Consider the following 55,450-nt stretch of genomic DNA (forward strand, 5'->3'; position numbering starts at 1 on the left):
GCCGGACCGCGCCGATCAGCGCGTGCGGATCGCCGTCGACCTCGAACGCCACCAGCGGCCCGCCCAGCCTCGGATAGTGCACGGCCTGGACCGCAGGGTGCGCGGCCAGGCGCTCGGCGAGCACGGACGCGGTCGCGGCGGCGGCGCCGACCCGCAGCGGGAGCGTGGAAAGCCCGCGCAGCAACAGGTATCCGGCGAGTGGGTGGAGGACACCGCCGGTCGCGAACCGGATCTGCCTCAGCCTGCCCGCCTCCTCGGCGTCGCAGGCGACGACCCCGCCCATGACGTCGCCGTGCCCGCCGAGGAACTTCGTCGCGCTGTGCAACACGATCCGCGCCCCGTGCCGCACCGGCCGTTGGAGCACCGGGGTCGCGAAGGTGTTGTCGACCAGCAACGGCACGTCGCCACAGGTTTCGGCGAGCGCGGCGATGTCGACTTCGCGCAGCGTCGGGTTCGCGGGCGTTTCGACGAACACCAGCCCGGTGTCGGGGCGCAGCGCGGCGGCGAGATCTTCCGGCGTGGTCCAGGTGACCTCGGTGCCGAGCAGCCCGGAACCGAGCAGATGATCGGAGCAGCCGTAGACCGGACGCACCGCGACGACATGCCGTTTTCCTTGCGCCACCGAGGAAAGCAGGCAGGCCGACACCGCGGCCATTCCGCTGGCGAACGCGACCGCCTCCGCGCAGCCCTCCAGTTCGGCAAGCGCTTTCTCGAACCGTTCGACCGTCGGGTTCCCGATCCGGCCGTACACCGGCATCCCGGGCGCGACCGCACCGGCCGCGAACTCGTCGATCCGGCGGGCCTCGTCGGCGCTGTCGCGGGAGGGATAGGTCGTGGACAGGTCGAGCGGAACGGCGTGCACGCCCAGGTCGGTGAGGTCCTCACGGCCGGCGTGCACGGCTCGCGTGCGCAGTGCGGTCATGGCGTCATGGTCGGTCTCTGCACGACCCATGAGCAATATTCTCGGATATCATTCGGCGATGGCCGATTCCGTCGAACTCAGCCCGGTTGATCTTGAGATTCTGCGGCTGTTGCAGAACGACGCCCGGATGTCCAACAAGGATCTGGCGGCCGCGGTCGGCGTCGCGCCGTCGACCTGTCTCGACCGCGTGGCGCGGCTGCGCGAGACCGGCGTGATCACCGGACAGCACGCGCAGGTCGACGCGGCGAAGCTCGGCCGCCCGCTGGAAGCGTTCCTCTTCGTCCAGGTCCGCCCGCACCGCCGCCCGCTGGTGGACCGGTTCATCGGGCACCTGCTCGCCCAGCCCGAGGTCCGCGCCGTCTACCACCTGACCGGCCCGGACGACTTCCTCGCGCACGTCGCGACCGGTTCGGCCGCCGAACTGCAACGCCTGGTGCTGGACGAGCTGACCGCGCGCGACGAGGTCGCCAGGGTGCACACCAACCTCGTCTTCCAGCACTGGTCCGGCGGCCCGCTCCTGCCACCGGCGTAGCCCCCGGCGCCTTGCCGAGTCGCGAACGCTCCGTTGGGGACGTTGAACGTCCCCAACGGAGCGTTCGCGACGTCAATCCAGCACCGCGAAATCCCTGGGAACGCCTCGCCGTGAGCACGGAAAGTTATCTCGCGATCAAGAGAAAACGATAGCAAAGGTCCCTTGCTACCACTACGAGTGGCGGGTGGGGCGAGTGTGACAGGTGGGACGGGCAGGCAAGCGATGCTGGTTACCGTGCGTACTCAGTAGTCCTTGAAGCCCTTACCGGTTTTCCGGCCGAGGCGGCCGGCGGTGACCAGGTGCTCCAGCAGGGGCGCCGGGGCGAAACCCTCTTCGCGGAACTCGTTGAACAGCGTCCGCTGGATCGCCAGCGAGACGTCCAGACCGACGACGTCGAGCAGTTCGAACGGGCCCATCGGCAGGCCGCAGCCGACCTTCATGGCGGTGTCGATGTCGTCCGCCTCCGCGTAGTGGGCTTCGAGCATTTTCACCGCGTCGTTGAGGTACGGGAACAGGAGCGCGTTCACGATGAAACCCGCCCGGTCCCCGCAGTGCACCGCGTGCTTGCCGACGGCGGTACACACCGCGTCCGCGGTCGCGAGCACGTCGGGGGCGGTGGCGATGGTCGAGACGACCTCGACGAGCTTCATCACCGGCGCGGGGTTGAAGAAGTGCAGTCCGACCACGTCGGCGGGCCGGGAGGTCGCGGCGGCGCATTCGATCACCGGAAGCGACGAGGTGGTGGTCGCCAGGATCGCGCCCGGCCGCACGACCTCGTCGAGCGCGGCGAAGACCGCCTGCTTGACCTCCAGTTCCTCGGCGACGGCCTCGATCACCAGGTCCACGTCGGCGAGCCGGTCGAACTCGGTCACCGGGGTGATCCTCGCCAGCGCGGCCGCACCGTCCGATTCGGACAGTTTGCCCTTGGCGACGGCCCTGTCGAGCGACTTCTTCACCCGCGCCACCGAGGCGTCGGCCTTCTCCTGACTCCTGGCCCGCAGCACGACCTCGAAGCCGCGCTTGGCGAACACCTCGGCGATCCCGGTCGCCATCGTGCCCGTGCCCACCACGCCGACCCGGCGCACCTCACGCGGCGCGGAGTCCACAGTGGACGATCCGGCCGCGCCGTCGGCGACCACGGTCGGCGAGTCCGGCGCGTCGTAGGTGTAGAACCCGCGGCCGGTCTTGCGGCCGAGCAGCCCGGCGGTGATCATCTGCTTCAGCAACGGCGCGGGCGCGTGCAACCGGTTGCGCGACTGGTGGTACATCGTGTCGAGGATTTCGTAGGCCGTGTCGAGGCCGATCAGGTCCAGCAACGCCAGCGGGCCCATCGGGTATCCGCAGCCGAAGCGCATCGCCGCGTCGAGATCCTCACGCGTGGCGTAGCGCTGCTCGTACATCCGCACCGCGTGGTTGAGGTACCCGAACAGCAGCGCGTTCGCGATGAACCCGGCCCGGTCCCCCATCACCACCGGCACCTTGCCCAGCCGTTCGGCGAAGGCCACGACGTCGGCGATCACCTCGGGCTCGGTGACCACCGTCCGCACGACCTCCACCAGCTTCAGCACCGGCGCCGGGTTGAAGAAGTGCATCCCGACGACCTTGCCAGGACGCGCGGTGTGCACGCCGATCTCGGTGATCGACAGCGACGACGTGTTCGACGCGAACACCACGTCGGGGCGAGTGATCTTGTCCAGCTGGGCGAAGACGTCGGCCTTCGCGGCCAGGCTCTCCGGGATCGCCTCGACCACCAGGTCCACATCGGACAGGTCGGACAACGACGTGGTGACGCGGACGCGGCCGAGCAGCGCGTCCCGCCCGGCCTCGTCGAGCTTGCCCCCGGACAACGCCCGCTCGGTCGAGTGCGCCAGATGCGCGCGGCCGCGGGCCGCCGCCGCGTCGTCGAGTTCGACCGCGATCACGTCCAGCCCGCTGCGGGCCAGCACCTCGGCTATGCCGGCGCCCATCGTGCCCAAGCCGACCACACCGACCGTCGAGATGTTCCGCGCCATCGAGGCCTCCGGAGGTTACTCGCTAGTAGTTTCCCCGGATACTGCCATGTCCCGGCCATCGAGACAGGGTCTGTCACCCTCCGAATCGAGTCAGATGAATCCGGTACACGTCCGCGAACAGCCGACACGCGCACCGGGATGGGCGACTCGCGTACCCGAACGGTCAGCTCGCGTACCCGGACGGACGACACGCGTAGCTGGAGGGTCGGCTCGCGTACCTGGACGGTCGGCTCGAGTTATTCGCCGAAGTTGCCGTCCACCAGTTCGCGGGCCTTGGCCAGTGCCTCGGCGGCCTGCGGGCCGCTGGCCCGCACCTGGATCCGGTCGCCCTGCCGCGCGCCCAGTGACATCAGCGCCAGCACGCTGTGCGCGTCGGCCTCCTGCTCGCCGAGGCGCACCGAGACCTCGGCGTCGAAACCGGCGAGGCTGCGCACCAGCACCGCGGCGGGCCTGGCGTGCAGGCCGACGTCGTTGCGCAGGGTCAGCTCGAGGATTTCGCCGCCCTCGCCGGGCGAAGTGGTCACGAGATCGTCCGGCAGGCCCGCCGCGGCGGCGGCCCCGGCGACGGCCGTGCGGTCCGCGCCGCCCTGCGCGGCGACGGCGGCGGCGACCGCGCCCTCGACCAGCGGGGCGTCCACGACGAGCGCGGCGGACGGGTCGGCGAGCGTCTCCACCGCGAGCTCCGCGGTCATCTGGGCGCTGCCGAGGTCGTAGAGCAGCACGACCCCGGCGCCCGAATCGGCGCGCTGGGTGGCCGCGACGACCTCGTCGTAGTCGGTGCCGATGCTCCCGTCCGGCAGCCCACCGGCGGGAATGATCGTGACGTCCGGGGCCATCTGCGCGGCCAGTTCGGCGAGTCCTTCGGCCAGCCGCGCGCTGTGGGAAACGAGCACGATTCCGACGCTCACCGGGCGGCCTCCGCGAACGCGCGCAGCAGCAACGCGGTGGAGCGCGCGCCGGGGTCCATGTGCCCCACCGCGCGCTCCCCGAGGTAGGAGGCCCTTCCCTTGCGCGGCACCAGGTCCACTGTGGACTCCGCGCCGCGGTCGGCGGCGTCCGCGGCCGCGGTCAGCACGGCGGCGAGGTCGCCACCCGCGGTGGAGGCGGCTTCGGCGGCCGGTGCCAGCGCGTCCACCATGGTCGCGTCGCCCACGACGGCCTTGCCGCGGGCCTGCACGCCTTCCAGCGCCGCCTTCAGCGCTTCGACGAGCACCGGCACGTCGACCTCGTCGCTCGCGCCGAGCTTGGCCGAGGCACGCAGGAAAGCCGTGCCGTACAACGGTCCCGCCGCGCCGCCGACCTTCGAGATCAGCGTGGTGGCCGCGAGTTTCGCGACCGCGGCCGGGGTTTCCGGCACCCCGGCGTCGAGCGCGGCCACGATCGCCTCGAATCCCCGGTTCAGGTTTTCGCCGTGGTCCGCGTCGCCGATGGCCCGGTCGAGCTCGATCAGCTCGGCGCGGTGCCCGGCCACCACCGTGGCCGCGGCCCGCAGCGCCGCGGCGAGTCCCGTCGCATCGCAGCCCATGTCAGATCCCCCACCGCAGCGCCGCGGTGCGCACCGGCGCGTCCCAGAGCTCGCGTAGCTCGTCGTCCAGTTTGAGCACTGTCAAGCTCATTCCCTGCATCTCCAGACTCGTGATGTACGGACCGACGAGCCTGCGCTCGACCACGATCCCGCGCCCGGCCAGCAGCCGTTCGGCGATGCCGTGCGCGAGGTACAGCTCGACCAGCGGCGTCCCGCCCATCGAGTTGGTGAACAGCAGGACCCGGTCCCCTTCGGCGAACGGCAGGTCGGTGACCACGGCCTCGACCATCCTGGCCACCAGCGCGTCGGCGGGCTCGGCGGGGATCCGCTCGCGCCCCGGCTCGCCGTGGATGCCGATGCCGAACTCGACCTCGTCCTCGCCGAGGTCGAAACTCGGCTCGCCCACGTGCGGCACGGTCGGCGCGGACAGCGCCACCCCGATCGAGCGCACCTGCCCGATCACCTTGCGCGCCAACGCCTCCACCGCGTCCAGGGTGTCCCCGCGCTCGGCCGCGGCGCCGAGGATCTTCTCCAGCAGCACGGTGCCGCCGACACCGCGGCGGCCCGCGGTGTAGGTCGAGTCCTTGACCGCGACGTCGTCGTCGATCACCACGCTGCGCACGTCGAGGTCTTCGGCGGCGGCGAGTTCGGCGGCGGTCTCGAAGTTGAGCACGTCGCCGGTGTAGTTCTTGACGATCAGCAGCGCGCCCGCCTCGCCCGTGGTCGCGGTGACCGCGGCCTGCACCGCGTCCGGGGTCGGCGAGGTGAACACCGGGCCGGGCACCGCGGCGTCGAGCATCCCGCGCCCGACGAACCCGCCGTGCAGCGGTTCGTGCCCGGAACCACCGCCGGAGACGATCGCCACCTTCCCCGCCACCGGCGCGTCCGCGCGGACCACCACGGCCGGATCGGGGTCGACGCGCAGGATGTCCGCGTGCGCCGCGGCGAGCCCGCGCAACGACTCCTCGACCACCTTCGCCGGATCGTTGATGATCTTCTTCAAGGCGGCCTCCGGCACGTCGATGGGTGGGGTGCCCTCTTCCTACCGCCCCCGGCGCGTCGCCGCCAGGCGTCAGGCCTTGGGCAGCTTCTGCGCGAGGTTCTTCGCCAGCCCGACCGCCTTGCCGCACGCGGCGTCCTTGCCCGAGCTGCCCCCGACGTCCGTGAACTGGACCTGCGCGACCTCGACCTGCTTGCCCTGCCACTCCCGGTGCTTCCACTGCACCCGGCAGTCCGCGCTGGTCGTCGACGCCTTCTGGTAGGCGGTGAGCCCGCCGCCGAGGTCGACCTTGACGAAGCCGTCGCCCTCGGCGGGCGCGAGATTGGGCGCCAGCGTCACGGTGGCCGTGGGGCTCAGCCCCCAGACGCAGGAGTGCAACGTGGTCGTCAGCCGGGTGGCGGATTTGACGCCCGCGGCGTCGATCGCCGAGGTGTCGAGCATCGTGCACGGGTCGGCGGTGAGCAGCGAGCCCGTGGGGGCCGAGTACTTCGCGGGCGATTCGTGCAGCTTCTTCAGCGCCCCGTCGAGCGCGGTCTGCCCGGCCCGGCACGCGTCGCCGCCGTTGTACATCACGGTGAAGGTCACCCCGAGCTTGAGCTCCCGCGAGGTGAGCGCGCTGACGTCGCAGGAACTCGTGTCCGTGCCCTTGACCACGACCAGCGGCAGGCCGCCGATCGAGCCCGCCATGTTGTTGCTCGTGGCGAACGAGACGGCGCCGCCGACCTTGACGGTGAACCGGATCTCCTTGCCGCCCGGGTCCTTCACCCCGTTCCGGCACTGGTCGAAGGCCACCGACGACGGGCTGGGCTCGTCGGTCACCGTGCCGAGCGAGGCCAGCGCCGTCTTGTCGACGAACTGGCACGGCTGGACCAGCCGCAACGCCTCCGACGCCACCGCCGGGTCCGTGATCGGACCGCTCGGTGTGGTGTCGGCGTTCGCCGCGGCCACGGTCGTACGGGGATAGTTGGACTTGCCGAGGTCCCCGCCGCCACAGGCGGTGACCACCAGCGCGAGCGCGGCGGTCACCCCGGCGACCTTGAAGAACCGGCTACTCAGGACATCAGCGGACACGCCGTGCACGGTAGCCGGACGCGCACGGTCCTGTCCGGACAACCCGGCTATTCCCCCTCGGCCGGCGCGTCCGCGGCCTCGGCGGGGACCGTGAGCGGCCGCAGCACCGCCCACAGCACGAACAGCGCGGTGACCACCAGCATGCCGATCCCGGCCCACAGGTTGATGTTCACCCCGGCCGCCTTGGCGCGGTCGGCGTCGGTGGTGAACGCGATGCCCATCACGGTGAGCACCACGCCGTAGACACCGATCAGCAACGCGATGATCAGCCGGATGTCGAAGGCGCCCGCCTTGCGCGGCCGTGCGGACTGCTCTGTCATTCCGACCTCCTCCTAGAAGATGATGTTCAGCGCGATGGTCAGGATCAGCACGATGCCGGCGAGCAGGCCCGGCTTGCGGTACCAGCCCGCGTTCTCGCCGGTGTCGTCGTGCTTGAGCGAGTCCTTCGGGGTGAGCGAGTAGACGAGGCCGACCAGCTCGCTGTCCGGCTTCGGCGTGGTCGCCAGCGAAACCCCGACGCTGACCACGATGTCGACGACGAACGCGGTACCGGCGGCCACGAAGCTGATGCCCTGGCCCGTCAGCCCCAGCACGCCCGCCTGCGACAGCGTCCACACGGTGATCGCGGAGGCGGTACCGAGCACGAGGCCGATCCAGCCCGCCGCGGGCGTCATCCGCTTCCAGAACATGCCGAGGATGAACGTGGCGAACAGCGGCGCGTTGAAGAAGGAGAACAGGTCCTGCAGGTAGTTCAGGATGTTGCCCGAGTTTGACGCGATGAACGCGGTGCCGATGGCCAGCACGGTACCGCCCGCGGTGACGCCCCGGCCGAGCTTGAGGTAGTAGCCGTCCGGACGGTCCTTCTTCACGTACGTCTGCCAGATGTCGTACGTGAACACGGTGTTGAACGAGCTCAGGTTCGCCGCCATGCCCGCCATGAACGAGGCCAGCAGACCGGCGATCGCGACGCCGAGCATGCCGTTGGGCAGCAGGTCGCGCATGAGCAGCAGGAGCGCGTTGTTGAAGGTCACGCCGCTTTCGGCCTTGCCGCCGTCGAGCAGCACCTGCTTGTCCTTGACGTACTCGGACACGGTGACCGCGGCGATCATGCCGGGGATGATCACGATGAACGGGACGAGCATCTTCGGGAACGCGCCGATGATCGGCGTGCGCCGCGCGGCGGACATGCTCTTGGACGCCATCGCGCGCTGGACCTCGACGAAGTTCGTCGTCCAGTACCCGAAGGAGAGCACGAACCCGAGACCGAAGACGAGACCGAGGATCGACAGGAAGTTGTTGCCGAAGCCGGTCAGGTTGTCACCGGGCCACGAATGCAGCTGCGCCGACCCGCCGGGGCTGCCGGTGACCTTGTCCACCAGGCCCTGCCAGCCGCCGACCTTGACCAGGCCGACGATCGTCAGCGGCAGCAGCGCGGCGACGATGACGAAGAACTGGAGCACCTCGTTGTAGATCGCCGCGGACAGCCCGCCGAGCGCGGTGTAGGAGAGCACGATGACGGCGGCGATGATGATCGACACCCAGATCGGCCAGCCCAGCAGCAGGTTCACCACGCTGGCCAGCAGGAACAGGTTCGCCCCCGCGATCAGGATCTGGGCCGCGGCGAAGCTGATGCCGTTGACCAGGTGCGCCGGTTTGCCGAAGCGGCGGCGCATGAACTCCGGGACGCTGCGCACCTTCGAGCCGTAGTAGAACGGCATCATCACGATGCCGAGGAACAGCATCGCCGGGATCGCGCCGATCCAGAAGTAGTGCACGGTCGGCAGCCCGTACTGGGCGCCGTTGGCCGACATGCCCATGACCTCGACCGCGCCGAGGTTGGCCGAGATGAACGCCAGCCCGGTCACCCACGCCGGGAGCGAGCGCCCGGAGAGGAAGAAGTCGAGACTGCTGGATACCTGTTTTCGCGCCAGATAGCCGATGCCGAGCACCAGCACGAAGTAGAACGCCAACAGGATGTAGTCGATGGGACTCGCGTCGAGCCGCAGGTTCGCATCGGCCAGCACTACACCGCCGTACACCCGGCCACCTCCGGAATTGAACATACTCGCACAGGAAACACCATCGTTCCCCGTCGGCCCCGGACAGTACTGCATGGATTCAGGCAGCGGAAGCCACAGTCCGATGACACGCCGGACAAGGGCGCTGACCTGCGGCTACAGCGGCCCGTTCGCGAGTAATCCGCCAGCCGGGTCGTAGGCGTCGAACGCGACAGGGGTGCTCGAGCCCCCCTCACGGGAGAACACGGTCATCCCGCCGCCGCCCCCGGCGCACCCACCGCACCGAGGGACGCCCCTGTCGCACCCAACGCACCAAGGGCGTCCCTCGGCACACCGGCCGACCACCCGCCCACCCCAACGACCAACACCTCCGAAACGCCGTGAAGGACCCCTTACCGGCGGGGAGCGACGGTAAGGAGCCCTTCACGGTCCTGCGGGGGAGGCTCAGCGGTCGGTCGGGATGGCGATCTCGCCCTCCTCGGCGATCAGGCGGGCGAGGACGTCGTCGGGCAGGTACGTCCGGTGCGGGTAACCCGGTCCCCAGGAGTTGAGGAGCGGCACGGCACCGAGCTGGTCGGCGCGCGCGTTACCGAGCACGGCGTGGACCTCCTCGACGGTTTTCGCCCAGCGGTAGGCCTTGATGCCCTGCTTGGCCTCCGGGACGTAGGTCTCGCGCTTGTGCCAGTCGTCGTTGGCGTAGGCGTCGTTCCAGAGCACGTGCCCGAGCTCCTTGAGCACCTGCGCCGCGGCGCGCACGGAGGTGCCGTTCTCGTCGCCGGGGTTGGTTTCCGGCCAGTCGTCGCGCTTCTTCGCCGCGTCCCACAGCCAGCGCGCGGAGTACTCGTCGCCGTTGAAGATCGACATGCAACGCGACCAGCCGAACCCGACGCAGGCGCCCTCCTGGCCCTGGTCGTAGAAGGCGTACCAGGCGTCGCTGTCCGGTGTGCCGCCCGGCTCCAGGCACACGCAGTGTCCACCGCGGACGGTGGTGAGCGACTTGGCGCCGCCCTTGGCGATGAAGAACTCCCCGGAGCTCTTGTCCTGCTCGGGATGATCGAATTCGCTGTACCAGTTGACGCCGATGACGACCGGCGTCTTCGACGGTTGTTCCCCGGCGGGCAGCGCGGTCAGCGGATACCTTTCCACGTGCTGCCAGTCGTCCGGCACGAATCGTCCGAGCCGCGGGTCGGCCGGTTCCGTACCGAGAGGTCGATAGCGCATTTTTTCCTCCTCGAAACTGAACGTGAAAACGGCCTACGCCGGCACGTCACCCACTCGGGCATCCGGAATCCGTTGGCACGCCTACACATCGGCCTTCACGAGCCAGTCATTCGCCGATTCGGACCGGCATCCGGCGGCCCCCTCGAATTCGAGTGTGACACAACTCTCGCCCGTCGCCGCCGACTCTCACCTGTTCGGCGGCAGGCCGGAACAATCCGCGATGATTCGCCACGACCAGGTCCGCCAACCGGTTATTTGTTTCCTCGCGTGGAGCACTTTCCGAGCCCATGGATACGCGAAACCCGGGCTCGATTCGGCGGCATTTTCGGGCGACCGCCCGTGCATCCGTTCGCGCGGCGGACCGTGCCCGCCGGGGCGGCGGCGGCCGGGCGCCGCACCCGGCTTCTGGCAGACTCGGAGGCACTACCTGGGGAGAACGACGATGATTCTGGTGACCGGCGCGAGCGGGAACGTGGGAACGGCGCTGCTGACGCGCCTGCGAGCGGACGGGGTGCGCACCCGTGCCGCCTATCGGGATCCGGCCAGGACCGCCGCGGCGATCCGGGCCGGACAGGACGCGGTGACCCTCGATCTGACGGTGCCGACCACCCTCGGCCCGGCGCTCGACGGGGTCCGCGCGGTGTTCCTGCTCGCCGCGACCGGCCCGGCCCAGACCACGCAGGAGCTGGCCGTGCTCGACGCGGCCCGCGCGGCGGGCGTGCGCGTGGTCAAGCTGTCGGTCTGGCGGGCCGACGAACTGCTCACCCCGATCGCACACCTGCACTGGCCCGCCGAGCGGGCACTGCGCGAATCCGGGCTGCCGTGGACGATCCTGCGGCCCAACTTCTACCTGCAGAACTTCCTGCGCCAGCCGTCCATCCGCGAGGCGGGCGTGTTCAGCCAGCCGCTGGTCACCGCGCCGATCAGCTTCGTCGACGTCGGCGACATCGCCGAGGTCGCGGCACGGGTGCTCACCACCGAAGGCCACGACGGGCGCGTCTACGACATCACCGGCCCGCGGGCACTGACCTATGACGAAGCGGCGTCGGTCTTCTCGGAGGTCCTCGGCAGGCCGGTGCGCTACGTGGGACTCCCCGACGACGAGGCCCGCGCCGCCATGCTGGGCCGCGGCATGTCCGAGTTCCAGGTCGACACGCTGATCGCGGTCGCCCGCGCCTACCGGGACGGCGGGGCGGACACGGTGACCTCCACCGTGCCCGACCTCACCGGCCACCAGGCACTCGGGTTCGCCGACTTCGTCCGGCTGCACCAGGACGTCTTCGGCTAAGCCGTCACCGCGCGGAGCCCGGTGCACACCCACCTCACGAGCAGCGTCCCCAGTATGACCACAGTGGACACTCCGGCCGCGCTCGGCGGCACCACGCTCGGCTGGGCGGAAAGGCCGGTGTGCTCGTCAGCTTTCCCGCAGCACCGCGCGCAGCCGGGTCGCGAAGGCCGCCGGGTCCCCGGCGAATCCGATGTGGTCACCGGGGAACCGGACGGACTCGACGTCGAGTCCCGCCGCGAGCGCCTCCGACGTGCGTTCACAGATCTGACCGGCGGAATCCTCGCCGATGCCCACCACGATCCGGGAGGACACCGCGCGCAGCGCGGCGAAGTCCGGCTGCCAGCGGACGGTCGGGCGCATCATGTGCTGGTACTGGAAGTCGTCGTCGGCGATCTGCTGCGCGTCGCGCTCGCCGCCGAAGACCTGCTGGAACACCGGCTCCGGCATAACGATCTTGGCCTGCGCCAGGAACTTCCGCATCGCGCCGACGGGATCGCCCGCGAGGTAGGTCGCGATGATCTCCTCCGAGCCCGCGAACAGTTCCTCGCGGTCCTCGAGCAGGCCGAGCGACGGCGGTTCGTGGGCGACAAGAGTACTGACCAGGTCGGCGTGGGCCTGGGTGAGCGCCAGCGCGCTGACGGCGCCGCCGCTGGAGCCGAGCACCGTGGCGGGGCCCGCGTCCACGTGCCTGATGAGCCGCGCGAGGTCGTCGGCCCGCAGTTCCGCCGTCGCGTCCTGGTCACGGTCCTCGACCGTGCTGCGGAAGATGCCGCGCGGGTCGGTGGTGAGCACGGTGTACTCGTCGGCCAGCAGGTCGGCCAGCGGCGCGAACGACCGGGCGTCCATCGGCGCCCCGACGAGCACCACCAGCGGGCCCTCGCCGCGCAGCTCGTAGTGCAGCCGCGCGCCGGGCACCGGGAGCGTATCGGTGGTGACGGGGACGGCTGGGGTGACGTTCATCGAAATCCTCCTGGTCAAGGGCCCGGAAAAGGGCGTTCACCGGTAAGTGACTCCCGCTGTCGGGCAGAATCATCGCTTGTGAGCGAACTTTCTTCGCGGGTTGTCGAGGACCCCGACCTGGCCGGTGCCCGCGCGGGGGACGACGACGCGTTCGCCCGGCTGGTCGAGCCGCTGCGCCGGGAGCTGCACGCGCACTGCTACCGCATGCTCGGCTCCGTCCACGACGCCGACGACGCGCTGCAGGACGCCCTGCTGCGGGCCTGGCGGGGCCTCGCGCGGTTCGAAGGCCGCAGCTCGCTGCGGTCGTGGCTCTACACCGTCACCACCCGGACCTGCCTCGACCTCGCCGAGAGCCGGGGGAAGCGCGCGCTGCCGATCGATCTCGGCCCGTCCAGCGAGCGCGCGGTCCTCGACAACGCCCCGCTGAACGACGTCGCGTGGCTCGGTCCCTACCCCGACACCGGCCTCCGGGACGTCGCGGCCGGCCCGGACGCCCGCTACGAGCAACGGGAAGCGGTCGAACTCGCCTTCGTCGCCGCCTGTCAGCACCTGCCGGGCAACCAGCGCGCGGCGCTCCTGCTGTTCGACGTCCTCGGGTTCTCCGCCGCCGAAATCGCCGACACGATGGCGACCTCCACCGCCTCGGTGAACAGCGCGCTGCAACGCGCCCGCAAGATCGTCGCCGAGAAGGTGCCCGCCCGTACCCAGCAGCGGACGCTGCGCGAAATCGACGACAGCCGGGTGCGGGAGATCGTCACCGGGTACGCCGGCGCGCTGGAACGCGGCGACGCCGACACGCTGGTCGCGCTGCTCACCGAGGACGTCACGTGGTCGATGCCGCCGCTGCGGCACTGGTACCGCGGGATCGAGGCCGTCCGCGACTTCGCCGTCGAAATCCCGCTGACCCGCTGCCCCAGCTGGCGACACCGGGTCACCAGCGCGAACGGGCAGCCCGCCGTCGCCTGCTACCTCGGCGGATCCGCCGACGCGCCGCACCTGGCGTGGTCGATCAACGTGCTGACCCTGCGCGACGAGCGCATCGCCGAGGTCACCTCGTTCGTCGGCGCGGAGCACTTCGGCGCGTTCGGGCTACCGGACTCACTCTGAGCGGAAACGCTCAGAACAGGCGGAACTCGTCGGATTCGATGCCGCGCAACGCGTCGTAGTCCAGGGTCACGCAGCGGATGCCGCGGTCCTCGGCGAGCGTGCGGGCCTGCGGCTTGATCAGCTGCGCGGCGAACACACCCTGCACCGGCGCCAGCAGCGGATCACGGTTGAGCAGTTCGAGATAGCGGGTCAGCTGCTCGACACCGTCGATCTCGCCACGTCGCTTGATCTCGACGGCGACGCTGCGGCCGTCGCCGTCACGCGCCATGATGTCGACCGGCCCGATCGCGGTCGGGAACTCGCGCCGCACCAGCGTGTGTCCCTCGCCGAGGGTCGTGATGTGCTCGGCGAGCAGCTCCTGCAGGTGCGCCTCGACGCCGTCCTTCTGCAGCCCCGGCTCGGCGCCGAGTTCCTGCTGGTGATCGTGGTAGATCTCGTCGATGCTGATGACGAGCTTCTCGCCCTGCTTGTTCTCGACGATCCAGATCTTGCCGTCCTCGATCAGCCAGCACGGCGGGCTCATCCAGTTCAGCGGCTTGTAGGCGCGGTCGTCGGAGTGCACCGACACCGAACCGTCGGCCTTGACGAGCAGCAGCCGGGTGGCCATGGGCAGATGGGCGGTCAGCCTGCCGGCGTAGTCGACCTGGCAGCGAGCGATCACGAGACGCACCCGCCGAGGGTAGGACAGGCTCCGCGATACTGGGCGAGTGGACCCCATTCAGCGTGTCGCGTCCCGCGAGGTGTACCGGAACAACTGGCTGACCGTGCGCGAGGACATGATCCGGCGGCAGGACGGCAGCCCCGGCATCTACGGCGTTATCGACAAACCGACCTTCGCGCTCGTCATCCCGTTCGACGGCGAACGGCTGCGGCTGGTCGAGCAGTACCGCTATCCGATCGGGTTACGGCGCTGGGAGTTCCCGCAGGGGACCGCCCCCGACCGCGCCGAGATGCCGCGCCGGGAGCTGGCCGCGCGCGAACTGCGCGAGGAGACCGGGCTGACCGCCGAGACGTTCACCCACCTCGGCCTGATCGACCTGGCCCCCGGGACCTCCAGCCAGCGCGGGCACGTCTACCTGGCGACCGGGCTCACCGAGGGCGAACCGGAGCGGGAGCACGAGGAGCAGGACATGCGCACCGCGTGGTTCGAGCGCGGCGCGGTGGAGAAGATGATCACCAGCGGTGAACTCACCGACGCCCAGTCACTGGCCGCCTACACCCTTTTCCTGCTCCACGAACGAAACTCCTGAGCTGGTCACGTTCTCCGGAGGTCGAACGCCCCAATGTGGCGTTCGGTGCGTTGAACGCACCGAACGCCACATTGGGGCGCATGAGCCGTGCGCGGAGCCGAGCTGCTCAGTCCGGCCATTCCGGGCGGCGCTTCTCGAGGAACGCGGCCATCCCTTCGCGGGCGCCGGGCAGCTGGGACGCGGCGGCCATGACCTCGAGCGCGATCGCGTAGGCGTCGGCCTCGGGACGGTCGAGCTGGGCGTACAGCGTCTGCTTGCCGAGTGCCTTGCTGGCACGGCTGCCCCGGGTCGCCCGCGCCAGCAGTTCGGCGACGGCCTCGTCCAGCGTGTCGTCGGGGACGACCCGGTTCACCAGGCCCCAGTCCAGCGCGGTGGCGGCGTCGACGACGTCGCCGGTCAGCGCCAGCTCCATCAGCCGCTTGCGCCCCACCGCCCTGGCGACCGGCACGGCCGGGGTGTGACAGAACCAGCCGCCCTTCCCGCCGGGCAGGGCGAAACCGGCCGACTCCGCCGCGACGGCCAGATCGCACGACGCCACGAGCTGACAGCCCGCGGCGGTGGCCAGGCCGTGCACCCGCGCGAGCACGATCTGCGGCACCGACTGCATCGTGCGCATCAGCTCGGTGCACAGCTTCAGCAGTTCACGCACCCCCGGCAGGTCCCGCGCGGCGACGTCGCCGAAGTCGTGCCCCGCGGAGAACACCGGGCCCGCGCCGGCCAGCACGATGCCGGTGGCGTCGGTGCGCCCGATCTCGCGGAACGCCGCGAGCAGCTCGGCGAGGTGCTCGGCGGACAGCGAGTTCCGCCGCGCGGCGCGGTTCATGGTGACGGTGACGGTCTCGCCGTCCCGCTTCACGAGGATGTGCTCGTACTCGGCCATGACCCGACGGTAACCCCCACGGCGCGGGAACGAAACGTGCGCGCGTCAGGCGTCCGACTGCACCGGCTCGTGCAGGAAGAGAATCGTGCAGCCGGTCCGGCTGAACGTCTGGTGCTCGACGGGATACGGATAGTCGACGAAGTCCCCCTTCACCCGGTGCGCCGTCTGCCGGGTCCCGTCGGGGAACACCAGCTCGTCGTCGGCTTCACCGTCGAGGAACAGGAACCGGTGTGCGGTGGGATGGGGATGCCGGGGCGCGGTCGCGCCCGGCTCGAAATGGGACAGCCCGACCACCCGCTCGTCGAAGTTCTCGTCGAACGTGACGTCGAGGAGCAGCCGGAACCACACGCCGGGACTCGACTCCCGCCAGCCGTCGGGACCGAACACGTCCGCGGCGGGCGCGCCCAGCCGTTCGCCCTTCAGCACGAGAGCCAGTGCGCCACCAGAGCCCGCCAGCAAAGTGCCGTCGCCGGGCAGCGCGCGATAGGCACCGACACCGCCGATCGAGAGCTCACCGTCCAGCACGAGGATCCGGTCGTCCGGGGACCCGGGTACCGCGAACTCGGCTCCCGGGCCGAACCGCAGCAGCGAAAACGAGTCGCCGTGCGGGGAACTCAGCAATTCCTTGGTCCAGACACCGGGAATCCGCTCGCCGTCGCTCCTGGCCGCCGGTGTCCACCGGACAGGGCCGAAGGTCGAAGTGTGGCCCGTCATTTCTCTCCTGACCGCGGTGGTTCACCATTCGACGTCGAGGACATCACCCCGGACCGCGCTGGTCGAGGCCGTTGCCCGTAGCGTCGCGGAGCACGGCGTGATCAGGCAGGCGGCGGGACCGGAACGTGCGCCGGTAGGAGTCCGGGCCGACGCCGACCTCGGCCCGGAGCCTGCGCCGCAGGTTTCCCGCGGTGCCCAGCCCGGACCGCTCGGCGACCCGCTCGACGGACAGTTCGGTGGTCTCCAGCAGCCGCCGCGCGTGACGCACCCGCTGCACCAGCAGCCACCTGCCCGGCGTGACCCCGGTGGCGGCCGCGAACTCGCGGTGGAAGGTGCGCTCGCTCATGCCCGCGTGCCCGACCAGATCGTCCACCCCGATCCCGGTGCCGAGCCGCGCCATCGCCCAGTCCATTGTGGACGCCAGGCCGGGACGGGACGGCCTCGGCGGCAACGGGTGCTCGACGTACTGGCGCTGTCCGCCCTCGCGCGCGGGCGGCATGACCAGGTGGCGGGCCAGCGCCGCGGCCACGTCGGCGCCCTGCTCGCGGCGGACCAGGTGCAGGCACAGGTCGAGCCCGCCGACGACACCCGCCGAGGTCAGCACGTCGCCGTCGTCGGTGTAGAGGACGTCCGGCGCCAGCCGGGCCCCTGGCGCGGCGCGTTCCAGGCCGTCGAACAGCCGCCAGTGCGTCGTCGCGGCCCGTCCGTCGAGCAGTCCGGCGGCGGCCAGGGTGAACGCGCCCGAACAGAGCGACGCGACGACGGCGTCGCGCCGGTGCGCGCGGCGCAGCGCGGCGACGGCGGCCTCCGGGACCTCCTCGCGCGGGTCCGCGCGGCCGGGCGCGAGCACGAGGTCGCACCCGTCGAGACCGGCGAGCCCGTGCGTCGCCGCGATGTCCCCTGCCGGGTGCAGCGCCGTACGCACCCGGCCCTGGCTGCACCAGCGCAGCGCGAACGGTCCGATCCCACGGTCGGCGCGGTCCTCGCCCCAGACCTCGCCGATCACCGCGAGGTCGAACATCCGGGTGCCCGGCAGCAGCAGAACGCCGATCGTGTACATGGCAGAAAAGTATCGCATGACGCCTCTTCTGCCACTCCCCGCGACGACCGGGGACCGCGAAACTCGACGGCATGACGAACACGGCACTGATCCTGATCGACGTCCAGCGCGGTTTCGACGCCGCCGGCTTCTGGGGCCCGCGCAACAATCCCGGCGCCGAAGCCAACATCAAGGCACTCCTCGACGCCTGGCGGGAGCGACGGCTCCCCGTCGTCATGGTGCACCACGACTCCCCGAAGCCGGACTCGCCGCTGCGCCCCGGCCAGGAGGGCAACGACTTCAAGCCCGAACTCGACGGTGCCCGGCCGGACCTGGTGTTCGGCAAGAAGGTGAACTCGGCGTTCCTCGGCGACGTCGATCTCGACGCGTGGCTGAAGACCAGGGGGATCACGAGCTTCGTGCTCGCCGGGATCCAGACGAACTTCTGCTGCGAAACCACCGCGCGGATGGGCGGAAACCTCGGCTACGACGTGACTCTCGCCCTCGACGCCACCTACACCTTCGACCTCGCCGGGCCGGACGGCGCCGTGCTGACCGCGGACGAACTGGCCCGCGCGACCGCGACGAACCTGCACGGCGGCGGTTTCGCGGCCGTGAAGTCCACAAAGGACGTACTGGCCGGGCTCCGCTGATCCGGCGGCCACCGATCGCCCGGGGAGCCGGGTGGCGCGAACCCGGTTCCCCGGACGAACCGGAGCGGCGAACGGGGAGCCACCGGGAACCCGGCGGCTCGGTACGTCCGGAAGCCCGGTTTGGGGTCTACGTCTCCCGGGCAGCCGGCACCGGCCCGGCCGGAGCCGGAGGTCACGGGGTGAGGTGAGGAGTCCGCACTCCGCGGGCCGGTGATCGCCTTCCCGTGAAGAACATCATCCCGGGGGCCACCGGTCGAGCGGTCTGCCCGTTCGGCGGCGGGCCGGTGGTGCGATCGGGCAGCGGGCGGCTTCCCGGGGCGAGTTGGGTGCTGAAGGACGCTTTCAGTGCGTTGGCCGCACTGAAGGACGCCTTCAGCGCACTGAACGCACCGATGGCGTCCTTCAGCACACCCGGGCACCCGCCGTGACTGCCCCCGGTAACGCCCGGTCACTCGCGGTCGATCACCGCCCGCAAGAAGCGCCGGGTCCGCTCGTGTCCCGGCTCGCTGAACAGCTTCTCCGGCACGGCGTCTTCGAGCACCCGGCCGTGGTCGAACATCATCACGCGGTCCGAAACATCCTGCGCGAACTGCATTTCGTGGGTCACGCACAGGATCGTGATGTCCGTGCTCGTCGCGATGTCCCGCAGCACCCGCAGGACGTCGGCGACGAGTTCCGGGTCGAGCGCGGAGGTCACCTCGTCCAGCAGCAGCACGTCGGGCCGCATCGCGAGCGCCCGCGCGATGGCCACGCGCTGCTGCTGCCCGCCGGAGAGCTGGGCCGGATGGGCCTGGGCCTTGTCCGACAGGCCGACCATGTCCAGCAGGTCGAGCGCGCGGGCCTCGGCCTCGTCGGCGGCGAGGCCGAGCGACCGCACGGGCGCCTCGGTGATGTTGCGCAGCACGTTCATGTTGGGAAAAAGGTTGAACTGCTGGAACACCATCCCGATGCGGCGGCGCATCGCGCGCAGGTGCTTCTCGTCCGCGCGCCCGAGCCGGTCCCCTTTCCGGACGTGGCTCAGGTAGTCGCCGCACACCTCGATCGTGCCGCCGTCGACCTTCTCCAAGGTCATCAGCAGCCGCAGGATCGTCGTCTTCCCGGAGCCGCTCGGCCCGATCAGCGAGACGAACTCCCCCGGCGCGACGGTGAAGTCGAGGTGGTCGAGCACCACGTTGTCGCCGAATCTCTTGACGACGCCGGAAAACCGGATCATCGCGTGCGGGTCGGGCGGCAGGGGGTCAGGCACTGTGGGCACGGCGGCGTTCCAATCTGCGGACCAGTATCGAGGCGGGCAGGCTCACCAGCAGGAAGAGCACCCCGGCCATGGTGTAGGGCTCGACGACGCGGAAGGTCTCGGCACCCACCGCCTTCGCCTGGTACAGCACGTCCAGCACGCCGATCGACAGCAGCAGCGGGGTTTCCTTGAACATCGAGATGGTGTAGTTGCCCAGCGCGGGCAGCACGCGCGGGATCGCCTGGGGCAGGATCACCGCGCGCCACACGTGCGCCCGCGGCAGGTTCAGCGCGACCGCGGCCTCCCACTGTCCTTTCGGGACGGCGTCGATCCCCGCCCGGTACACCTCGGCCGTGTAGGACGCGTAGTGCAGCCCGAGTGCCACCACGCCGGAGACGAAGGCGGACATCTTGAACCCGGTCAGCGAGGGCAGCAGCCAGAACAGCACGAACACCTGGATCAGCAGCGGGGTGCTGCGCACGAACTCGACGAACAGCCAGATCGCCTGGGAGAGCACGGGAATCCGGGCGCGGCGCAGCACCGCGAGCGCGAGCCCGAGCAGGTAGGCCAGCACCGAGCCGAGCAGCGTGAGCTCGACAGTCACGAGCAAACCCTTGAGCAGCAACGGAAGTGATTCGACCGCCGCCTGCCAGCTCCAGTTCATCCCGCACCTCCCGCCGAGGCGAAGACCTTGGCCCGTGCCGGCGGTGTCCGGCCGAGCCGCCGCGCGGCGGACCGCTCCAGTGCCCGCATCCCGATCGTGATCAGGATCGCCAGCAGCAGGTAGAGCACCAGTTCCGTGGCGTAGATCCAGCCGAGATCGGCGCCGAACACCGGGCGCAGCAGCTCACCCTGTTCGGCGATCTCCCCCGCCGAGATGAACGAGAGCAGCGCGGTGCTCTTGAGCAGCTGGATGAACAGGTTGTTGAACGGGGGCAGCATTTCCACGAAGGCCTGCGGCAGCAGGACCCGGAACATCCGCTGCGCCGGGGACAGGTTGAGCGCGATCGCACCCTCGTACTGCGCCTTCGGCACCGACCGCACCGCGCCCCGCACGACTTCCGCGCCGTAGGCGCCGTGGTTGAGGCCCAGCACCATGATGCCCGCGAAGAGCGGCACGAGCTGGAAGCCGACGAGCACGGGCAGCACGAAGAACAGCCAGAACAGCTGGACGACCTCCGAGGTGCCCCGGAATATCTCGACGTACACCCGCGCGATCCCGCGGACGAGCCGCGACGGCGAGAGCAGTGCGAGGCCGGCGACGAGGGAAAGCACCACGGTGAGCGCGATTCCGCCGAGCGCGGCCTCGACCGTAGCGGTCAGTCCACTGAGGACGGAGGTGACGATGTGCGGCACATTCGACACAGTTTACCACCCGCTACGCGGCGCACAGTTTCTCGGTGGTCACGTCCGGCTTCGGCAGGTTCGCCTCGGTGAAGCCGAACGGGGCGACGATCTTCACCCATTCCCCGCCCTCGTGCAGCTTCTTCAGCTCGGCGTTGAAGGCGTCCCGCAGCGGCGCGTCGCCGGTGCGGAAGACGAAACCGCCCGCCGAGATCACCGGTTTGCCGTCCTTCACCGGGTCGAACCCCTGCGTCACCTCGGCGGCGGCGCCGGGGTTCTTCTTCAACAGGTCCTTGAGCGAGATGTCGGTGAGCGCGGCGCAGTAGACCCGGCCGTCGGTGACCGCGCGCAGCAGGTTGTCCTGGCTGTCCAGGGTGGTGATCTGGTCCTCGGGTACCCCGGAGTCGGTGGCGTAGCCCTTCTCCACCGCCGCCGAAAGCACCGCGACCTTGACCTTCTTCGCCTTGATGTCCTCGAACTTCAGCACCTGCTGGGGATTTCCCTTCGGCACCAGCAAAGCCGTCAGCGCCGAGTAGTCCGGCAGTGAGAAAGCCGCCTGGCCGCAGCGTTTCTGCGTGATGTTCATGCCGGCCGCGACGACGTCGTACTTCTTCGCGTTGAGCGCGGGAATCAGCTGGTCGAAGGACACCGCTTCGGCCTCGACGGTGTCGATGCCCATCGCCTTGAACACCGCGCGCGCGACCTCGGGGGCCTCCCCGGTGACCCGCCCGCCCTGGTCGGTGAATCCGTACGGCGACTCGTTCGCGATGCCGATTTTGATCTTCTTGGCGCTCTTGGCCGCCTGCAACGCGTCCCCGGAGGAAGTCGACGTGCACGCGGACAACAGGACGGGACCGCCGATCGCGACGGCGCCCAACACCGCCGAACGGCGGAAAAAGTCACGCCGGGACCACTCGCCGTGCTTCATGACAGCACCTCGTTTCGATCCATTCTGGGTGGAACCGAACGTAGGTGCCGCACCGGAACAAAGCACGACGAGCGGAATGATCACCGGCGGCCGTTATCGGAAATTGACTATAGGAAACGGAAAGTGTCCGGCCCGGCTCACCCCGTTACCCTGATCTCGCGTGATGAAAATTAGAAACGCGATCGTCGTGATATCGGTTAGTTTCCGAATACGCGATTTCAGGCGGGCAGCCCGTGCCGTTCCCGCACCAGGCTCACGATGCCGTCCATGATGTCGGTCAGCTCGTAGTCCTTCGGTGTGAACACGCGCGCGATCCCCCGGTCGAGCAGGAGCCGCTCGTCGTCCGGCGGGATGATGCCGCCGACGATCACCGGGATGTCCCCGGCGCCCGCGGCCCGCAGCCCGTCCACGACGTTCGGCACGACCTCCAGGTGCGAGCCCGACAACACGGACAGGCCGACCACGTGCACGCCCTCCTGCACCGCGGCCGCGACGATCTGCTCCGGGGTCAGCCGGATGCCCTGGTAGACGACCTCGAAACCGACGTCGCGCGCCCGGACGGCGACCTGCTCGGCGCCGTTGGAATGCCCGTCCAGCCCGGGTTTCCCGACCAGGATGCGCAGCCGCTCGCCGAGTTCGTCCCCGGTCACCTCGACCCGCGCGCGGACGCGCTCCAGCCCGGGATCACCGGTGCCCGGCGCCGCCGAGGCGGACACCCCGGTCGGCGCGCGGTACTCGCCGAAAACCGCCCGCAGCGCGGCCGCCCACTCGCCGGTGGTGACCCCGGCCCTCGCACAGTCCACAGTGGCCTCGAACAGGTTCTCCGTGGTCCCGGCCTTCGTCCGCAGGTCCGCCAGCGCGCGTTCGACGGCGGTGTTGTCGCGCCGCTCCCGCCATTCCTCGATCGCGGCGATCGCGGCCTTCTCCACCGCCGGGTCGACGGTCTCGATCGCCTTGGCACCTTCGGCCTGCAAGGGCGAGGGCTCGGTGGTCTCGAACCTGTTGACCCCGACCAGTACCCGCTCGCCGTTCTCCATCCCCCGGCGGTACTCCGCGAGCGAGGTGACCAGCTGCGACTTCATGTAGCCGCTCTCGACCGCCGCGACCGCCCCGCCGAGATCCTGGACGTGTGCGATCTCCTCGCGCGCCCCGGCCACGATCTCGTCCACCTTGGCCTGGATGACGTGCGAGCCGTCGAAGATGTCCTCGTACTCCAGAAGATCCGTCTCAAACGCGAGCACCTGCTGCATCCGCAGCGCCCACTGCTGGTCCCACGGCCGGGGCAGGCCGAGCGCCTCGTTCCACGCCGGCAACTGGATCGCGCGGGCCCGCGCGCCGCGCGAGAGCGACACGGCGAGCATCTCCAGCACGATGCGCTGGACGTTGTTCTCCGGCTGCGCCTCCGTCAGTCCGAGCGAGTTGACCTGGACGCCGTAGCGGAGCCGCCGCGCCTTCGGATCGGTGACGCCGTAGCGGTCGCGGGTGATCTCGTCCCAGAGCGCGGTGAACGCGCGCATCTTGGACATCTCCTCGACGAACCGCACCCCGGCGTTGACGAAGAACGAGATCCGCGAGACGACCCTGCCCATGTCGCTCTCGTCGATCTGCCCGGAGTCGCGGACCGCGTCGAGGACGGCGATGGCGGTGCACAGCGCGTAGGCGACCTCCTGCGTCGGCGTCGCCCCCGCCTCCTGCAGGTGATAGCTGCAGATGTTGATCGGGTTCCACTTCGGCACGTGGTGCACGGTCCAGGCGATCATGTCGGTGATCAGCCGCAGGCTCGGCCCCGGCGGGAAGATGTAGGTCCCGCGGGACAGGTACTCCTTGATGATGTCGTTCTGGGTGGTGCCCGCCAGCTTGGCCAGCACCTCGTCCACGTCGCGTCCCTCGGCTTCGGCCTGCTCACGCGCCACGGAGACGTACAGCGCCAGCAGCCACATGGCGGGCGCGTTGATGGTCATCGACGTGTTGGCCTCGGCGAGCGGGATGCCGTCGAAGAGCCGCCGCATGTCCCCCAGGTGCGAGACCGGGACGCCGACCTTGCCGACCTCACCGCGCGCGAGCTGGTGGTCCGGGTCGTAGCCGGTCTGCGTCGGCAGGTCGAACGCGACCGACAGGCCGGTCTGCCCCTTGGCGAGGTTGCGGCGGTAGAGCTCGTTGGACGCGGCCGCCGAGGAGTGCCCGGCGTAGGTGCGCATCACCCATGGCCGGTCCCGCTCACGATCCGTTGGATAGGGCACGGTGCACCTCCGGGTGGACGACCCACCGATTGTACCGGCCAGTAACATCGCCGACCCAGTGGAATCGGACACGTCAGGGTGACCAGGACGGCCACCCGCGCCCGAGGTCTCGCGTGTCTGGCGGCGGAACTCACGTGATTGAACACGGAACTCGCGTGATCGGGCGGAGAACTCGCGTGTTTGGAGGTGTGTGACGGAAATCCGCGAGACGTCGCCGACGCCCAGCGGTTAGCGTGCACCGGTGACGTGGAGTGCTTACGGCAGTTACCTGGTCATCGCCGTGCTGATCGTGCTCGCGCCGGGGCCGGACACGATGGTGATGCTCAAGAACGCCCTCGCGGGCGGGGCGAAGGGCGGTCTGCTCACCACCGCGGGGATCTTCGCGGGCAACGCCGTCCAGGGCACCGCGGCGGCGCTCGGGCTCGGGGTCGTCATCGCGAAGTCGCAGCCGGTGTTCGTCACGCTCAAGTGGCTCGGCGCCGCGTACCTGCTCTTCCTCGGCTTCCAGGCGCTGCGCGGGGCGTGGCGCGGCGACTACACCGGCGTCGCCGAGGCCCAGCGCCGGAAGGCGAGCGGCTTCCGGCGCTGGCGCGAGGGATTCCTGTCCAACATCACCAACCCCAAGGTGCTGGTGCTCTACCTGTCGGTGCTGCCGCAGTTCCTCGACCCCGGCCACACCACCACGCTGGACGCGCTGACGCTCGCCTACACCGTCGCGGTGCTGGGCTCGGCCTGGCTGCTGGTGCTGCTGTTCTTCGTGCACCGCGTCCGCGGCTGGCTGGAGCGGCGCCGGGTCCGCCGCGCCCTCGACGGCGTGACCGGGACGGCGCTGATCGGGTTCGGCGCCGCCCTGGCCATGGAGTCCTGACCCCGCCGCCGGGTCAGAGCGTGCGGTCCAGCCAGTCGTAGATCCGCCCGCTCGCCAGCCGCTGCGCGCCCGCGTGGCAGTGCGCGTCGGCGCCTTCCGCCGCGGTGAAGGTCATCAGCGTCTTCGGCGCGTTCAGGTGTTCGTAGAGCCGCTTGGGCTCGGGCAGGGTGTCCTCGTCACCGTTGAAGAACAGGTCCTCCTCCGCGTCGCAGACCAGCACCGGGCAGGTGATCCGCTCGGCGACGCCGTCCTCCAGCGTGTACTGGAGGTACTTGGCGACGAACTCGCGGTCGGTCGCGGCACCCATGACGTACCGGCCGTGGTCGCACGCCCAGCGCATGGTCGGGCTCGCCTCCCTCGCCGCGGCGAGGATCGCGTCGAGTTCGTCGTCCCGCTCGGCGTTGGCGCGGCGCACGATCTCCGCGCGGTCCCACTTCAGGAACGACGTCAGGACCGAAGCCGCGTCATAGATGCCGTCCACCGCGACCACCGCGGCCAGCCGGGACTCGAACGCCGCCGCGCGCGGCGCGAGCATGCCGCCGAGGCTCACCCCGAGCAGCGCGATCTTCTCCTGGTCGACACCGGGCACCCCGGCGAGGAAGTCCAGCACCGGGCCGACCACGTTTTCCCAGTCCGGCCGGAACACCAGCCCGCGCCGGATCGCGCTCGGCTGCCCGGGACCGTCGAAGGTCAGCACGTGGTAGCCGCGCTCGACCCCGGCCGGCGCGCCGAAGTAGTGGAGTTCCTCGGCGCTGCCGTCGAACCCGTTGTGCATCACCAGCGTCGGCTTCGGGCCCTCCCCCGGCGCCCGGTAGAAGTAGCCGCGCAAAACCGTGTCCTGGTAAGGGATTTCCACCGGTTCGACGGCCGGGCCGAGCAGCTCCACCGCGCGGTGGAAGGACTCCGAGCTGCGGTCGTAGGAGTGGTTGATCCGCGGGTCGCCCGGGTTGCCGTGCAGGAAGAACCCGGCCGAGAAGTAGTAGGTCGAGGCCCGCATCAGCAGGTCCCGCTCGGTCACCGGACGCGCGGACTTCGCCTCCTCGGCCAGGCGGTCGGCCGCCGCGAGGTAGGCGTCGTGCCAGCTGTCGTAGTCACCCGGCTTCACCTGGGACGCCGCGGCGAGAACCTCGCCGAAGTCCGCGCCACCGTAGGAAGCGTGGCTGAACAGGCGCACGGTCTCGAACCAGAACTGGGGGTCGTTTTCGAACATGAGCTGCTTCATCGGATCTCCTCCTTGACGAACGTGTGGAACGAGCGGGCCGGGGTTCCGGTGACCCGCTCGACGGTCGGGGTGACACGGTCTTCGGCGCCGCGCCGGATGTCCTCGTCCAGCGCGGCGAGCACGGCGGCGAACGCGGCGGGCAGGCCCGAGTCCGTCAGCCGCCGGGTGAATTCGGCCGGGCCGACGGCACGGTGGCGCACCGGACGTCCGATGTGCCGGGCGACGATCTCGGCGGCTTCGGCGTAACTCAGCGCCTCCGGGCCGGTGAGGACGTGCTCGGTGTTGTGCGGTTCGCCGTCGGTCAGCGCGCGGACCGCGACGGCGGCGATGTCGGTGGCGTCGACGAAGGCGATCCGGCCGTCGCCGGTGGCCGTCACGATCTCGCCGTCCCGCACGCCCTGGGCCACCGGATGCTCGCCGGTGAAGTTCTGCATGAACCAGGACGGCCGGAGCACCGCCCATTCCGGCATTTCCGCGCGCACCAGCCGGGGCAGCACGCCGAGTCCCGAGTCGCCCTCGGCGACCGCGGACGAGCCGAGCAGGACGACGCGGCGGACCCCCGCGGCACGCGCGGTGGCCAGGAACGGCTCGACGACCGGGCCGGGCTCGGCGACCCCGACCGGGGCGACGAGGTACACCGCCCGGACGTCGCGCACGGCGTCGGCGTGGGTGGCGCGATCGGCCCAGTCGAACCGGATCTGACCTGCCCGCGCGGGTTTCCGGGTCGCGGCCCTGGCGGCGACACCGCGCTCGCGCAGCCCGGCGAGCACGCGGCCGCCGGTGGTCCCGGTGGCGCCGATGACCAGCACGTCAGGCATCGCCACCGCCCGCGAACGCCGCCGTCAGCTCGTCGGCGCCGCCGAGTGCCTGTGCTGCGGCGAGCGGGCTCCAGTAGTCGCGGTAGTGCCGGATCTCGCCGTCCCGCACGGTGACGACCGCGACGTAGGACAGCCGGTAGGGCCGCCCGGTGCGCACCACGACACCCTCGGCCGTGAACTCGGCGATCACCACCTCCGGGTCGGTGGTCTCGTGGACGCGCTGCTCGGTGATCGCGCGGAGGTCGACGATGTCCGGATAGTCGCGCAGGTACGCGCGGACCGCGGCGCGACCGTCGAGGCGGCTCGGGTAGCCGGGCGAGGCGAACGGGAACTCCAGCACGCCGTCCTCCGCCCACAACTCGGCGAACGCGGACATTTCCTTGGTAAGCAACAACTTCAGCGCATGCTCGACCAACTCGCGAGGTCGCATGAGAACTCCTTCGACGTTTGGACGATACGGACCCGTCCCGACGTCGAACATACACGGGACGGTACCGTCCCGTCCACCCGTTACACTGACCCCATGAGCCGCAAACCGACCGGCGCCGCCGTGCTGCAACCGGAAGTCACCCAGGCCATCACCGAGGCCGTGCTCGACGAGCTCGCCGAAACCGGCTTCGGACGGTTGTCGATGGAAGCCGTGGCGAAGCGCGCGGGTGTCGGCAAGAGTGCGCTGTACCGGCGGTGGCCGTCGAAGCACGACATGGTCACCGCGGTGGTGTCGGAGTTCAGCGTGGCGCGCGCGGAGGTCGAGGACACCGGCTCACTGCGCGGCGACCTGCTGCTGACGCTGAAAGCGCTCCACGAGTGGATCACTCACCCGCGGTTCTCGCGCATCCTGCCCGACCTGATCGCCGAGGGAGCGCGGAACAGCACGCAGGCCGACATCATGCGCGACTCCATCGGCGTCCCCCGCCGGGAACGCGGCGAGGCCATGTTCCACCGCGCGATCGCCCGCGGCGAACTGCCCGAGGACACCGACCTGGAGATGGCGCTCGACGTGCTCGCCGCGCCGATGTACTGGCGGCTGGTGGTGCGCCAGGCCCCGCCGGGCCCGGACTACCTGGAAAGCCTGGTCGAGCTGTTCCTGCGCGCGCTGAACGCGAAGGTCTGACCGCGGTTCAGAGCAACTCTGCCAGGTCGAGGGCAAAATCGAACGGTTCGGACACCGCGAGCTTCCGCTTGTGGATTCCCGCGGACGCGTACGTCCTGGTCGTCGGGTCGAGCTGATAGCAGAACACCGTCAGCCCGCGGACGTCATCTGTCTCGTTCTCGACCCGCCAGAAATACGGAATCCTGGCGGCCGCGTACTCGGCCGGTTTGTCGGTCTGGTCCGCCGTGACCGAGCCGGGCGACATCACCTCGACAACGAGCCTGCAGTGTTCCGGGCGGAGCACCGCGTCGGCGTCCAAGGACGACTCGTAGATCACCAGATCGGGGCGTCGATTGAGCAGGGGCACGTCACGGAGCCGGAGATCGACGTCGAACTCGACGGCGAGCTCCGGACCGCAAGCAGCTTCCAGCGCATACGAAAGACGCCGGATGATCTTCTGGTGTGGGCGGCGCGGAGCCGGGTTCACGACAATCGCGCCGTCCACCACCTCGATATCCCGGCAGACTTCTTCAGGCAGCTCCTCGTAAGCCGCTGCGGTCAGTCTCTCCGGCAGAAACACGCCGTTGTGGAGGCTAGGAACGCTCGGGTTCGCCGCTGACGCGGTCGATGCGGGCGCCGAGGCGGTTGAGGTTCTCCACGAAGTGCGGGTAGCCGCGGTCGATGTGGAACACGTCCCAGACTTCGGTGACGCCGTCCGCGCACAGCCCGGCCAGCACCAGCCCGGCGCCCGCGCGGATGTCCGAGGCCCACACCGGCGCGCTGGAGAGCCGGTCGACGCCGCGGACCACGGCGTGGTGGCCGTCGGTACGGGCGTCGCCGGAGAGCCGGATCATCTCCTCGATGAACCGGAACCGCGCCTCGTAGACGTTCTCGGTGATCATCGACGTGCCTTCGGACACCGCCGAGAGCGCCACCGCGAACGGCTGCAGGTCGGTGGCGAAGCCCGGGTACGGCAGCGTCACCCAGTCGACGGCCTTCGGACGCTCGGGCTGGACGACGCGGAAACCCTTGTCGTCGAACGTGGTGACCTCGGCGCCGGCCAGCCGCAGCTTGTCCAGCACGAGGTCGAGGTGATGCGGGTTGACCCCGCGCACGGTCAGGTCGCCCCGGGTCATCGAGGCGGCGAACGCCCAGGTGGCGCCGACGATCCGGTCGCCGATCACCCGGTGCTCGGTCGGGTGCAGCTTCTCGACGCCGTGCACGGTGAGCGTCGAGGTGCCGGCGCCCTCGATCTTCGCGCCCATCTCGGTGAGCATCGTGCAGATGTCGGCGATCTCGGGCTCGCGCGCGGCGTTGTCGATGATGGTGGTGCCCTCGGCGAGCACGGCCGCCATGAGGATGTTCTCGGTGGCGCCGACGCTCGGGAAGTCCAGCCAGATCTGCGCGCCGTAGAGGCCGTCGGCCTTCGCGACCACACAGCCGTGTTCGATCGTGCTCGTCGCGCCCAGCTTGCGCAGGCCGCTCTGGTGCATGTCCAGCGGACGCGAGCCGATCGCGTCACCGCCCGGCAGCGCGACGACGGCCTGCTTGAGGCGGCCGACCAGCGGCCCGAGCACGCACACCGACGCGCGCAGCTTGCCCATCGCCGCGGAGTCCGCGCGGTGGGACAGCTCCGCCGGGGTGGTGATCTTCGCCGTGTCGCCGTCGATGACGACCTCGCAGCCGACACTGCGCAGCACATCGCCCATCAGCGGGACGTCCAGGATCTGCGGACAGTTCGTGATCGTGGTGGTGCCCTCGGCCAGCAGCGCCGCGGCCATCAGCTTGAGGACGCTGTTCTTGGCGCCGACCACGTCGACCTCGCCGACCAGCCGGGCTCCACCACGCACGTCGAAGTGCTCGCTCATGGCCGCCAATCATGCCCTCTCGCCCAGTCCCGCTTTTCAGCGACCCAGTGCCTTACGCCGGGCCGGTAAGGTCGGGTGCATGGTCGTTCGCATCAACCGCGTGTACACGAAGGTCGGCGACAACGGGACGACGGCGCTGGGCGACGGTTCGCGCGTCCCCAAGACCTCGGCCCGGCTGGGTGCCTACGCCGACACCGACGAGGCGAACTCCGTCATCGGGCTCGCGATCGCGCTCGGCGGCCTCACGCCGGAGATCGCCGACGTGCTCCGCACGGTGCAGAACGACCTGTTCGACGTCGGCGCCGACCTGTGCCTGCCGATCCAGGAGAACCCGCCGTACGAACCGCTGCGGATCACCGAAAAGTACCTCGAACGCCTCGAAGGCTGGTGCGACGAGTTCAACGAGCGGCTGCCGAAGCTGACCTCGTTCATCCTGCCCGGTGGCACCCCCGGCGCCGCGTTCCTGCACCAGGCCCGCACGGTCTCCCGCCGCGCCGAACGCTCCGCGTGGACCCTGCTGGAAGCCGAGCCGGACACGACGAACCCCATCGCCGCGAAGTACCTGAACCGCCTGTCGGACCTGCTGTTCATCCTCGCCCGGCTGGCCAACCCGGAGGGCGACGTCCTCTGGCAGCCCGGCGGCGCCCCCTCCTGACCACGCGAGTTCTCCGCCTGATCACGCGAGTTACGCCTCTAATCACGCGAGTTCGCCCTAACGGACGCCCTAGCCCTGCTCCTGGGCCGCCCAGTACCGCTCAAGGTCGACGTCCGGCGTGGAGTCCAGGCCCGGCTCGACGGGCTTCGTCGTGATGATGTCCTCAAGCCGGACCGGTTCGGGAAGCTTCGACCAGCCCTGCTGACGCTCGATGTCTTCCATATGACGAGAGTAGCCCCGAACGCGGACGGCGTGGCGCGGCGGAAATGCCGCCAGCATCGGTCGGTTCGCGTGATCAGGGGGAGATCTCGCGTGATCAGGCGCGTAACTCGCGTGATTGAGCGGAGATCTCGCGTGATCAGGAGGCGCGGGGGAGGCGGCGGCCGGGCGGGGCCGATTCGAGCCAGGAGAGGAAGCCGGTCAGGGCGCCGGGGCCCATGGCGATCTCGATCGCCTCCTGCGTGGCGGACTCACAGCGCAGGACGGTGGACCCGTCGGGGACGGCGTAGGCCTCGGTGCCGGACGGATCGCGACGGTCGGCGATCTGCATGCTTTCGCGCTGGAAGACGCGGTCCGGGCCGGTGCGGAGACTCCAGACCCGGAACCAGACGAATTCGTCGCCCTCGTAGCGGCCGAGCCCCAGATGCCAGCCGGACCGCTCGTTGTCCGGACGCCACCGCAGCGCGACGCTCACGCCACCGCCGCGGCGCATCCGGACCCATCGCCACCCGTACCAGGCGACGACGACCACAAGCACGATCAGGAGCCCCAGCACCACCAAGGTGATTTCCACGGCGCGGCCCCTGTCGCTCGTATCAGACCGATTGACCGGCCGCGCGCAGCTGGGCCGATGCCCTGGCCCGCGCTGTCTCGTCCTCCGCGGTCAACGCCGCCTTCGCCGCGCTCACGTCGATCTCGTCGGAAAGCTCGGCGCTCTCCGCGAGGACGCTGACGCCGGTAGCGGTGACGGAGAGGAAACCCCCGTGGACCGCGGCGCACACCGTTTCGCCGTCGGTGGTCGTCACCTTGACGACGCCACCCTCGACGAGCTGGCCGAGCACAGGCTCGTGACCAGCCATGATGCCGATCTCGCCCTCGGTGGTCTGGGCCACCACGAAAGTGGCGGTACCCGACCAGAGACGGCGCTCTACGGCCACCAGCTCGACGGACATCTCAGCCACGTAGGACTCCTTCAGTTCGGGCGTTACCACCGAGTGTAATAGCAACAGGTCCGGTTACGAGTCGGGCGGGGTCGTGAGTCCACAATGGACATCGACCCCGCCCGCCCCGCGGGAATCACTTCTTGGTGATTTCCTTGTACTTCTTCTCCAGGTCCTCCAGACCACCGATACCCAGGAACGCCTGCTCCGGGTAGTGGTCGAAGTCACCCTTGGTGATCCGGTCGAAGGACTCGATGGTCTCGGCCAGCGGCACCGTCGAGCCCGGGATCTGCGTGAACGCCTCGGCGACCAGCATGTTCTGCGACAGGAACCGCTCGATGCGGCGTGCGCGCTGAACGGTCAGCTTGTCCTCTTCCGAGAGCTCGTCCATACCAAGGATCGCGATGATGTCCTGCAGCTCCTTGTACTTCTGCAGGATCCGGATGACCTCGGAGGCGACCCGGTAGTGGTCCTCACCGACGATGGCCGGGTCGAGGATCGTCGAGGTCGACGCCAGCGGGTCCACCGCCGGGAAGATGCCCTTCTGGAACACGCCACGCGAAAGCTCGGTGGTGGCGTCCAGGTGGGCGAACGTCGTCGCCGGGGCCGGGTCGGTGTAGTCGTCCGCGGGGACGTAGATCGCCTGCATCGAGGTGATCGACCGGCCACGGGTCGAGGTGATCCGCTCCTGCAGCTGCCCCATCTCGTCGGCCAGCGTCGGCTGGTAACCCACGGCCGAAGGCATGCGGCCCAGCAGGGTCGAGACCTCGGAACCGGCCTGGGTGAACCGGAAGATGTTGTCGATGAACAGCAGCACGTCCTGGTTCTGGACGTCGCGGAAGTACTCCGCCATGGTCAGCGCGGAGAGCGCGACGCGCATACGCGTGCCCGGCGGCTCGTCCATCTGCCCGAACACGAGGGCGGTGTCGTTGATGACGCCGTCCTCGGACATCTCCAGGAAGAGGTCGTTGCCCTCACGGGTGCGCTCGCCGACACCGGCGAACACCGAGGTACCACCGAAGTTCCGGGCGACACGGGTGATCATCTCCTTGATGAGCACCGTCTTGCCGACGCCGGCACCGCCGAACAGGCCGATCTTGCCACCCTCGACGTACGGGGTCAGCAGGTCGACGACCTTGAGGCCGGTCTCCAGCATCGTCGTCTTGCCTTCGAGCTGGTCGAAGGAAGGCGGGTTGCGGTGGATGCCCCAGCGCTCCAGGTCGTCGCCGTAGCCCGGCTCGTCGAGGCACTCGCCCAGCGCGTTGTAGACGTGGCCCTTGACCTTGTCGCCCACCGGGACGGTGATCGGCTTGCCGGTGTCGGTGACCTCGGCGCCGCGGACCAGACCGTCCTGCGGCTGCAGGGAGATCGTCCGGACGAGGTTGTCACCGAGGTGGCTGGCGACCTCGAGGGTCACCGTCTTGCGCAGCTGCTCGAACTCGATGTCGACCTTGAGCGCGTTGAACTGGTCGGGAACGGAACCGCGCGGGAACTCGACATCGACGACCGGCCCGGTCACCGACACGATGCGCCCCTTGGCACGCGGGGTTTCAGTACTGGTCATCAGTCATCACTTCCTGCTGCGGTCAGCGCGTTCGCGCCACCGACGATTTCGGAGATCTCCTGGGTGATCTGCGCCTGGCGGGCCTGGTTCGCCTCCCGCGTCAGCGTGTTCACCAGTTCGTTCGCGTTGTCCGACGCGGCCTTCATCGCGGTCCGTCGCGCGGCCAGCTCGGAGGCCGCCGATTCCAGCAACGCCGCGAAGATCCGCGTGTTGATGTACTTCGGCAGCAACGCGGCCAGCAGCTTGTCGGCGCTCGGCTCGAACTCGTAGCTGGGCAGCAGCCCGGCGGGCGTCTCCTGCTCACCCTCGGAGTACTCGACCTCCAGCGGGGCGACCCGCTTGGCGACCGGCTTCTGCGTCAGCATCGAGACGAACTCGGTGTAGACCACGTGGATCTCGTCGACACCGGTGACACCGTCGGCGTTGCCGCTCGCGTCGTCCGCTCCGGCGAGGAACGACTCGACCAGCGTCTCCCCGGCCTCCGCCGCGCTGGCGTAGCCCGGCTGGTCGGAGAAGCCCGTCCAGCTGGCGGTCACCTCGCGACCGCGGAACCGGTAGTAGCTCAGCCCCTTGTTACCGGTCACGTAGACCTGGGCTTCCTTACCCTGTTCACGCAGCAGCGTCAGCAGTTCCTCGGTGGCACGCAGCACGTTGGCGTTGTAGCCACCGCACTGACCCTTGTCACTGGTCACCACGAGCACCGCGACGCGCTTCGGGTTCGGCCGCTCGACGAGCAGCGGGTGGTCCAGGTTGGACGCCGCACCGGCCAGCGCCGAGAGCACCTTGGTGATCTCGTCCGCGTACGGCCGGGAAGCGGCGACCTTCGCGCGCGCCTTGGTGATGCGCGCGGTGGCGATGAGCTCCATCGCCTTGGTGATCTTGCCGATCGACTTGGTCGCCTTGATGCGCGACCGGAGTTCCCGGAGTTGTGCGGCCATCAGCTACCCGCTTACTTCTTCGGCGCGGGCTTGTTGACCTTGACGGTCTCCTGCCCGACCTTGTCGGCGTCCATCGCGTCGGCGACCTCGACCACGCTGCTGCCGTCGGTCGTGGTGAATTCCTTCTTGAACTCGTTCACCGCGTTGATCAGACCCTCGCGGGCCTCGTCCGAGAACTTGCCGGTGTCCCGGATCGAGCCGAGGACCTCGGCGTGCTTGCGGCGCGCGGAGTCGAGGAACTCGTGGTTGAACCGGCGGACGTCCTCGGTGGGCACCGAGTCGAAGTGCCCGTTCGTGCCGAGGTACACCGTGGCGACCTGCTCCTCGACCGGGATCGGCGAGTACTGCGGCTGCTTGAGCACCTCGTACAGCCGGACACCGCGCTCCAGCTGCGCCTTCGACGCGTCGTCGAGGTCCGAGGCGAAGGCGGCGAACGCCTCCAGCTCGCGGTACTGCGACAGGTCGATACGGAGCGAACCCGAAACGTCCTTCAGCGCCTTGACCTGCGCGGCACCACCCACGCGGGAAACCGAGATACCCACGTCGATGGCCGGGCGCTGACCGGCGTTGAACAGGTCCGACTGGAAGAAGCACTGACCGTCGGTGATCGAGATGACGTTGGTCGGGATGTAGGCCGACACGTCGTTCGCCTTGGTCTCGATGATCGGCAGCCCGGTCAGCGAACCCGCGCCCAGCTCGTCCGACAGCTTCGCGCAGCGCTCCAGCAGACGGGAGTGCAAGTAGAAGACGTCGCCGGGGAACGCCTCACGGCCCGGCGGGCGGCGCAGCAGCAGCGAGATCGCGCGGTAGGCGTCGGCCTGCTTGGTCAGGTCGTCGAACACGATGAGGACGTGCTTGCCCTCGTACATCCAGTGCTGGCCGATGGCCGAGCCGGTGTAGGGGGCGATCCACTTGAAGCCCGCGGAGTCCGAGGCCGGGGCGGCGACGATGGTGGTGTACTCCATCGCGCCCGCGTCCTCGAGGGACTTCTTCACCGCGGCGATGGTGGAGCCCTTCTGGCCGACCGCGACGTAGATGCAGCGCACCTGCTTCTGCGGGTCGCCGGTCTCCCAGTTCGCCTTCTGGTTGATGATCGTGTCCACCGCGACCGCGGTCTTGCCGGTCTTGCGGTCACCGATGATCAGCTGGCGCTGGCCGCGGCCGATCGGGGTCATCGCGTCGATCGCGGTGATACCGGTCTGCATCGGCTCGGCCACCGGCTGGCGCTCGACCACCGAAGCGGCCTTGACCTCCAGCGGACGGCGGGTGGAGGTCTCGATCTCGCCGAGACCGTCGATCGCCTGGCCGAGCGGGTTCACGACGCGGCCGAGGTAGCCGTCGCCGACCGGCACGGACAGGACCTGCCCGGTCCGCTTGACCTGCTGGCCCTCTTCGATGCTCTCGAAGTCACCGAGGATCGCGGCACCGATCTCACGCGCGTCCAGGTTCAGTGCGACGCCCAGGACGCCGCCGGGGAACTCGAGCAGCTCGTTGGCCATGGCCGAGGGCAGACCCTCGACGTGGGCGATACCGTCACCGGCGTCCGCCACGATGCCAACTTCTTCCCGGCTCACGTCCGGGGCGTAACTCGAGACGTAGTTCTCGATCGCGCTACGGATCTCATCCGAGGAGATCGTCAGCTCGGCCATGTCTTTCCCGCTCTCGCTTCGTTCTTGCCAGTGTGCAAAGTCTTGTGTGACGCCGGGGTCACGCCCGTGCGAGGCGCCGGCGCAGCGAGGCCAGCTGGCCCGCGGTGCTGCCGTCGATGACCTCGTCACCGACTCGGACGACGAGACCGCCGCCGAGGGCCGGGTTCACTTCGACGTGCAGGGCGATACGCCGCCCGTAGAGGTCGTTGAGCTTCGTGCCCAGCTGGGCGGTCTGCTCGTCGGACAGCGCGCTCGCGCTGGTCACGTACGCGACCGAGCGTTCGCGGCGTTCCGCGGCCAGCTTGACGAGTTTGTCGAGCCCGTTGCCGACCCCACGCCCCTTGGCGCGGTGGACGACCTGCTCGACCAGCGTCTCGACGACCGGGTCGACCTTGCCTGCGAACAACCCGCGCACGAGGGTCCGCTTGGCGTCGGCGGGACCGGCCAGGTCCGACAGCGCGGCCTCCAGCTCCGGGGAGCCGGCGACGACGCGCGCCACCTGGAACAGCTGGGACTCGACGGTGTCGACGTTCCCGGCCTTCTCCGCCGCGGTCAGCAGCGCCGAGTAGCCGAGCGACTCGAGCCCGTCGACCAGCTGCCGGGGGCTGGACCAGCGGCTGCCTGCCACAACGTCGAGCACCTTCAGCGCCGGGTCGCCCAGCTTGCCCTCGAACAGCCGGCGCACCAGTCCGGTGCGGGCCTCGGGCGCGGCCGAGGCGTCGCTCACCACCCGGCGGAGGCCGATCTCGGTGTCCAGCAGGTCGACGACCGAAAGCAGCTCTTCGCCGACCGTGCGGGACACTGCCGCGTCGGCGGCGGCCAGAACCTCGCCGAGGCGTTCCTCGGCGAGGCCGAGCGCTTCACGGCTCGCAGCATGCAGCGTCATCCTGGTCTACTTCCCCGCTCCGTTAGTGGCACCAGCGGTTTCCAGTTCCGCGAGGAACCGGTCGACGGTGCCGCGACGGCGCGCCTCGTCCTCGAGCGACTCACCGACGATGCGGCCGGCCAGCTCGACGGCGTTGCGGCCCATGTCGGCACGCAGTTCGGCGACGATCTGCGCCTTCTGGGCCTGCAGCTGAGCCTGCCCGGCAGCGACGATGCGCTGGGACTCGGCCTCGGCCTCGGCACGCAGCTCCGCCTTGATCTGCTCGGCTTCGAGCCGGGCGTCGTCGCGGATCTTCGCGGCCTCGGACCGGGCTTCGGCCAGCTGCGCCTTGTACTGCGCGAGCGCCTCTTCGGCCTCGGCCTGGGCCTTCTCCGCCTTCTCGATGCCACCTTCGATCTTCTGCGCACGTTCCTCGTAAGCCGCTTCGAAGCGGGGCACGACGTACTTCTTCATGACCCACAGCAGCAGGATGAACGCGACGAAGCCGAGGATGAGCTCGGGAATGTGCGGGAGAACCGGAAGCGGCGCGTCACCCTCCGCCAGCACCAATTCAGTCTTCAGCACAACGTCTCCTTAAGCGATGAGCGAACGAACTCAGGCAGCGGAGGCGATGAAGTAGATGACGATACCGATCAGCGCCAGCACCTCGGTCAGCACGAAGGTCGAGTAACCGATCGTCTGCAGCTTGCCCTGGGCCTCCGGCTGACGGGCGGTGCCGTTGATGACGGCGGCGAAGATCAGACCGACACCGATACCGGGGCCGATGGCGCCGAGGCCGTAACCAATGGCGGCGAGGCCCGGGTTGATGTTGCCGGCGGCCTGGGCGAGAACCTCAGTGGTCACTTGCATTTCCCTTCAAACTCGGTCCGCGCGACTCACGCGGATCGGGGGCTTCTGGTTTTCTCAGTGCTCCGACGCCAGCGCGGCGCCGATGTAGCTCGCGGTCAGTGTCGCGAAGATGTAGGCCTGCAGCACCTGGATGAAGGCCTCGAGGAAGGTCATCAGGATGGCGAAGACGAACGCCAACGCGGAAACCGGCTTGAGTCCGCCACTCGCCTCCGTCAGCAGGAAGCTGCCGCCGAGCGTGAACACCATGATGATGAGGTGTCCCGCGAACATGGCGGCGAAAACTCGGATCGCGAGCGTGAGCGGGTTGAGGAAGAACTTCTCCGCGAACTCGATGAGCGCGTACAGCGGCAGCACGAAGCCCGGCACACCCGGCGGCGCGAGTTCCTTCCTGAGGTAACCCTTGAAGCCGTGGCGCTTGAAACCGACGTAGTGGTAGACCGGGTAGACCACGAGCACGGACAACGCGATCGGGAAGCCGATCCTCGCCATCGTCGGGAACTGGAACACGGGGATGATCCCGTAGATGTTGTTCACCAGGACGAAGACGAACAGCGAGAAGATGAGGGGGACGAACTTCTGGAAGTCCTTCGACCCGATCTGGTCCCGCGCGATGTTGTTGCGGCCGAAGTTGTAGATGCCCTCGGCGAAGAACTGCCCCTTGCCGGGCACCGTCTTGAGATTGCGCGTCGCCAGGAGGAAGAAGGCCGCGATGATGACCACCGACAGCACGACCATCAGCATCGGCTTGGTGACGCTGCCCCAATAGCCCGAGCCGAAAATGGCAGGCAGGTTGAAGTCCTTGACACCGGGGGGCTCGAATGTCGCACCCTCGGCCAGTACCAGCGCGCCCACTGGGCTCCTTCCGGTTCTCCCGGCCGGCGTTCACTCCGCCGGGGGAATCGTCACGATCTGGACTTAACGTACCCGACACGTGTCGGGACGTTAGAGGCGGCTACCCCACTGTGTGGTGAACGTGGTCTCACGCTACGCACACACCGGAATACCAGGTGAACGCTTCCGCAAACGGGTACCTACCAGCGGAGACGGAACGAGCCATACGGTCGCCACGCTGCTGATCGCGGTTCGTCTGAGGAGGCGTGCGACGCAGGGTCGCCGCCTATGACGCGGACCTTATCAGCCGGTCAAGGAGTGCCGTACAGGCGTACTCCTAACCGGTTGCGGTCCAGCCGTTCGGCCGAGGACCTAGGTCCCGAACCGGCCGGGACCGACGTCCCGGCGAGGGCGCTCAGGCCGGGATGATGGTCGGGATCTTGGTCTTGCGGTAGGCGTTGAACTCCACCGCGGCGGCCACCAGTACGGCCACGATCATGGTGATCCCGAGCGAGAGCGGGTGCAGGGCGGACACGCCACGCAGGAGCGACATCGCTCCGAAGAGGACGGCCACCTTGATGACGTAGCCACCGAGCGCGGTCACCATCACGAACATCGGGTCGAGGCCGGCGCTGAACCGCATCATGCCGAGCGTGGCCAGTGCGGACAGGAACGCGATGACGCCGCCGACCAGCGACCCGAACAGGCCGGGAAGGCCGTTGAGGATCGTGAACAGCACGACGCAGACGACGATGACCGGCGGGACCAGCGTCACGGAGGCCTTGGTCATCGCGTTGGCGGCGGTCAGCACCACCTTGGCGTGCGGGTTCTCCTGCTGCTCGGTCTTCTCGGTCGGGGTCTCGGTCTCGCTCACCACACGGCTCCCTGGTCGGTTCGACACGCCAGTGTAATGCCGCACGTCACCGGGATCCCGGGCGCGTGCGACGAGACACTCACGTGGAGTGCTGGTTACGGGACCTGAGCCGGGGCACGATCGACACCAGCGCCGCGAGCACCAGCCCGAAACCGACGATCCAGATCACCGCCGCGCTGTCGAACAGGGTGACCGAAACCGCGCCGAACGCGAGGATCCCCGCCCACAGGTAGATGAGCAGGACGGCCCGGCGCTGCGAGTGCCCGATCTCGAGCAGGCGGTGGTGCAGGTGCATCTTGTCCGCGGCGAACGGGCTCTCGCCGCGGCGGGTGCGGCGGATGACGGCCATGATCAGGTCCAGCAGCGGCACGAACAGCACCGCGGCCACCACGAGCAGCGGGGAAAGCAGCGCGAGCGCGTCGGAGCCGGAGAACTGCGTGTAGGACACCCGGCCGGACGCCGAGGTCGTCGCGCCCGCCAGCATCAGGCCGATCATCATCGACCCGGAGTCGCCCATGAAGATCTTCGCCGGTTGGAAGTTGTAGGGCAGGAAACCCAGACAGGCCCCGGCGAGCGTGGCCGCGATGAGCGCGGGCGGGTACGCGCCGACGTCGCCGCCGGAGGAGTCGAGAAGGCCGAGCGAGAAGGCGCAGGTCGCCGTCGCCGCGATGAAGCCGAGGCCGCCGGCGAGCCCGTCGAGGCCGTCGACGAAGTTCATCGCGTTGACCATGACCACGACCAGCACGACGGTCAGCAGCGCGCCCTGGTTCTTGTCCAGCACGAGCACCGAGCCGAACGACTCCCCGCTGCCGCCCCACGGCACCCAGAAGGACACCCACTGCACACCGAACAGGACCAGGATCCCGGCGCACATGACCTGCCCGGCCAGTTTCGTCCACGCGTCCAGCTCGAAACGGTCGTCCAGCGCGCCGATGAGCGAGATGACCCCCGCCGCGAGCAGCACGCCGACCGAGTCGAAGGAGAAGCCGAAGCTGCGGGACAGCGCGGGCAGGTGGCTCGCGAGCCCCATCGCGGCGGCGATCCCGAGGTAGATGCCGATCCCGCCCATGCGCGGGATCGGCGCGACGTGCACGTCGCGGGCCCGCGGGTTGGCGATCGCGCCGATCTTGATCGCGAACCGGCGCACGAGGCCGGTGAGCAGGAAAGTCACGGCCGTCGCGGTCAGCGCGACGAGGATGTACTCCCTGATCGGGAGAAGACCTTGAACGGGCTGCACTAGCGCGTCACGTCCACCGGGGTCGCAGTCACGGCGGACACGCTACCGCGCCCGCCGCCGACGCCGGAAAAGGGCTTCACACCAGCGTTTCCGCGGGGACCCCGAGCACCTCGGCGACCGCCGCCGTGCTCACCGCGCCCTCACGGAGGATCACCGGGTCGCTCCCGGTCAGATCGACCATCGTGGACGGCACCGGGTCGCCACTGGACCCGCCGTCGAGGTAGACCGCGACGGACTCGCCGAGCTGCTCCTGCGCGTCCTGCGCGGTCGAGGCGGGCGGGCGGCCGGAGACGTTCGCGCTGGACACCGCCATCGGGCCGACGTCGCGCAGCAGCTCCAGCGCGACCGGGTGCAGCGGCATCCGCAGCATCACCGTGCCGCGCGACTGGCCGAGATCCCAGCGCAGGCTCGGCGCGTGCGGGAGCACAATGGACAGGTCGCCCGGCCAGAACGCCTCGATCAGCGCCCGTGCCTGCGGCGGCACCCCGAGCACCAGACCGTCCACTGTGGACCACGAACCGACCAGGACGCCGACCGGCATGTCCGGGCCCCGGTTCTTGGCCCGCAGCAGCGCCTGGACCGCCCCGGAGTCGAAGGCGTCCGCGCCGATGCCGTAGACGGTGTCGGTGGGCATGACCACCAGGCGGCTCGAACGCACCGCGCCCGCCGCCGCGGCGAGCCCGTCGGCCCGCGAGTCCCGCTTGCTGCAGTCGTACACCGCGCTCATGCGGCCCAGCGTAGCCCTGCGGTTCCCGGCCGTTGCTGAAGGACGCCTTCAGTGCGCTGAACGCACCGAAGGCGTCCTTCAGCTCACTCGCGGCCGGGATGCCCGTCGGCAGTGCGCCCCAATGTGGCATTGGGTGCGTCCAACGCAGCGAATGTGGCGTTCGGTGCGTCCAGCGCACCGAACGCCACATTGGGGCGCTTGAGCTGCCCGGGGTCAGGAGCCGACGGCCACACAGGTGGTGGTCGCGGACTTCGCCGGGTCGCTCACCGAGGTCGCGGTGAGCCGGACCTTCGCGACCGGGGCCGCGCCGGAGCCGTGCCGGGCGTACGCGACCGCGTTCACCTGCTGCCCGAACCTCGCCGTGGCCAGTTCGTTCGGCAGCCGGACCTCCCAGCCGCGGGCGTCGGTGGACGCGCTCAGCCGGTAGGTGTCGGTGTCGAACGGGGCCGCCGCCCCGCGGGCCGAACCGGTGTTGAACAGCGCGAAGTCGCACCGGGCGAGGCCGCGGTGGGCGAAGGCGGCCGACGTCGGCCAGGTGACGACGCCCCGCGCCTGGTCCCCGGAGCCGTCCAGGGAGGCGACGGTGACGGTGTAGGACAGGATGCCGTCCTTGTTCCGCTCGACGTTGGTCACGAGGAAGTGCAGCCGGTTCGCCTTGTCGGTGTACTCGTAGGGACCGGCCGCCTCGGTGCCCGCCTTGAAGGCGGCGTCGTTGAGCTGCCGGTAGTCCCCGATGGTGATCTTCACCGGCGTGCCGTCCGGTTTGGTGTAGTCGGTGAGGTTGATGTCCTCCGGGTGCGCGTCGACGATCCACTCGAACGGGGCGTCGTCCCGGTTCTTGGTCTTGGCGATCAGCACCCCCGAGTCCGGCGCGAAGGAGTCCGAGCCCATCCGGTCGACGACCTCGACGGTGTAGTTCTGGTAGCCGCCGCCGTCGCACAGCGGGTCCTTGGTGCGATCGCACTTCGGCGACCGGTCCCCGCCGGGCAGCGCGATCGTGATGCCGCTGTAGTCACCCGGTGCGGGCACGGCCGCCCGCGCGGTGATCCGCGCCGACACCGGCCCGGTCTTCGCGAGCTGGTCACGGTCGAGCTTCAGCACGTCGTCGGGGTCGACGATGCCGAGCTTCATCTTGTTGCGCAGCATGTGCTGCGCGCCCATCGAACCGCCCTGCGTCGCCGGGATCTGCCAGCGCGTGTGCGGGCCGCCGGGGCCGTTGAAACTGCCGCGCGACAACATTTCCCACGGTCCGCTATAGGAGCGTGAAGGCGGTTTCCCGAACGGGTTGTTGTAATTGTCGCCGATCCCGAGAATATGGCTGAACTCGTGCGCGAACACGCCCTGCCCGGAACTTTCCGCCTGGGTGGACGAACCGGTCACCGCGTTGGGCCAGATACTCGCCGCCGATTTCCACGAGGTCCATGGGACGTACCGGGTGCCGGCCCAGTTCGGCAGGCCGCTGCCGCTCGGCGGCCCGAACGCGTCGGGCACCTTCTCCTTGGTGCCGAACTTCATCTCGCCGAACTCCTGCCAGGTCGAGCTCTCGTCCTGGCCGGCGGAAAGGTAGAAGACGAAGTCGAACTTCTTGGTCCCGTCACCGATGTCGGCGCGCCAGGCGGCGCCGGCGTCCGCGCGCAGATCGCGGGCGCAGTTCGCGCCCGGCGGGCACGCGTCCTGGAAGTCCATGCCGTATTCGAACGACTTCCCCGGCATCCGGTACGCGCCGAACGCGGTGAGCTGGACGCCGAAACGGCCCGCGGAGTCCTCCATCCAGTACTCGTTGATGGTGTGTCCCCGGTTGAGCGTTCCGGGCTTGTTCAGGAAGTCCTCGTAGAACTTCGCGACCCCGGCGCGCGGCACGTCGTGCGCCTCCACCGAGGGATTGCCGAACACCGTCGATCCCTGGGGCCGGGTGACGGCGAAGTCCTGGTCCGGGTAGTCGGCGAGCACGACGGCGCCCTTGAAGGTGCGCTTCGTCGGCTTCAGCGACGGATCGGCCCAGTTCGTGCCGGGGACCTTGCGGTAGTCGCCCCAGGTCATGTCGTCCTGGTTCTTCCAGTGCGCCGCGTCGATCGGGGCGGGCCAGTCGCGGACCAGCGGTTCGGCGACCGCGGTGCCCGCGGTCAGGCCGGGCAGCAGCACGGCCGTGGCGAGTACGGCGGCGATGGTGGTACGGCGTCGGATCCTGGCGCGCATGCGCGGGCTCCTCCCTGAGACCGCCCCCATGACGGCCCCGAAGATCGACGGTAGGAGCCGGCGCCGGGGCACGGGAAAGGTCCACCCGCTTGCCGCACAACGAAAGTCGGGGCCGTACCCCTCGCCCGGCGCGCGTCCGTGAATGCCACATTGAAGGACTCAGAGTCCCTCGATGTGGCATTCACGGACCGAAGCGGCCCGGGAGGCTCAGCCCAGCCTTCGGGCGGTGACGAAACGAGCGCGGCCCGCGAGGTCGTTGTGCCCCTCGACCGCGGTGAGCACCCGGCGGGCCCGCACCAGCGCGGGGACGGCGGAGCCGTGCGTGTCGTCGTGCTCGATCGCCAGCCCGCCCCCGGCGCGCAGCAGCCGCGCGCCCGCGGCGATCGCGTGCCGGATCACCGCGAGACCGCTTTCCCCGGCGAACACCGCGCGGGCCGGGTCGTGCTCGGAGACCTCGGGCGGGACGGGCGTGCCCTCCGGCACGTACGGCGGGTTGCACAGCACGAGGTCGACCAGGCCGTCGAGCTCGGCGAAGATCGTGGTGTCGGCGATGTCGCCGGAGTAGAGGCGGATGGGGGTGTCCCCGGCGTCGGCGTGGACGTCGGCGTTGTGCCGTGCCCAGGCCAGCGCCTGCGCGTCGACGTCGACGGCGTAGACGACCGCGTCCGGCCGCGCGTGCGCCACCGCCAGCGCGAGCGCGCCGGACCCGGTGCACAGATCGACCACGACCGGGAATTCACGGCCGTGCAGGAACTTCAGGCCCCATTCGAGCATGAGCTCGGTCTCCGGACGCGGGACGAACACCCCGGCGCCGACGTTCACCGTGATCTCGCCCAGCGCCGCCCAGCCGGTGAGGTACTGGAGCGGAATGCGTTTCGCGCGCTGGCTCACCAGCTGCCCGATCGCCTCGACGACCGGCGGATCGACCAGGGGCACCATCGGCAGCCTGCCGCGGTCCACGCCGAGCACGTGCGCGGCGATGAGCTCCGCGTCCGACCGTGGCGAGGCCACGCCCGCTTCGGTCAGGATGCGGGTCGCCTCCATGATGGCCAGGCGCAACGGCTGCCGCTTCACTGGTCGTCCTTCATCTTCTCGAGCCTGACACACCAGGCGGAGCTACCCCCTGCACGAACACGGCGCGTCGGGGCGGATCCGCGCGCCCCCAGACTATCGAGTCGCGCCCGGCCGTCTCCGCCGCAGGCGCCTCCCCGCGTCCGCCTAGCGGCAGGCGAGCCGGACCGCGTACCGCAGCCCGGCGAGCTGGTCACGGGAGTACCCGGACAGCGTGCCGTCGCCGTCGAGGTGATCCAGCGCGTCCCCGGTCCGGCCACGCAGCCGGGGCCGCTCCGCCAGCAGCGACGGCCGCGAGACGACCAGGCTGTGCAGGGTGTGCAGGTTCAGCTCCAGCTGGGGCGTGCCGGGGACCAGCCGGGTCACCAGGTGCCACCCGAGCCGGTTCCCGCCCCAGCCGCACGGGTCGATCTCGGTGAGGAACCGGTCGTCGGCCTGGTCGTCGAGGAGCTCGCCGGTCCAGTAGGCCCAGTAGTTGAGGGTGGCGGCCGCCGCCCAGTCACCCGAGGCGCTCCGCACGTACGCGCCCAGCGTGTCGGCGTCACCGGCCGACGCGAGCGCGATCGACGCCGACCGCTTCGCCAGCAGCTCGGCGACGTCGCCGTCCGCGATCCGCCGTCGCCGGGTGCGTGCCCACTCCTCGCGCAGCCAGCCCCGCACGGCGGCGCTCTTCCCGAAGCCGAGCAGATACACCGCCTGACGGCGGAGCAGCCGCTGGTCCGGCGCGGTACAGCGCTCCGCGACGGCGAGCAGGTGATCGAAGAACCGCTTCTGCTCGTCGGGGTACAGCGTCGGCCAGACCGGTTCCGGGCCGCGGCGGGGAACCCGGGGCGTGAACCCGTCGAGCTGTGCCGGGGCGAGGCGGGTGACCGGCCAGGTGATCAGGTTGGTCAGCGAATGGCGGTGCACGGCGGCGGCGAGCGGATGCGGATCGGGCACGTCGCCGAGGCCGCCGTGCTCGATCGCCAGCGACAGCACGAGGTCGGCTTCGATCGCCTCACGCAGGTGCCGTCCGCTCGAACACGGCGCGCCGAGCCGCACGAGACAGTTCCGCAGCCGCAGGAAGTCGCCCGTCTGGAGCGCCGAGAGCGGGCGCCTGCCGGATTCCCACGCCTGCACGGTCGTGACGTCGGCGCCGATCGCCCCGGCCAGCCGTTCCTGGGTGAGCGCGGCCGTCTGCCGGGCGAGTTTCAGCACGAACCCGGACACGGTCCCCCGACAGCGGGCACCCCGACCGTCGGTAGATGTCGCCACGCCACCGTCCTCCTCCGCCCCACCGTGACCGGAAACCACTGGCCCCCACTCGGACCGGTGGTCGGTTCCGCGCGCGGCGCGGCGAGCCTACGCTGCGTCCGCATGATCACCAACAGTGACCGACGAGGAGGCGCCCTATCGTGACCGCGCAGATCATGGTCGACCTGGAACGGGTTCACCCGGTTGTCGACGGCCGCTGGCACCGGGCGACGCTGACCGGCATACCGGGCCCCGGCGAGGTGATCACGACCCTGTGCGGGCGCACGGAGCAGGTCGAGTACCTGCCCTACAGCTCCGCCGCCCCGCTCGCGACCATCTGCTGGGACTGTGACCTGGAGTACCGGGCCCGGCACGGGATCGCGACGCTGCCGAACCATCCGGCGCTGCGCGGCACCGTCCCGCCCGCCCCGCGCGCGAAATAGCCGCTACTCCCCGGCGCCGAGGTAGCCCGCGAGCACGCCCCGGCGCCGGCGTAGCGCGTCGATCCGGTCGTCCATCGCGTCCAGCTCCCGGCGCAACGTCGTGGCGAGCTCCGGGCAGAGGTCCAGCTCGGCCTCCTCGCCGTGCGCGCAGCCCAGCGCGGTGGCGATGACCTCGGTGGTCAGCCCGGCGGCGAGCAGACGGCGGATCTGCCGCACGCGGACCACGGCGTCCTCGGCGTATTCGCGGTAGCCGTTGCTGTCCCGCTCGGCGACCAGGAGCCCCTGCTCGCCGTAGTACCGCAGAAGCCGCGTGCTCACGCCCGTCCGCCGCGCCAGCTCACCGATCCGCATGTGTCCCCCACCACCCGGGATTGCCCTTCACACCAGTGTCAAAGCCTAACGTCGCGGGCATGACGAAACATTTCGCGCACGTCGTCCGGGGGTCCGGGCCGGGCCTCCTGCTCGCGCACGGCGCGGGCGGCACCGTCGCGGGCAACTTCGGCCCGATCCTCGACGACCTCGCGCGCACGCACACCGTCGTCGGGCCCGACTACCCGGGCAGCGGCGACACGCCACGGAGCGCGACACCGCTGGAGCTCGACGCCGTCGCCGACGAACTGGTCGCCGTCGCGACCGACGCCGGGCTCGACCGCTTCGCGATCCTCGGCTACTCGCTCGGCACCGCGGTCGCGGTCCGGGCGGCCACCCGGCATCCCGGCCGGGTCACCGCGCTGATCCTCACCGCCGGGTTCGCCCACCCGGACAACCGGATGCGGCTCGCCCTCGACGTCTGGCGCGAGCTGCTCGACGGCGACCGCCGGCTGCTCGCGAAGTTCCTGACCCTCGCCGCGACCGGCGAGCGGCACCTCGCGTCGTTGAGCGCCGAAGCGCGGGAGAAGGCCGTCGACGAGCTGGCGGCGTTCATCCCGGCGGGCAGCCCCGAGCACGTCGACCTCGTCTCCTCCGTGGACACCAGGGCCGAACTGGCCGGGATCGCCGTGCCGACGCTGGTCGTGGCGACCGCGCTGGACGGTCTCGTCTCCCCGGCGCTGTCGCGGGAGCTGGCCGCGGGGATCCCGGGCGCCGAGCTGGCCGAGGTCGCGGCCGGGCACGACATCGGGGGCGAGGCACCGGCGGACTGGCTGGCCGTCGTCCGGCGTTTCCTCGGCCGGAGCTGAGCCATGGACCTGCAGGTGGTACTTCCCGACGAAGCCCCGGACATGGATCCCGGGCGGCCCGCCGCGCTGGCGCGCACCGCCGAGGACCTCGGCTACGAGACCGTGTTCCTGCCCGACCACGTACTCCCGCCGGGCCCCTACGGCGAGGTGTTCGGCGGGGTCTACGAACCGCTGGTCACGCTCGCCCACCTCGCGGCGGTGACCGGCCGGATCCGGCTCGGCACGTCCGTGCTGATCGTCCCGCTGCGTGACCCGTTCGTGCTGGCGAAACAGGTCGCGACGCTCGACCGGCTGTCCCGGCACCGGCTCACCCTCGGTGTCGGCGTCGGCTGGAACACCGAGGAGTTCGCCGGGCTGGGCCGGGATTTCGCGAGCCGGGGCAGGCGCACCGACGAGACGCTGGAGCTGCTCGACCGGCTCTTCACCACCGGGCGCGGCCCGGACGGCGGGTACTTCGAGCCACGTCCCGAGGGCCCGGTGCGGATCCTGGTCGGCGGGAACTCGGCGGCCGCGCTGCGGCGCGCGGTGCGGTGGGACGGGCACTGGCAGAGCGCGGGCCTGTCCCCCGCCGCGTTCGGGCAGCGCGTCACGCGGCTCACCGAGCTGGCCGGCGGGCGGGAGATCCGGGCCACCGCGCGCATGGCGTGGACCGGCGGCCGTGCCGAGCTCGACCGCGCCGTGGCGGACGCGCGTGCCTACGGCGAGGCGGGCGCGTCGGCGATCGCCGTCCACTTCGGTGCCGAAGGCGGCTACGCCGAGCGCATGGCGGCGTTCGCCGAGCGCCTGACCTCGTCGCCGCCGGGGTCCTGATCTCCTAGGATGGGCGCACGATCGCCGTGAGAACCGGGAGACCCAGTGTCCGCGCAGGTGTCCGCACAGCCGGCAGAGGAAGCACGCAGCGTCGCGTTCATCTTCCCGATCTTCAACGAGGAAGCCAACATCGACCTGCTCCACGCCACGGTCGACGAGGTCACCCGCCCGCTCGCGGACAGGTACGAGTTCAGCTTCGTCTACGTCGACGACGGCAGCCGGGACGGATCGCTGGCCAAGCTCACCGCGCTGGCCGAGGCCGACCCCCGCGTCACCGTCGTCGAACTGTCGCGCAACCACGGCCACCAGCTCGCGGTCACCGCCGGGCTCGACCTCGTCGACGCGGACGCCACGATCGTCATGGACAGCGATCTGCAGGATCCGCCGCGGGTCGCGCTGGAACTGATCGGGAAATGGGAAGAAGGCTTCGACGTCGTTTACGCGCAACGCCGTTCGCGCCAGGATTCGGCGTTCAAGAAACTCACCGCGAGCGGGTTCTACTGGTTCCTGCGCAAGATGGCCGCGGTCGACATTCCCAAGAACACCGGCGATTTCCGGCTGCTGGACCGCAAGGTGGTCGACGAGCTGCGCAAGTACCGGGAACGGGACCGTTTCCTGCGCGGGCTGGTGAGCTACGTCGGGTTCAAGCAGACCGCGGTGCTGTTCGACCGCGACAAACGGCACGCGGGCGTCACCGGCTACCCGCTGGGCAAGATGCTCCGCTTCGCCGCCGACGGCATTCTCGGGTTCTCCGTGACGCCGTTGCGCATGATCACGCGCTTCGGTTACCTGATCTCGCTGCTCAGTTTCCTCGGGGTGCTCTACGTCGTCGGCGTGAAGATCTTCGCGCCGGAAACCGCGGTGCCCGGCTGGGCGTTCATCACGATCGCGATGTTCTTCCTCGGCGGTATCCAGATCATCATGCTCGGCGTCCTCGGCAGCTACATCGGGCGCACCTATTCGCAGGTGCAGAACCGGCCGCTGTACGCGATCGCCTCGGTCCGCACCGGCCCGCCGGACTCCGCCGGACCGGAACGGGACGGCCGGGAGCGGGCGGGCGCGGACGCCGGGAGTGCCGCGCGGTGAAGCTGATCACCGGCACCCAGCTGCGGTTCGGCCTCGTCGGGGTCGCGAACACGCTCCTCGACGCGCTCGGCTACGCGCTGCTGGTCACCCTCGGCGTCCCGATGTTCGTGGCGAACTTCCTCTCCACGAGCGCCGGGATGGCGCTGAGCTTCACCCTCAACCGCAGCTTCACCTTCCGCGCGAAGGACGGGGACGTGCGGCGCCAGGCGATCCTGTTCTTCGCGGTCACCGCGTTCGGGCTGTGGGTGGTCCAGGCACTGGTGATCCTGGGCGTCACGAAGGCCTTCCCGGGAATCCACCTCCTGGTGCCGAAGGCGGCCGGGATCGCGGTCGGCCTGGTGTGGAACTACGTGCTCTACCACAAGGTCGTCTTCCGGAAACCGCACCGGGAACCGGCCGCGCCGGCGAACGAGGTCCCGTCCGATCCGCCGCTCAGGTGACAGCGGGCCAGAAGATGTCGAACAGGGCGCCGCCCACGGGGGTGGACGCCACCAGCACGACGACCGCGGCCGTCAGCACCACGATGCTCACGACGAGCAGGACCACCCGGACCACCGAGGCGAGGCGATGCCGCATCGCGACGGTTCCGGCGAGAACGAGGACGGATGCCGCGCAGGTCAGCGCGGGGCTCAGGGGGAACGACACCGGCCGGCTACCGAGGGCTCGCTACCCGCCCTCGCTGTCCGCCACGCCAACGACTTCCCGGTACCACGCCTGCCGCCCGCGTGCGTCTGCCCAACGGTCGCCCCTCCCACGAAGCCCCGACCGACATCAAGTAGTCGGAACCTAGCGAGAAGACGATCAGCGGGCAAGCGCTTTCCGCGCCACCTCCGGACGCGAAACGGTCACGTCGTCCTGCCGGGCACGGACTTCGCCGCGACCTCCGGTTCCGGGAGCGTCTCCTCGCCGGTCCTACGCGGCAGCAGGCCGATCCCGGCGAACACCGCGGCGAGCAGGGTCGGGAACAGCGTCAGCTGCTGGTGTTTGACGCCCTCGATGCCCTCGCCGAGACCGGAGGCGAGGAACTGCCCGCACGCGAACAGCAGTAGCATCAACGTCACCACCCCGATCTCCCGCCTGCCGGACCGGCGCCGGAACGCGCGGACACCGAGCCAGAGGATCACCAGCCACAGCGGCAGCAGGAAGAACAGGCCGAGCGGCGCGAGGAACCCGGTCACCCCGGACAGCACGGGCACGCGGTACTCCTTGGCCAGCGGCGCCTGCCCGGAACCCTCGCCGAAGCTGCCCAGGTTCGGCACCCGCGCCGTCAGCACCTCCTGCGCCGACCGGTGCAGGATCTCGACTGTCCTCAGTGGATGCGTGAGGTAGAAGTGCGCGACGTTCCGCCTGCTGATCCGGTCGCGGTACCGCCCGTACGACGGATCCTTCGTCGCCGAGTTCGCGCTCCACCACGTCGATCCGGCGTACTTCGCGAACTCCGGTGGCAGGCCCAGCTCCGCGAGGTCGGCCGCCGCGTCGTGCCGTCCGTCCACAATGGAGTCGAAGACGACGTGGTACATGTTGGCCTCGCGGTATTCCGCGTTGGCCGGGTCACCGGTGCCCTGCTTGAGCGCGGTCCCGGTCCCCACCACCGCGAGCACCGCCACCGGCAGCGCCCACCGAGCCAGGCCACGACTGCCCGGCGCTCGCACGAAAGCCAGCGCCAGCACGAAAAACGGGAGCAGCAGCAACGTCTGGGTCTTCGCGTTGATCCCGATCATCGCGCCCAGCACGGTCACCACCGCACCGGTGTAGCGCCACGCGCCGGGGCGGTTCATCAGCAGCAGACCACCGCACAGCAGCACGATGCCGGCGAACGCGGCGCCTTCGCTGAGCACCGAAGCCACGTAACCGAAGAACGCCGAGTCCGCGACGACGAGCAGCAACAGGACGGTGGCGATGATCCGGTCACGCGTCGAAAGGCGCAGCCCCAGCACGATCGCGGTGACGCCCAGCGCGAAGAGCACACAGCAGAGGACACCCAGCACCACGAGGTTCAGCACCGAGGGCAGGCCGAACAGTCTGCCCAGCGCGCTCGCGAACTTGTCCAGCCAGGCCTGGCTGGAGATATACGCGCTGTCGCAGGCGGGTGCGGAGTGGTAGGCGAACCGGACGAACTTCTCCGCGGGCCGGTCGGCTTCCTTCGCACCGAGCTGGCACAGCAGCCGCCAGCCGTCCCCGTTGTCGGCCATGCCGACCGGTCTCGGCACGAGGAACCGGACGAGGAGTACGCCAGCGGACGTGATCAGTACACCCAAACCGAGCCGGAGTTCGCGCCACACCACGCGGCCACCCTAGGTTGTCCCGGGCGGCCCCGGCCATCGGGGTTAATTTATGCCTCGAATTAAGGGAAATTCGTGATCAGTTCGCCTGGGCGGCGAGCCGTTCCTCACGGTCGGCGGTGGCCAGCGCGTCCAGCACGCCGTCGAGCTCGCCGTCGAGCACCTGGTCCAGGTTGTAGGCCTTGTAGTTGACCCGGTGGTCGGAGATCCGGTTCTCCGGGAAGTTGTACGTGCGCACCCGCTCCGAGCGGTCGACCGTGCGCACCTGGGACCGGCGCGCGTCCGAGGCCTTGGCCGCGGCCTCCTCCTCGGCGATGGACTGCAACCGCGCCTGCAGCACCTGCAGCGCGCGGGCACGGTTCTGGATCTGCGACTTCTCGTTCTGGCAGGAGACCACGATCCCGGTCGGCAGGTGGGTGATCCGCACCGCCGAGTCGGTCGTGTTCACGCTCTGGCCGCCGGGGCCCGAGGAACGGAAGACGTCGACGCGCAGGTCGTTCGGGTCGATCTCGACCTCGACCTCCTCCGGCTCGGGGTAGATCAGCACCCCGGAGGCGGAGGTGTGGATGCGGCCCTGCGATTCGGTCGCGGGGACCCGCTGCACGCGGTGGACGCCGCCCTCGAACTTCAGCCGCGACCAGACGCCGTCGGCCTGGGCCGTCTTGGTCTTGATGGACAGCGTGACGTCCTTGTAGCCGCCGAGGTCGGAGTCGACCGAGTCCAGCACCTCGGCCTTCCAGCCGTGACGCTCGGCGTACCGCAGGTACATCCGGAGGAGGTCACCGGCGAACAGCGCGGACTCCTCGCCGCCCTCACCGGACTTGATCTCCATGACGACGTCGGAACCGTCGTAGGGATCGCGCGGCAGCAGCAGCTCGGTGAGCTTGGCCTCCAGTACCGGGATCCGGGCGTCGAGCTCCTCGGCCTCCGCGGCGAAGGCCGCGTCCTCGGCCGCGAGCTCCCGCGCCGCGGCGAGGTCGTCCCTGGCGGTGTCGAGCTCACGGACGGTGGTGACCACCGGCGTCAGTTCGGCGTAGCGGCGGCCGAGCTTCCGGGCACGCGACTGGTCCGCGTGCACGCCGGGGTCGGCCAGCTGCGTCTCCAGTTCGGCGTACTCGGCCAGCAGCCCACTGAGCGAACTCGAATCCACCACTCCACCTCTCCGACAACGCTCTCGCCGACCAGCTCGGCAAAACAAACGGCGCCCATCCGCTGCTCGCGGATGGGCGCCGTCGATCAAGCTACTTGGCGTCGGCACCCTTGGTGCGCTTGCCGTAGCGCTTCTCGAAGCGCGCGACCCGGCCACCGGTGTCCATGATCTTCTGCTTGCCGGTGTAGAACGGGTGACAGTTCGAGCAGATTTCGACGTGGATGTGACCGGACGTCTTCGTGCTGCGGGTGGTGAACGTGTTCCCGCAGTCGCAGTTCACGGTCGTGACCACGTAATCGGGGTGAATGCCGCTCTTCATGGGGTCCTCTCTCGTTGGCCGCCGGGTCCCCGGAGTCGGGGTGAACCGGAGCCGGACTTCAGCGGATTGATTGTGCCAGACGCGCCGACAGGCTGTTCAACACGCCCTCCCGGCCCAGTATTCCGGACATAAAGGACACGTTGAGTCATCAAGCATGTACCTCGGGTGTACGAATTTTGTACCTCCCGCCGGGAAGCTGCCGCGGTTCGTGATTCGTCCACCGACTGGAGGAAGACCGTGCGCAGACTGATTTCCCGGATCGCCATGCCCGTCGGAGGCGCGGTGGCCGCACTGGCCGTCGCCTGCACCGTCGCCCCGGTGGCCCAGGCGGGTGCCGCCACCGCGGACGCCGACGTCACCGCCGCCGACATCAACCCGGCCGCGGGCACCTTCACCACCGCGCCCGAAGACGGGCTCACCGTCCAGGGCGCGGCCGACGGCACCCCGGCCGGCGCCGTGCAGTGGTACAAGAACCACCTGGGCAGCACGGCCTGGCAGCACTACTGTGAGAAGGCCGCCGAGAACGCCTACGGCACCACCGGCGTCTGGGCCTCGGCGAACGCGCACTGGAACGGTGCGAGCCCGAAGCACACCAGCGGCACCCCGCCGCTCGGCGCCTTCGTGTACTGGAACATCAGCGCCTACGGGCACGTCGGCATCGCGGACGGGCACGGCGGCATCTACGCCACCAGCATCGGCGGCAAGATCGGCCACGCGAGCAGCGTGAACTACTTCAACAACTACCGCGGCTGGACCCCGGGCGCCGTCCCCCGCCACTGAGCCGTTCCCGACCTGCCGTCAAGGCCACCTTGCGGGCATCAGACGCCCGCAAGGTGGCCTTGACGGCTTTTGGGGCGACTCGAAGCGCCGAGGGACGCCCTTGGTGCGTTGGATGCGACGGGGGCGTCCCTCGGTGCGGTGAGTGCACCCGGGGCGTCCCTGGGATCGGCGGCCGCCGCTACCGCTTTCAGGACGTCCCGAACGACGCTGCGGGGACGCTGAACGTCCCGAACGGCCCGTTCGGGACGCAGGCGCTCCGACGCCCCCGCCACCGTGGGCCGTGAAGGCCTCCTTCACAGCGTTGAGCGCTGTGAAGGAGGCCTTCACAGCACGGGGCGGGGCATCGGGGGCGGGAGAAAAATGCGAAAAGGCCCCCGGCACAAAAGTGCGGGGGCCTTCGCGGACCGGAGTCGCTCAGTCGTCGTCGGACGAACCGAGCGCGGTCTTCGAGACCTGCATGAGGAACTCGACGTTGGTCTTCGTCTTGCGCAGCCGCGAGATCAGCAGGTCGATGGCCTGCTGCGAGTCGAGCGCGTGCAGCACCCGGCTCAGCTTCACGGTGACCGCGAGCTCGTCCGGCGAGAGCAGCAGCTCGTCCTTGCGGGTACCGGACGGGTTGACGTCGACCGCCGGGAACACGCGGCGCTCGGCGATCTTCCGGTCGAGCTTGAGCTCCGCGTTACCGGTGCCCTTGAACTCCTCGAAGATGACCGTGTCCATCGTCGAACCGGTCTCGACCATCGCGGTGGCGAAGATGGTCAGCGAGCCGCCGTTCTCGATGTTGCGCGCCGCGCCGAGGAACCGCTTCGGCGGGTACAGCGCGGTCGAGTCGACACCACCGGACAGGATCCGGCCGGACGCCGGGGCCGCCAGGTTGTAGGCGCGGCCGAGGCGGGTGATCGAGTCGAGCAGCACGACGACGTCGTGGCCCATCTCGACCAGGCGCTTCGCCCGTTCGATGGACAGCTCCGCGACCGAGGTGTGGTCGGACGGCGGGCGGTCGAAGGTCGAGGCGATGACCTCGCCCTTCACCGACCGCTGCATGTCGGTGACCTCTTCCGGACGCTCGTCGACGAGGACGACCATCAGGTGGCACTCGGGGTTGTTCGTGGAGATCGCGTTCGCGATGTCCTGCATGATCGTGGTCTTACCGGCCTTCGGCGGCGACACGATCAGCGCGCGCTGTCCCTTGCCGACCGGCATGATCAGGTCGATCACGCGGGTGGTGAGCTTGTGCGGCTCGGTCTCCAGCCGCAGGCGCTCGTTCGGGTACAACGGGGTCAGCTTGGTGAAGTCCGGACGGCGCTTGGCCTCGTCCGGCTCCAGGCCGTTGATCGAGTCGACGCGCACCAGCGGGTTGAACTTCTGCCGCTGCTGCTCGCCCTCGCGCGGCTGGCGCACGACGCCGGTGATCGCGTCACCGCGGCGCAGGCCGAACTTGCGCACGAGCGAAAGCGACACGTACACGTCGTTCGGGCCGGCGAGGTAGCCGGAAGTACGCACGAACGCGTAGTTGTCCAGCACGTCGAGGATGCCCGCGACGGGCAGCAGGACGTCGTCCTCGCGGATCTCGGTGTCCGGCGAGCCGCCTTCCCCTCGGCCGCCGCCACTGCCCCGGCGGCGACGGTCGCGGAACCGGCGGCCGCGACGGCCGCCTTCCTCGTCGTCGTCGGCCTGGGCGCGGTTGCCGTCCTGCTGGTTGCGCTGGCGCTGCTGGTCCTGGCC

At 69.9% G+C, this 55,450-nt stretch carries 61 protein-coding genes (2 of these 61 cut by a window edge); 15 read left to right on the forward strand and 46 right to left on the reverse strand.

What is annotated here, in order from left to right; translation table 11 throughout:
- A protein-coding gene (locus ABD987_RS12535) for a trans-sulfuration enzyme family protein (protein ID WP_345390996.1) crosses the window boundary here: on the reverse strand, window positions 1-922 show its 5' portion. Its footprint begins 194 nt before the window's first position; only the first 922 of its 1,116 coding nucleotides appear in the window; the start codon lies at window positions 920-922; its stop codon lies off the left edge, out of view.
- A 58-nt stretch (window positions 923-980) separates the two neighbouring features.
- On the opposite strand from ABD987_RS12535, the gene ABD987_RS12540 reads away from it, so the two are divergent.
- Window positions 981-1,454 (forward strand): Lrp/AsnC family transcriptional regulator, encoded by a 474-nt coding sequence (locus ABD987_RS12540; RefSeq protein WP_345390999.1) that lies wholly within the window; start codon window positions 981-983, stop codon window positions 1,452-1,454.
- Window positions 1,455-1,696: 242 nt separating this feature from the next.
- Here ABD987_RS12540 and ABD987_RS12545 read toward each other — a convergent pair whose 3' ends face one another.
- The 8 genes from ABD987_RS12545 to ABD987_RS12580 all read right to left on the reverse strand — a co-directional run bounded on the left by ABD987_RS12545 (window position 1,697) and on the right by ABD987_RS12580 (window position 10,301).
- The gene (locus tag ABD987_RS12545) at window positions 1,697-3,466 is read right to left on the reverse strand and encodes a 3-hydroxyacyl-CoA dehydrogenase family protein (protein WP_345391002.1); all 1,770 of its coding nucleotides are present in this window, start codon (window positions 3,464-3,466) and stop codon (window positions 1,697-1,699) included.
- Between the two features lie 236 nt (window positions 3,467-3,702).
- Window positions 3,703-4,374 (reverse strand): dihydroxyacetone kinase phosphoryl donor subunit DhaM, encoded by a 672-nt coding sequence (gene dhaM, locus ABD987_RS12550; protein ID WP_345391005.1) that lies wholly within the window; start codon window positions 4,372-4,374, stop codon window positions 3,703-3,705.
- Window positions 4,371-4,991: a dihydroxyacetone kinase subunit DhaL gene (gene dhaL, locus ABD987_RS12555; RefSeq protein ID WP_345391008.1), complete on the reverse strand. Its 621-nt coding sequence runs from the start codon at window positions 4,989-4,991 to the stop codon at window positions 4,371-4,373. Before dhaL ends, dhaM begins: the two co-directional genes overlap by 4 nt.
- Before the next feature lies 1 nt (window position 4,992).
- Window positions 4,993-5,994: a dihydroxyacetone kinase subunit DhaK gene (gene dhaK, locus ABD987_RS12560; RefSeq protein ID WP_345391011.1), complete on the reverse strand. Its 1,002-nt coding sequence runs from the start codon at window positions 5,992-5,994 to the stop codon at window positions 4,993-4,995.
- A 69-nt stretch (window positions 5,995-6,063) separates the two neighbouring features.
- Window positions 6,064-7,062, reverse strand: coding sequence for a hypothetical protein (locus ABD987_RS12565; protein WP_345391014.1), 999 nt, complete (start codon window positions 7,060-7,062; stop codon window positions 6,064-6,066).
- A 47-nt stretch (window positions 7,063-7,109) separates the two neighbouring features.
- Window positions 7,110-7,382 (reverse strand): hypothetical protein, encoded by a 273-nt coding sequence (locus ABD987_RS12570; protein ID WP_345391017.1) that lies wholly within the window; start codon window positions 7,380-7,382, stop codon window positions 7,110-7,112.
- A gap of 12 nt (window positions 7,383-7,394) precedes the next feature.
- Window positions 7,395-9,101, reverse strand: coding sequence for a sodium:solute symporter family protein (locus ABD987_RS12575; RefSeq protein WP_378213950.1), 1,707 nt, complete (start codon window positions 9,099-9,101; stop codon window positions 7,395-7,397).
- Window positions 9,102-9,524: 423 nt separating this feature from the next.
- The gene (locus tag ABD987_RS12580) at window positions 9,525-10,301 is read right to left on the reverse strand and encodes a hypothetical protein (RefSeq protein WP_345391023.1); all 777 of its coding nucleotides are present in this window, start codon (window positions 10,299-10,301) and stop codon (window positions 9,525-9,527) included.
- Window positions 10,302-10,743: 442 nt separating this feature from the next.
- Here ABD987_RS12580 and ABD987_RS12585 point away from each other — a divergent pair, with 442 nt between their 5' ends.
- The gene (locus tag ABD987_RS12585; RefSeq protein WP_345391026.1) at window positions 10,744-11,589 is read left to right on the forward strand and encodes an SDR family oxidoreductase; all 846 of its coding nucleotides are present in this window, start codon (window positions 10,744-10,746) and stop codon (window positions 11,587-11,589) included.
- A gap of 126 nt (window positions 11,590-11,715) precedes the next feature.
- Here the strand turns inward: ABD987_RS12585 and ABD987_RS12590 are convergent, their stop codons facing one another.
- Entirely contained in the window at window positions 11,716-12,549 is an 834-nt protein-coding gene (locus ABD987_RS12590; RefSeq protein ID WP_345391029.1) for an alpha/beta fold hydrolase, read from the reverse strand.
- Window positions 12,550-12,627: 78 nt separating this feature from the next.
- Here ABD987_RS12590 and ABD987_RS12595 point away from each other — a divergent pair, with 78 nt between their 5' ends.
- Window positions 12,628-13,656, forward strand: a complete 1,029-nt coding sequence (locus tag ABD987_RS12595) for a sigma-70 family RNA polymerase sigma factor (protein ID WP_345391032.1) — start codon at window positions 12,628-12,630, stop codon at window positions 13,654-13,656.
- Window positions 13,657-13,666: 10 nt separating this feature from the next.
- On the opposite strand, the gene nucS is transcribed toward ABD987_RS12595, so the two are convergent.
- Complete coding sequence (gene nucS / locus ABD987_RS12600; RefSeq protein WP_345391035.1) at window positions 13,667-14,326, reverse strand: endonuclease NucS; 660 nt, start codon at window positions 14,324-14,326, stop codon at window positions 13,667-13,669.
- A gap of 37 nt (window positions 14,327-14,363) precedes the next feature.
- Between nucS and ABD987_RS12605 the strand changes: the two genes are divergently transcribed.
- Window positions 14,364-14,906, forward strand: coding sequence for an NUDIX domain-containing protein (locus tag ABD987_RS12605; RefSeq protein WP_345391038.1), 543 nt, complete (start codon window positions 14,364-14,366; stop codon window positions 14,904-14,906).
- A 106-nt stretch (window positions 14,907-15,012) separates the two neighbouring features.
- On the opposite strand, the gene ABD987_RS12610 is transcribed toward ABD987_RS12605, so the two are convergent.
- From ABD987_RS12610 to ABD987_RS12620, 3 genes are read right to left on the reverse strand one after another with little or no spacing between them, the layout of a single operon-like run.
- A complete protein-coding gene (locus ABD987_RS12610) occupies window positions 15,013-15,786 on the reverse strand; it encodes an enoyl-CoA hydratase-related protein (protein WP_345391041.1) in 774 nt (257 codons plus the stop codon).
- A 45-nt stretch (window positions 15,787-15,831) separates the two neighbouring features.
- A complete protein-coding gene (locus tag ABD987_RS12615) occupies window positions 15,832-16,500 on the reverse strand; it encodes a cupin domain-containing protein (protein WP_345391044.1) in 669 nt (222 codons plus the stop codon).
- A 43-nt stretch (window positions 16,501-16,543) separates the two neighbouring features.
- Window positions 16,544-17,560, reverse strand: coding sequence for a GlxA family transcriptional regulator (locus ABD987_RS12620; RefSeq protein ID WP_345391610.1), 1,017 nt, complete (start codon window positions 17,558-17,560; stop codon window positions 16,544-16,546).
- 71 nt (window positions 17,561-17,631) lie between these two features.
- On the opposite strand from ABD987_RS12620, the gene ABD987_RS12625 reads away from it, so the two are divergent.
- Together ABD987_RS12625 and ABD987_RS12630 are read left to right on the forward strand one after the other, a co-directional pair.
- Window positions 17,632-18,192, forward strand: coding sequence for a cysteine hydrolase family protein (locus ABD987_RS12625; protein WP_345391047.1), 561 nt, complete (start codon window positions 17,632-17,634; stop codon window positions 18,190-18,192).
- A gap of 224 nt (window positions 18,193-18,416) precedes the next feature.
- A complete protein-coding gene (locus ABD987_RS12630) occupies window positions 18,417-18,620 on the forward strand; it encodes a hypothetical protein (RefSeq protein WP_345391050.1) in 204 nt (67 codons plus the stop codon).
- A gap of 20 nt (window positions 18,621-18,640) precedes the next feature.
- On the opposite strand, the gene ehuA is transcribed toward ABD987_RS12630, so the two are convergent.
- From ehuA to ABD987_RS12655, 5 genes are all read right to left on the reverse strand, one after another.
- Window positions 18,641-19,405, reverse strand: coding sequence for an ectoine/hydroxyectoine ABC transporter ATP-binding protein EhuA (ehuA, locus tag ABD987_RS12635; RefSeq protein ID WP_345391613.1), 765 nt, complete (start codon window positions 19,403-19,405; stop codon window positions 18,641-18,643).
- Between the two features lie 25 nt (window positions 19,406-19,430).
- Window positions 19,431-20,090: an ectoine/hydroxyectoine ABC transporter permease subunit EhuD gene (gene ehuD, locus ABD987_RS12640; protein ID WP_345391053.1), complete on the reverse strand. Its 660-nt coding sequence runs from the start codon at window positions 20,088-20,090 to the stop codon at window positions 19,431-19,433.
- Entirely contained in the window at window positions 20,087-20,791 is a 705-nt protein-coding gene (ehuC, locus tag ABD987_RS12645; RefSeq protein WP_345391056.1) for an ectoine/hydroxyectoine ABC transporter permease subunit EhuC, read from the reverse strand. Before ehuC ends, ehuD begins: the two co-directional genes overlap by 4 nt.
- 13 nt (window positions 20,792-20,804) lie before the next feature.
- On the reverse strand, window positions 20,805-21,698 hold the full coding sequence (gene ehuB / locus ABD987_RS12650) for an ectoine/hydroxyectoine ABC transporter substrate-binding protein EhuB (protein WP_345391059.1): 894 nt from the start codon (window positions 21,696-21,698) through the stop codon (window positions 20,805-20,807).
- Between the two features lie 218 nt (window positions 21,699-21,916).
- Window positions 21,917-23,938, reverse strand: a complete 2,022-nt coding sequence (locus tag ABD987_RS12655) for a protein meaA (protein WP_345391062.1) — start codon at window positions 23,936-23,938, stop codon at window positions 21,917-21,919.
- A gap of 241 nt (window positions 23,939-24,179) precedes the next feature.
- Between ABD987_RS12655 and ABD987_RS12660 the strand changes: the two genes are divergently transcribed.
- A complete protein-coding gene (locus ABD987_RS12660) occupies window positions 24,180-24,806 on the forward strand; it encodes a LysE family translocator (protein ID WP_345391065.1) in 627 nt (208 codons plus the stop codon).
- A gap of 13 nt (window positions 24,807-24,819) precedes the next feature.
- On the opposite strand, the gene ABD987_RS12665 is transcribed toward ABD987_RS12660, so the two are convergent.
- From ABD987_RS12665 to ABD987_RS12675, 3 genes are read right to left on the reverse strand one after another with little or no spacing between them, the layout of a single operon-like run.
- Window positions 24,820-26,028, reverse strand: a complete 1,209-nt coding sequence (locus ABD987_RS12665) for an alpha/beta hydrolase family protein (protein ID WP_345391068.1) — start codon at window positions 26,026-26,028, stop codon at window positions 24,820-24,822.
- A complete protein-coding gene (locus ABD987_RS12670) occupies window positions 26,025-26,846 on the reverse strand; it encodes an NmrA family NAD(P)-binding protein (RefSeq protein ID WP_345391071.1) in 822 nt (273 codons plus the stop codon). The genes ABD987_RS12665 and ABD987_RS12670 overlap by 4 nt, the downstream gene beginning before the upstream one ends.
- The gene (locus ABD987_RS12675; protein WP_345391074.1) at window positions 26,839-27,276 is read right to left on the reverse strand and encodes a nuclear transport factor 2 family protein; all 438 of its coding nucleotides are present in this window, start codon (window positions 27,274-27,276) and stop codon (window positions 26,839-26,841) included. Before ABD987_RS12675 ends, ABD987_RS12670 begins: the two co-directional genes overlap by 8 nt.
- Before the next feature lie 93 nt (window positions 27,277-27,369).
- Here ABD987_RS12675 and ABD987_RS12680 point away from each other — a divergent pair, with 93 nt between their 5' ends.
- Window positions 27,370-27,960, forward strand: coding sequence for a TetR/AcrR family transcriptional regulator (locus tag ABD987_RS12680; RefSeq protein WP_345391077.1), 591 nt, complete (start codon window positions 27,370-27,372; stop codon window positions 27,958-27,960).
- A gap of 7 nt (window positions 27,961-27,967) precedes the next feature.
- Here the strand turns inward: ABD987_RS12680 and ABD987_RS12685 are convergent, their stop codons facing one another.
- Both ABD987_RS12685 and murA read right to left on the reverse strand, forming a co-directional pair.
- Window positions 27,968-28,519, reverse strand: coding sequence for a Uma2 family endonuclease (locus tag ABD987_RS12685; RefSeq protein ID WP_345391080.1), 552 nt, complete (start codon window positions 28,517-28,519; stop codon window positions 27,968-27,970).
- 13 nt (window positions 28,520-28,532) lie between these two features.
- Complete coding sequence (gene murA / locus ABD987_RS12690) at window positions 28,533-29,807, reverse strand: UDP-N-acetylglucosamine 1-carboxyvinyltransferase (RefSeq protein WP_345391083.1); 1,275 nt, start codon at window positions 29,805-29,807, stop codon at window positions 28,533-28,535.
- A gap of 79 nt (window positions 29,808-29,886) precedes the next feature.
- On the opposite strand from murA, the gene ABD987_RS12695 reads away from it, so the two are divergent.
- Window positions 29,887-30,462 carry a cob(I)yrinic acid a,c-diamide adenosyltransferase gene (locus ABD987_RS12695; protein WP_345391086.1) on the forward strand — a complete coding sequence of 192 codons (576 nt, stop codon included), beginning with the start codon at window positions 29,887-29,889 and terminating at the stop codon, window positions 30,460-30,462.
- 69 nt (window positions 30,463-30,531) lie between these two features.
- Here ABD987_RS12695 and ABD987_RS12700 read toward each other — a convergent pair whose 3' ends face one another.
- From ABD987_RS12700 to ABD987_RS12775, 16 genes are all read right to left on the reverse strand, one after another.
- Complete coding sequence (locus ABD987_RS12700; RefSeq protein ID WP_345391089.1) at window positions 30,532-30,684, reverse strand: hypothetical protein; 153 nt, start codon at window positions 30,682-30,684, stop codon at window positions 30,532-30,534.
- A 136-nt stretch (window positions 30,685-30,820) separates the two neighbouring features.
- Window positions 30,821-31,255 (reverse strand): DUF2550 domain-containing protein, encoded by a 435-nt coding sequence (locus tag ABD987_RS12705; RefSeq protein WP_345391092.1) that lies wholly within the window; start codon window positions 31,253-31,255, stop codon window positions 30,821-30,823.
- A gap of 22 nt (window positions 31,256-31,277) precedes the next feature.
- Window positions 31,278-31,643 carry a F0F1 ATP synthase subunit epsilon gene (locus tag ABD987_RS12710; protein ID WP_345391095.1) on the reverse strand — a complete coding sequence of 122 codons (366 nt, stop codon included), beginning with the start codon at window positions 31,641-31,643 and terminating at the stop codon, window positions 31,278-31,280.
- Window positions 31,644-31,758: 115 nt separating this feature from the next.
- Window positions 31,759-33,186 carry a F0F1 ATP synthase subunit beta gene (gene atpD / locus ABD987_RS12715; RefSeq protein WP_345391098.1) on the reverse strand — a complete coding sequence of 476 codons (1,428 nt, stop codon included), beginning with the start codon at window positions 33,184-33,186 and terminating at the stop codon, window positions 31,759-31,761.
- Window positions 33,186-34,124, reverse strand: a complete 939-nt coding sequence (locus ABD987_RS12720) for a F0F1 ATP synthase subunit gamma (protein ID WP_345391101.1) — start codon at window positions 34,122-34,124, stop codon at window positions 33,186-33,188. Before ABD987_RS12720 ends, atpD begins: the two co-directional genes overlap by 1 nt.
- Before the next feature lie 11 nt (window positions 34,125-34,135).
- Window positions 34,136-35,773 carry a F0F1 ATP synthase subunit alpha gene (gene atpA, locus ABD987_RS12725; RefSeq protein WP_345391104.1) on the reverse strand — a complete coding sequence of 546 codons (1,638 nt, stop codon included), beginning with the start codon at window positions 35,771-35,773 and terminating at the stop codon, window positions 34,136-34,138.
- Window positions 35,774-35,831: 58 nt separating this feature from the next.
- Window positions 35,832-36,659 carry a F0F1 ATP synthase subunit delta gene (locus ABD987_RS12730; protein WP_345391107.1) on the reverse strand — a complete coding sequence of 276 codons (828 nt, stop codon included), beginning with the start codon at window positions 36,657-36,659 and terminating at the stop codon, window positions 35,832-35,834.
- Window positions 36,660-36,665: 6 nt separating this feature from the next.
- On the reverse strand, window positions 36,666-37,223 hold the full coding sequence (locus tag ABD987_RS12735; protein ID WP_345391110.1) for a F0F1 ATP synthase subunit B: 558 nt from the start codon (window positions 37,221-37,223) through the stop codon (window positions 36,666-36,668).
- 30 nt (window positions 37,224-37,253) lie between these two features.
- Entirely contained in the window at window positions 37,254-37,508 is a 255-nt protein-coding gene (locus ABD987_RS12740; RefSeq protein WP_378213951.1) for an ATP F0F1 synthase subunit C, read from the reverse strand.
- 54 nt (window positions 37,509-37,562) lie between these two features.
- Entirely contained in the window at window positions 37,563-38,360 is a 798-nt protein-coding gene (gene atpB / locus ABD987_RS12745; protein WP_345391116.1) for a F0F1 ATP synthase subunit A, read from the reverse strand.
- Window positions 38,361-38,754: 394 nt separating this feature from the next.
- Window positions 38,755-39,213 carry a Cg1360 family ATP-synthase-associated protein gene (locus ABD987_RS12750; protein ID WP_345391118.1) on the reverse strand — a complete coding sequence of 153 codons (459 nt, stop codon included), beginning with the start codon at window positions 39,211-39,213 and terminating at the stop codon, window positions 38,755-38,757.
- Between the two features lie 79 nt (window positions 39,214-39,292).
- The gene (locus ABD987_RS12755) at window positions 39,293-40,450 is read right to left on the reverse strand and encodes a glycosyltransferase family 4 protein (protein ID WP_345391120.1); all 1,158 of its coding nucleotides are present in this window, start codon (window positions 40,448-40,450) and stop codon (window positions 39,293-39,295) included.
- 76 nt (window positions 40,451-40,526) lie between these two features.
- Entirely contained in the window at window positions 40,527-41,177 is a 651-nt protein-coding gene (locus tag ABD987_RS12760; RefSeq protein ID WP_345391122.1) for an L-threonylcarbamoyladenylate synthase, read from the reverse strand.
- A gap of 213 nt (window positions 41,178-41,390) precedes the next feature.
- Window positions 41,391-43,373: a M6 family metalloprotease domain-containing protein gene (locus ABD987_RS12765; protein WP_345391125.1), complete on the reverse strand. Its 1,983-nt coding sequence runs from the start codon at window positions 43,371-43,373 to the stop codon at window positions 41,391-41,393.
- A 207-nt stretch (window positions 43,374-43,580) separates the two neighbouring features.
- The gene (prmC, locus tag ABD987_RS12770) at window positions 43,581-44,447 is read right to left on the reverse strand and encodes a peptide chain release factor N(5)-glutamine methyltransferase (protein WP_345391128.1); all 867 of its coding nucleotides are present in this window, start codon (window positions 44,445-44,447) and stop codon (window positions 43,581-43,583) included.
- 144 nt (window positions 44,448-44,591) lie between these two features.
- Window positions 44,592-45,653 carry a helix-turn-helix domain-containing protein gene (locus ABD987_RS12775; protein WP_345391131.1) on the reverse strand — a complete coding sequence of 354 codons (1,062 nt, stop codon included), beginning with the start codon at window positions 45,651-45,653 and terminating at the stop codon, window positions 44,592-44,594.
- 185 nt (window positions 45,654-45,838) lie between these two features.
- On the opposite strand from ABD987_RS12775, the gene ABD987_RS12780 reads away from it, so the two are divergent.
- Window positions 45,839-46,120 carry an HC3 family zinc finger protein gene (locus ABD987_RS12780; protein WP_345391134.1) on the forward strand — a complete coding sequence of 94 codons (282 nt, stop codon included), beginning with the start codon at window positions 45,839-45,841 and terminating at the stop codon, window positions 46,118-46,120.
- Window positions 46,121-46,123: 3 nt separating this feature from the next.
- On the opposite strand, the gene ABD987_RS12785 is transcribed toward ABD987_RS12780, so the two are convergent.
- Window positions 46,124-46,471, reverse strand: a complete 348-nt coding sequence (locus ABD987_RS12785) for a MerR family transcriptional regulator (protein WP_345391137.1) — start codon at window positions 46,469-46,471, stop codon at window positions 46,124-46,126.
- A gap of 59 nt (window positions 46,472-46,530) precedes the next feature.
- Here ABD987_RS12785 and ABD987_RS12790 point away from each other — a divergent pair, with 59 nt between their 5' ends.
- Genes ABD987_RS12790 through ABD987_RS12805 form a run of 4 tightly spaced genes read left to right on the forward strand, consistent with a single transcriptional unit; the run spans window position 46,531 to window position 49,634 of the window.
- Window positions 46,531-47,298, forward strand: coding sequence for an alpha/beta fold hydrolase (locus tag ABD987_RS12790; RefSeq protein WP_345391140.1), 768 nt, complete (start codon window positions 46,531-46,533; stop codon window positions 47,296-47,298).
- Between the two features lie 3 nt (window positions 47,299-47,301).
- Window positions 47,302-48,108 carry a TIGR03619 family F420-dependent LLM class oxidoreductase gene (locus ABD987_RS12795; RefSeq protein WP_345391143.1) on the forward strand — a complete coding sequence of 269 codons (807 nt, stop codon included), beginning with the start codon at window positions 47,302-47,304 and terminating at the stop codon, window positions 48,106-48,108.
- A gap of 57 nt (window positions 48,109-48,165) precedes the next feature.
- Entirely contained in the window at window positions 48,166-49,194 is a 1,029-nt protein-coding gene (locus ABD987_RS12800; protein ID WP_345391146.1) for a glycosyltransferase, read from the forward strand.
- Entirely contained in the window at window positions 49,191-49,634 is a 444-nt protein-coding gene (locus ABD987_RS12805) for a GtrA family protein (RefSeq protein ID WP_345391149.1), read from the forward strand. Before ABD987_RS12800 ends, ABD987_RS12805 begins: the two co-directional genes overlap by 4 nt.
- Here the strand turns inward: ABD987_RS12805 and ABD987_RS12810 are convergent.
- The 4 genes from ABD987_RS12810 to rpmE form a co-directional block, all read right to left on the reverse strand.
- Window positions 49,627-49,839 carry a hypothetical protein gene (locus ABD987_RS12810; RefSeq protein ID WP_345391152.1) on the reverse strand — a complete coding sequence of 71 codons (213 nt, stop codon included), beginning with the start codon at window positions 49,837-49,839 and terminating at the stop codon, window positions 49,627-49,629. The genes ABD987_RS12805 and ABD987_RS12810 overlap by 8 nt on opposite strands.
- 200 nt (window positions 49,840-50,039) lie before the next feature.
- Complete coding sequence (gene wsfD, locus ABD987_RS12815; RefSeq protein WP_345391155.1) at window positions 50,040-51,479, reverse strand: glycan biosynthesis hexose transferase WsfD; 1,440 nt, start codon at window positions 51,477-51,479, stop codon at window positions 50,040-50,042.
- A gap of 76 nt (window positions 51,480-51,555) precedes the next feature.
- Window positions 51,556-52,626 (reverse strand): peptide chain release factor 1, encoded by a 1,071-nt coding sequence (gene prfA / locus ABD987_RS12820; RefSeq protein ID WP_345391158.1) that lies wholly within the window; start codon window positions 52,624-52,626, stop codon window positions 51,556-51,558.
- Window positions 52,627-52,717: 91 nt separating this feature from the next.
- Complete coding sequence (gene rpmE, locus ABD987_RS12825; protein ID WP_345391161.1) at window positions 52,718-52,945, reverse strand: 50S ribosomal protein L31; 228 nt, start codon at window positions 52,943-52,945, stop codon at window positions 52,718-52,720.
- Between the two features lie 264 nt (window positions 52,946-53,209).
- On the opposite strand from rpmE, the gene ABD987_RS12830 reads away from it, so the two are divergent.
- The gene (locus tag ABD987_RS12830; RefSeq protein ID WP_378213955.1) at window positions 53,210-53,725 is read left to right on the forward strand and encodes a CHAP domain-containing protein; all 516 of its coding nucleotides are present in this window, start codon (window positions 53,210-53,212) and stop codon (window positions 53,723-53,725) included.
- Between the two features lie 414 nt (window positions 53,726-54,139).
- On the opposite strand, the gene rho is transcribed toward ABD987_RS12830, so the two are convergent.
- Window positions 54,140-55,450, reverse strand: the 3' portion of a protein-coding gene (gene rho / locus ABD987_RS12835; RefSeq protein WP_345391167.1) for a transcription termination factor Rho. The gene runs 681 nt beyond the window's last position; only the last 1,311 of its 1,992 coding nucleotides appear in the window; the start codon falls outside the window, past its right edge; its stop codon occupies window positions 54,140-54,142.

The organism is Amycolatopsis samaneae, assembly GCF_039541975.1.
In the GTDB taxonomy this organism is placed as follows: domain Bacteria; phylum Actinomycetota; class Actinomycetes; order Mycobacteriales; family Pseudonocardiaceae; genus Amycolatopsis; species Amycolatopsis samaneae.

Excerpts from the sequence above, each read along its gene's own strand:
- ABD987_RS12540 (WP_345390999.1), top strand. The coding sequence starts at position 981 with ATGGCCGATTCCGTCGAACTCAGCCCGGTTGATCTTGAGATTCTGCGG.
- ABD987_RS12545 (WP_345391002.1), bottom strand. The coding sequence starts at position 3,466 with ATGGCGCGGAACATCTCGACGGTCGGTGTGGTCGGCTTGGGCACGATG.
- dhaL (WP_345391008.1), bottom strand. The coding sequence starts at position 4,991 with ATGGGCTGCGATGCGACGGGACTCGCCGCGGCGCTGCGGGCCGCGGCC.
- ABD987_RS12570 (WP_345391017.1), bottom strand. The coding sequence starts at position 7,382 with ATGACAGAGCAGTCCGCACGGCCGCGCAAGGCGGGCGCCTTCGACATC.
- ABD987_RS12580 (WP_345391023.1), bottom strand. The coding sequence starts at position 10,301 with ATGCGCTATCGACCTCTCGGTACGGAACCGGCCGACCCGCGGCTCGGA.
- ABD987_RS12585 (WP_345391026.1), top strand. The coding sequence starts at position 10,744 with ATGATTCTGGTGACCGGCGCGAGCGGGAACGTGGGAACGGCGCTGCTG.
- ABD987_RS12590 (WP_345391029.1), bottom strand. The coding sequence starts at position 12,549 with ATGAACGTCACCCCAGCCGTCCCCGTCACCACCGATACGCTCCCGGTG.
- ABD987_RS12610 (WP_345391041.1), bottom strand. The coding sequence starts at position 15,786 with ATGGCCGAGTACGAGCACATCCTCGTGAAGCGGGACGGCGAGACCGTC.
- ABD987_RS12615 (WP_345391044.1), bottom strand. The coding sequence starts at position 16,500 with ATGACGGGCCACACTTCGACCTTCGGCCCTGTCCGGTGGACACCGGCG.
- ABD987_RS12620 (WP_345391610.1), bottom strand. The coding sequence starts at position 17,560 with ATGTACACGATCGGCGTTCTGCTGCTGCCGGGCACCCGGATGTTCGAC.
- ABD987_RS12625 (WP_345391047.1), top strand. The coding sequence starts at position 17,632 with ATGACGAACACGGCACTGATCCTGATCGACGTCCAGCGCGGTTTCGAC.
- ehuA (WP_345391613.1), bottom strand. The coding sequence starts at position 19,405 with ATGATCCGGTTTTCCGGCGTCGTCAAGAGATTCGGCGACAACGTGGTG.
- ehuD (WP_345391053.1), bottom strand. The coding sequence starts at position 20,090 with ATGAACTGGAGCTGGCAGGCGGCGGTCGAATCACTTCCGTTGCTGCTC.
- ehuB (WP_345391059.1), bottom strand. The coding sequence starts at position 21,698 with ATGAAGCACGGCGAGTGGTCCCGGCGTGACTTTTTCCGCCGTTCGGCG.
- ABD987_RS12665 (WP_345391068.1), bottom strand. The coding sequence starts at position 26,028 with ATGAAGCAGCTCATGTTCGAAAACGACCCCCAGTTCTGGTTCGAGACC.
- ABD987_RS12670 (WP_345391071.1), bottom strand. The coding sequence starts at position 26,846 with ATGCCTGACGTGCTGGTCATCGGCGCCACCGGGACCACCGGCGGCCGC.
- ABD987_RS12675 (WP_345391074.1), bottom strand. The coding sequence starts at position 27,276 with ATGCGACCTCGCGAGTTGGTCGAGCATGCGCTGAAGTTGTTGCTTACC.
- ABD987_RS12680 (WP_345391077.1), top strand. The coding sequence starts at position 27,370 with ATGAGCCGCAAACCGACCGGCGCCGCCGTGCTGCAACCGGAAGTCACC.
- murA (WP_345391083.1), bottom strand. The coding sequence starts at position 29,807 with ATGAGCGAGCACTTCGACGTGCGTGGTGGAGCCCGGCTGGTCGGCGAG.
- ABD987_RS12695 (WP_345391086.1), top strand. The coding sequence starts at position 29,887 with ATGGTCGTTCGCATCAACCGCGTGTACACGAAGGTCGGCGACAACGGG.
- ABD987_RS12700 (WP_345391089.1), bottom strand. The coding sequence starts at position 30,684 with ATGGAAGACATCGAGCGTCAGCAGGGCTGGTCGAAGCTTCCCGAACCG.
- atpD (WP_345391098.1), bottom strand. The coding sequence starts at position 33,186 with ATGACCAGTACTGAAACCCCGCGTGCCAAGGGGCGCATCGTGTCGGTG.
- ABD987_RS12720 (WP_345391101.1), bottom strand. The coding sequence starts at position 34,124 with ATGGCCGCACAACTCCGGGAACTCCGGTCGCGCATCAAGGCGACCAAG.
- atpA (WP_345391104.1), bottom strand. The coding sequence starts at position 35,773 with ATGGCCGAGCTGACGATCTCCTCGGATGAGATCCGTAGCGCGATCGAG.
- ABD987_RS12730 (WP_345391107.1), bottom strand. The coding sequence starts at position 36,659 with ATGACGCTGCATGCTGCGAGCCGTGAAGCGCTCGGCCTCGCCGAGGAA.
- ABD987_RS12740 (WP_378213951.1), bottom strand. The coding sequence starts at position 37,508 with ATGCAAGTGACCACTGAGGTTCTCGCCCAGGCCGCCGGCAACATCAAC.
- ABD987_RS12760 (WP_345391122.1), bottom strand. The coding sequence starts at position 41,177 with ATGAGCGCGGTGTACGACTGCAGCAAGCGGGACTCGCGGGCCGACGGG.
- ABD987_RS12765 (WP_345391125.1), bottom strand. The coding sequence starts at position 43,373 with ATGCGCGCCAGGATCCGACGCCGTACCACCATCGCCGCCGTACTCGCC.
- ABD987_RS12785 (WP_345391137.1), bottom strand. The coding sequence starts at position 46,471 with ATGCGGATCGGTGAGCTGGCGCGGCGGACGGGCGTGAGCACGCGGCTT.
- ABD987_RS12790 (WP_345391140.1), top strand. The coding sequence starts at position 46,531 with ATGACGAAACATTTCGCGCACGTCGTCCGGGGGTCCGGGCCGGGCCTC.
- ABD987_RS12795 (WP_345391143.1), top strand. The coding sequence starts at position 47,302 with ATGGACCTGCAGGTGGTACTTCCCGACGAAGCCCCGGACATGGATCCC.
- rpmE (WP_345391161.1), bottom strand. The coding sequence starts at position 52,945 with ATGAAGAGCGGCATTCACCCCGATTACGTGGTCACGACCGTGAACTGC.
- ABD987_RS12830 (WP_378213955.1), top strand. The coding sequence starts at position 53,210 with ATGCCCGTCGGAGGCGCGGTGGCCGCACTGGCCGTCGCCTGCACCGTC.